This is a genomic window from Hyalangium ruber, assembly GCF_034259325.1.
In the GTDB taxonomy this organism is placed as follows: Bacteria; Myxococcota; Myxococcia; order Myxococcales; family Myxococcaceae; genus Hyalangium_A; species Hyalangium_A rubrum.
The window spans coordinates 1-57,671 of the sequence record NZ_JAXIVS010000008.1; the positions used below are offsets into that span (position 1 = coordinate 1).

At 67.2% G+C, this 57,671-nt stretch carries 42 protein-coding genes and 1 pseudogene (1 of these 43 running past the window's edge); 27 read left to right on the top strand and 16 right to left on the bottom strand.

The features are described from left to right. The 3 genes from SYV04_RS23105 to SYV04_RS43775 all read left to right on the top strand — a co-directional run. Positions 1-554 (top strand): IS66 family transposase (locus SYV04_RS23105; RefSeq protein WP_321548026.1); only part of this gene is annotated, 554 nt, incomplete at its 5' end. Positions 555-1,545: 991 nt separating this feature from the next. Next, positions 1,546-3,345: an amidohydrolase gene (locus SYV04_RS23110; RefSeq protein ID WP_321548027.1), complete on the top strand. Its 1,800-nt coding sequence runs from the start codon at positions 1,546-1,548 to the stop codon at positions 3,343-3,345. Positions 3,346-3,450: 105 nt separating this feature from the next. Continuing rightward, positions 3,451-3,621, top strand: a complete 171-nt coding sequence (locus tag SYV04_RS43775) for a GMC oxidoreductase (protein ID WP_422723967.1) — start codon at positions 3,451-3,453, stop codon at positions 3,619-3,621. 6 nt (positions 3,622-3,627) lie between these two features. Here SYV04_RS43775 and SYV04_RS23115 read toward each other — a convergent pair whose 3' ends face one another. Beyond that, positions 3,628-4,575: a LysR family transcriptional regulator gene (locus SYV04_RS23115; RefSeq protein WP_321548028.1), complete on the bottom strand. Its 948-nt coding sequence runs from the start codon at positions 4,573-4,575 to the stop codon at positions 3,628-3,630. Positions 4,576-4,790: 215 nt separating this feature from the next. On the opposite strand from SYV04_RS23115, the gene SYV04_RS23120 reads away from it, so the two are divergent. Then, positions 4,791-5,054 (top strand): hypothetical protein, encoded by a 264-nt coding sequence (locus tag SYV04_RS23120; RefSeq protein ID WP_321548029.1) that lies wholly within the window; start codon positions 4,791-4,793, stop codon positions 5,052-5,054. A 108-nt stretch (positions 5,055-5,162) separates the two neighbouring features. Here the strand turns inward: SYV04_RS23120 and SYV04_RS23125 are convergent, their stop codons facing one another. Together SYV04_RS23125 and SYV04_RS23130 are read right to left on the bottom strand one after the other, a co-directional pair. Continuing rightward, on the bottom strand, positions 5,163-5,585 hold the full coding sequence (locus SYV04_RS23125) for a hypothetical protein (protein ID WP_321548030.1): 423 nt from the start codon (positions 5,583-5,585) through the stop codon (positions 5,163-5,165). Between the two features lie 30 nt (positions 5,586-5,615). Then, the gene (locus SYV04_RS23130) at positions 5,616-6,428 is read right to left on the bottom strand and encodes an alpha/beta hydrolase (protein WP_321548031.1); all 813 of its coding nucleotides are present in this window, start codon (positions 6,426-6,428) and stop codon (positions 5,616-5,618) included. A 197-nt stretch (positions 6,429-6,625) separates the two neighbouring features. Between SYV04_RS23130 and SYV04_RS23135 the strand changes: the two genes are divergently transcribed. From SYV04_RS23135 to SYV04_RS23160, 6 genes are all read left to right on the top strand, one after another. Further along, positions 6,626-9,532: a carboxypeptidase regulatory-like domain-containing protein gene (locus tag SYV04_RS23135; protein ID WP_321548032.1), complete on the top strand. Its 2,907-nt coding sequence runs from the start codon at positions 6,626-6,628 to the stop codon at positions 9,530-9,532. Between the two features lie 140 nt (positions 9,533-9,672). Continuing rightward, on the top strand, positions 9,673-11,382 hold the full coding sequence (locus tag SYV04_RS23140; RefSeq protein ID WP_321548033.1) for a methyl-accepting chemotaxis protein: 1,710 nt from the start codon (positions 9,673-9,675) through the stop codon (positions 11,380-11,382). A 160-nt stretch (positions 11,383-11,542) separates the two neighbouring features. Then, the gene (locus SYV04_RS23145) at positions 11,543-13,936 is read left to right on the top strand and encodes a TonB-dependent receptor (RefSeq protein WP_321548034.1); all 2,394 of its coding nucleotides are present in this window, start codon (positions 11,543-11,545) and stop codon (positions 13,934-13,936) included. Between the two features lie 31 nt (positions 13,937-13,967). Continuing rightward, positions 13,968-15,212, top strand: a complete 1,245-nt coding sequence (locus SYV04_RS23150; RefSeq protein WP_321548035.1) for an MFS transporter — start codon at positions 13,968-13,970, stop codon at positions 15,210-15,212. Positions 15,213-15,413: 201 nt separating this feature from the next. Further along, a complete protein-coding gene (locus SYV04_RS23155) occupies positions 15,414-16,181 on the top strand; it encodes a zinc-dependent metalloprotease (protein ID WP_321548036.1) in 768 nt (255 codons plus the stop codon). A gap of 3 nt (positions 16,182-16,184) precedes the next feature. Next, positions 16,185-16,952: a trypsin-like serine peptidase gene (locus SYV04_RS23160; protein WP_321548037.1), complete on the top strand. Its 768-nt coding sequence runs from the start codon at positions 16,185-16,187 to the stop codon at positions 16,950-16,952. A 61-nt stretch (positions 16,953-17,013) separates the two neighbouring features. Here SYV04_RS23160 and SYV04_RS23165 read toward each other — a convergent pair whose 3' ends face one another. Together SYV04_RS23165 and SYV04_RS23170 are read right to left on the bottom strand one after the other, a co-directional pair. Continuing rightward, positions 17,014-17,865: a glutaredoxin domain-containing protein gene (locus SYV04_RS23165; RefSeq protein WP_321548038.1), complete on the bottom strand. Its 852-nt coding sequence runs from the start codon at positions 17,863-17,865 to the stop codon at positions 17,014-17,016. Between the two features lie 7 nt (positions 17,866-17,872). Continuing rightward, on the bottom strand, positions 17,873-18,838 hold the full coding sequence (locus tag SYV04_RS23170; protein ID WP_321548039.1) for an aldo/keto reductase: 966 nt from the start codon (positions 18,836-18,838) through the stop codon (positions 17,873-17,875). 179 nt (positions 18,839-19,017) lie between these two features. Here SYV04_RS23170 and SYV04_RS23175 point away from each other — a divergent pair, with 179 nt between their 5' ends. The 4 genes from SYV04_RS23175 (at position 19,018) to SYV04_RS23190 (ending at position 22,826) form a co-directional block, all read left to right on the top strand. Then, positions 19,018-19,842 (top strand): OmpA/MotB family protein, encoded by an 825-nt coding sequence (locus SYV04_RS23175; protein WP_321548040.1) that lies wholly within the window; start codon positions 19,018-19,020, stop codon positions 19,840-19,842. A 28-nt stretch (positions 19,843-19,870) separates the two neighbouring features. After that, positions 19,871-20,506, top strand: coding sequence for a hypothetical protein (locus tag SYV04_RS23180; protein ID WP_321548041.1), 636 nt, complete (start codon positions 19,871-19,873; stop codon positions 20,504-20,506). 192 nt (positions 20,507-20,698) lie between these two features. Continuing rightward, a complete protein-coding gene (locus tag SYV04_RS23185; RefSeq protein WP_321548042.1) occupies positions 20,699-21,727 on the top strand; it encodes a hypothetical protein in 1,029 nt (342 codons plus the stop codon). A gap of 55 nt (positions 21,728-21,782) precedes the next feature. Beyond that, positions 21,783-22,826 carry a trigger factor gene (locus tag SYV04_RS23190; RefSeq protein ID WP_321548043.1) on the top strand — a complete coding sequence of 348 codons (1,044 nt, stop codon included), beginning with the start codon at positions 21,783-21,785 and terminating at the stop codon, positions 22,824-22,826. Between the two features lie 76 nt (positions 22,827-22,902). Here the strand turns inward: SYV04_RS23190 and SYV04_RS23195 are convergent, their stop codons facing one another. Next, positions 22,903-25,164 (bottom strand): CHAT domain-containing protein, encoded by a 2,262-nt coding sequence (locus SYV04_RS23195; RefSeq protein ID WP_321548044.1) that lies wholly within the window; start codon positions 25,162-25,164, stop codon positions 22,903-22,905. 129 nt (positions 25,165-25,293) lie between these two features. Here SYV04_RS23195 and SYV04_RS23200 point away from each other — a divergent pair, with 129 nt between their 5' ends. The 4 genes and pseudogenes from SYV04_RS23200 to SYV04_RS23215 all read left to right on the top strand — a co-directional run bounded on the left by SYV04_RS23200 (position 25,294) and on the right by SYV04_RS23215 (position 33,751). Then, positions 25,294-26,367 (top strand): ComEC/Rec2 family competence protein, encoded by a 1,074-nt coding sequence (locus tag SYV04_RS23200; protein ID WP_321548045.1) that lies wholly within the window; start codon positions 25,294-25,296, stop codon positions 26,365-26,367. A gap of 50 nt (positions 26,368-26,417) precedes the next feature. Continuing rightward, a pseudogene (locus SYV04_RS43780) lies at positions 26,418-26,621 on the top strand (glutathione S-transferase N-terminal domain-containing protein); the annotation flags it as partial. Positions 26,622-27,383: 762 nt separating this feature from the next. Next, entirely contained in the window at positions 27,384-30,329 is a 2,946-nt protein-coding gene (locus SYV04_RS23210; RefSeq protein WP_321548047.1) for a right-handed parallel beta-helix repeat-containing protein, read from the top strand. A gap of 152 nt (positions 30,330-30,481) precedes the next feature. Continuing rightward, the gene (locus SYV04_RS23215; protein ID WP_321548048.1) at positions 30,482-33,751 is read left to right on the top strand and encodes a carbohydrate binding domain-containing protein; all 3,270 of its coding nucleotides are present in this window, start codon (positions 30,482-30,484) and stop codon (positions 33,749-33,751) included. 27 nt (positions 33,752-33,778) lie between these two features. On the opposite strand, the gene SYV04_RS23220 is transcribed toward SYV04_RS23215, so the two are convergent. The 3 genes from SYV04_RS23220 to SYV04_RS23230 all read right to left on the bottom strand — a co-directional run bounded on the left by SYV04_RS23220 (position 33,779) and on the right by SYV04_RS23230 (position 38,866). Further along, the gene (locus SYV04_RS23220) at positions 33,779-34,885 is read right to left on the bottom strand and encodes a DUF6081 family protein (RefSeq protein ID WP_321548049.1); all 1,107 of its coding nucleotides are present in this window, start codon (positions 34,883-34,885) and stop codon (positions 33,779-33,781) included. Positions 34,886-35,032: 147 nt separating this feature from the next. Then, positions 35,033-37,288, bottom strand: coding sequence for a di-heme oxidoreductase family protein (locus SYV04_RS23225; protein ID WP_321548050.1), 2,256 nt, complete (start codon positions 37,286-37,288; stop codon positions 35,033-35,035). 135 nt (positions 37,289-37,423) lie between these two features. Next, positions 37,424-38,866 carry a serine/threonine-protein kinase gene (locus SYV04_RS23230; protein ID WP_321548051.1) on the bottom strand — a complete coding sequence of 481 codons (1,443 nt, stop codon included), beginning with the start codon at positions 38,864-38,866 and terminating at the stop codon, positions 37,424-37,426. A 157-nt stretch (positions 38,867-39,023) separates the two neighbouring features. On the opposite strand from SYV04_RS23230, the gene SYV04_RS23235 reads away from it, so the two are divergent. Then, positions 39,024-39,518 carry a VOC family protein gene (locus tag SYV04_RS23235; RefSeq protein ID WP_321548052.1) on the top strand — a complete coding sequence of 165 codons (495 nt, stop codon included), beginning with the start codon at positions 39,024-39,026 and terminating at the stop codon, positions 39,516-39,518. A 12-nt stretch (positions 39,519-39,530) separates the two neighbouring features. Here the strand turns inward: SYV04_RS23235 and SYV04_RS23240 are convergent, their stop codons facing one another. From SYV04_RS23240 to SYV04_RS23250, 3 genes are all read right to left on the bottom strand, one after another. Beyond that, on the bottom strand, positions 39,531-39,956 hold the full coding sequence (locus SYV04_RS23240) for an acyl-CoA thioesterase (protein ID WP_321548053.1): 426 nt from the start codon (positions 39,954-39,956) through the stop codon (positions 39,531-39,533). 60 nt (positions 39,957-40,016) lie between these two features. Next, complete coding sequence (locus SYV04_RS23245; protein WP_321548054.1) at positions 40,017-40,736, bottom strand: hypothetical protein; 720 nt, start codon at positions 40,734-40,736, stop codon at positions 40,017-40,019. Between the two features lie 118 nt (positions 40,737-40,854). Beyond that, on the bottom strand, positions 40,855-41,661 hold the full coding sequence (locus tag SYV04_RS23250; protein WP_321548055.1) for a hypothetical protein: 807 nt from the start codon (positions 41,659-41,661) through the stop codon (positions 40,855-40,857). A gap of 379 nt (positions 41,662-42,040) precedes the next feature. On the opposite strand from SYV04_RS23250, the gene SYV04_RS23255 reads away from it, so the two are divergent. The 3 genes from SYV04_RS23255 (at position 42,041) to SYV04_RS23265 (ending at position 46,474) form a co-directional block, all read left to right on the top strand. After that, complete coding sequence (locus SYV04_RS23255; RefSeq protein ID WP_321548056.1) at positions 42,041-44,071, top strand: hypothetical protein; 2,031 nt, start codon at positions 42,041-42,043, stop codon at positions 44,069-44,071. Between the two features lie 149 nt (positions 44,072-44,220). Then, complete coding sequence (locus tag SYV04_RS23260) at positions 44,221-45,741, top strand: hypothetical protein (protein WP_321548057.1); 1,521 nt, start codon at positions 44,221-44,223, stop codon at positions 45,739-45,741. 34 nt (positions 45,742-45,775) lie between these two features. Beyond that, entirely contained in the window at positions 45,776-46,474 is a 699-nt protein-coding gene (locus tag SYV04_RS23265; protein WP_321548058.1) for an HAD family hydrolase, read from the top strand. Positions 46,475-46,478: 4 nt separating this feature from the next. Here SYV04_RS23265 and SYV04_RS23270 read toward each other — a convergent pair whose 3' ends face one another. Together SYV04_RS23270 and SYV04_RS23275 are read right to left on the bottom strand one after the other, a co-directional pair. Then, positions 46,479-47,333: a hypothetical protein gene (locus SYV04_RS23270; RefSeq protein ID WP_321548059.1), complete on the bottom strand. Its 855-nt coding sequence runs from the start codon at positions 47,331-47,333 to the stop codon at positions 46,479-46,481. Between the two features lie 117 nt (positions 47,334-47,450). Then, positions 47,451-50,630, bottom strand: coding sequence for a serine/threonine-protein kinase (locus tag SYV04_RS23275; RefSeq protein ID WP_321548060.1), 3,180 nt, complete (start codon positions 50,628-50,630; stop codon positions 47,451-47,453). Between the two features lie 190 nt (positions 50,631-50,820). Here SYV04_RS23275 and SYV04_RS23280 point away from each other — a divergent pair, with 190 nt between their 5' ends. Further along, positions 50,821-52,053, top strand: a complete 1,233-nt coding sequence (locus SYV04_RS23280) for an MFS transporter (protein WP_321548061.1) — start codon at positions 50,821-50,823, stop codon at positions 52,051-52,053. Positions 52,054-52,655: 602 nt separating this feature from the next. On the opposite strand, the gene SYV04_RS23285 is transcribed toward SYV04_RS23280, so the two are convergent. Beyond that, entirely contained in the window at positions 52,656-53,645 is a 990-nt protein-coding gene (locus tag SYV04_RS23285; protein WP_321548062.1) for a helix-turn-helix transcriptional regulator, read from the bottom strand. A 12-nt stretch (positions 53,646-53,657) separates the two neighbouring features. After that, on the bottom strand, positions 53,658-54,635 hold the full coding sequence (locus tag SYV04_RS23290) for a LysR family transcriptional regulator (protein ID WP_321548063.1): 978 nt from the start codon (positions 54,633-54,635) through the stop codon (positions 53,658-53,660). Positions 54,636-54,692: 57 nt separating this feature from the next. Here SYV04_RS23290 and SYV04_RS23295 point away from each other — a divergent pair, with 57 nt between their 5' ends. The 4 genes from SYV04_RS23295 to SYV04_RS23310 form a co-directional block, all read left to right on the top strand. After that, positions 54,693-55,640: an aldo/keto reductase gene (locus SYV04_RS23295; protein ID WP_321548064.1), complete on the top strand. Its 948-nt coding sequence runs from the start codon at positions 54,693-54,695 to the stop codon at positions 55,638-55,640. Positions 55,641-55,841: 201 nt separating this feature from the next. Next, complete coding sequence (locus SYV04_RS23300; RefSeq protein WP_321548065.1) at positions 55,842-56,708, top strand: TolB family protein; 867 nt, start codon at positions 55,842-55,844, stop codon at positions 56,706-56,708. Beyond that, a complete protein-coding gene (locus SYV04_RS23305; protein WP_321548066.1) occupies positions 56,708-57,355 on the top strand; it encodes a M23 family metallopeptidase in 648 nt (215 codons plus the stop codon). Before SYV04_RS23300 ends, SYV04_RS23305 begins: the two co-directional genes overlap by 1 nt. 36 nt (positions 57,356-57,391) lie before the next feature. Continuing rightward, positions 57,392-57,671, top strand: partial view of a cupin-like domain-containing protein gene (locus SYV04_RS23310; RefSeq protein WP_321548067.1) — the 5' end (the start) only. It continues 719 nt past the right edge of the window; 280 of the gene's 999 nt are visible here — the first part of the coding sequence; it begins with the start codon at positions 57,392-57,394; its stop codon lies beyond the right edge, outside the window.

Consider the following 57,671-nt stretch of genomic DNA (forward strand, 5'->3'; position numbering starts at 1 on the left):
AGGCCTGGAAAGCGGATACCCCGCAGACAATCCACCGCCTGCGCAACGCGCACCTGCGCCCGCACCTGGAGGCCTTCTTCCGCTGGGCAGAAGAGGAGTACTCCCAGGTGCGCGACGAACGGGGCCTCGTGCGCTCCGCTCTCGGCTACGCGGTGCGCCAGAAAGAAGCCCTGATGCGGGTGCTCGACGACGGCCGGCTCGTGCTCGACAACAACCGCTCGGAGCGCGCGCTGCGGACAATCGCCGTGGGCAGGAAGGCTTGGCTCTTCGTCGGCAGCGATGGCCACGCCCAGAGTGCCGGCAACATCCTCTCCCTCGTCGCCTCGGCGCGCCTGCACGGGCTCGACCCTGAAGCCTACTTGCGCGACCTGTTCCGCGTCCTCGCCCACTGGCCCAGGGAGCGCTACCTGGAACTGGCCCCCCGCTACTGGGCCAGCACCCGGGCTCGCCTCGACAGCCAGCAACTCGCTGCGGAGCTCGGTCCTCTCACTGTCCCGCCGCCCCTCTCCCCGACGCCGGAACAGGAAGCTGCGGCGAACGGCTCGTCCCGATAGCGCTGGCTGTGAGGGCCTCGCGTCCATCGCCCCACTCTGCGCGCCTCTCCTGGCTCATGCCAGACGGGGTTCGTGCAGCGGATACCCGGTGTGCGGAGCCCGCCAGCACAGCGGGCAGGCTTCACGCTTGCCCGTCCGGTACGGAGGCAGCGGAGCCAATAAACAGAGGGCGCACGCGGACGCGCCGCGCCGTCTGGAGCCTTTAGCAGCCCTGCTGGAAGTAGCGAGCGGCGCGCCCTGGTGTTGCTCCTGGCGTTTCCGCTGGCCTTCCTTGCTTTGCTGCCGGTGTTGTCGCCGGTGTTGCTGGCGTTCTTCCCGCCGCTGCTACCGGCCAACCAACGGCGCACGACTGCGCCGCACATGGAGGGTTGCCCCTCCTGGGAGTTTTTCCCACCCATCGCCCTAACCCGCCCTTCCAAACTCGCCTAACCAAACTGCCCCGGAACTTCCCAGAGCAGGAGTGACACAACGCAAAGGAAGGTGTCATCGTCAGATACGCCAGCACCCGGCGCCTGCCTCCACACCTGCCGCAGGCGAACACGTCCAGCGCGAAGCTCCTGCGCAGCAACCCGGCCCAAGTAAGCCGCGGCGTGCGCTCTTGGGTCGGCTCCTGCCTCGTCGCTGCTAAAGGCGGCTCACTTGCCTCTTCCGGCTTCGGCTCTGTCCCCGCTTGAGGGAGCTCTGCCCCCGCTTGAGGGAGCCGGCCATGTACCACGTCAAGACGATGATCGTGGACGGCGTCTGGACTTCGGTGGGGTTGACCAACTTCGACCCGCGCTCGCTGCGGCTGAACAGCTCTGAACCGAGGCAGACATTCAGGCGCGGTTCTCGGACCAGGGCAGTCCCCACGCGGCATGCCCGATAGGCATGCTAGTCCCTACGAACAAGTATTGTTCCGGGATTTTCTTCCGTACGAGACTCTCACCCAAGGCAGATCACTTGGCCCTCTGCTGGCCTCCCAATGCAACCCACTGCCGTGAAAAAGGACCCCATGTCTGCACTCCGACTCCTGGCTCTCTCGCACCTGTTGCTCGTCGGCCTCCATGCGCGTGGAGACGAGCTTCGTCCCGGGGCCGATCTGATCGTTTTCAACGCGAAGATCACCACTCAGCACCTAGCGCAGCCGACGGCTTCCGCGGTCGCGATCAAAAGAGGGCGGATCTACGCAGTGGGCGACGACGCCGAGATCCTCGCCCTCAAGAACAGCAAAACCAAACTGATCGATGCGGAGGGGCATCGCCTGATCCCGGGCATCAATGATGCCCACGTCCACGTGCTGAATGAGAACAACTACAACTACAACGTGAGGTGGGACGGGGTTCCCACCTTGAGCCGCGCCCTCGAGATGTTGAAGGAACAGGCCAAAAGAACGCCCAAGGGCCAATGGGTCAAGGTGATCGGGGGTTGGTCGCCGTATCAGTTCAAGGAGAACCGGTTCCCGACCTTGGAGGAGCTGAACGCCGCGGTACCTGACCGGCCGTACATCGTTCAATACGCCTACAACCAGGCGTTCTTGAACGAGTTGGCGATGAAGGAGATCGGCGTGGGAACCCCCAAGTTCCAGATGCCGCCCGGCACGGAATTCGAGAAAGACATGCAAGGCAAGTACACCGGCGTCGTGCGAGGGTTCACCTGGACCTTCGTGGCGCTCGAAGCGGTGGTCCCGTTGCCTTCCTTCGCGGAGAAGGTGAACTCGCTCGCCTACGCGATCAACGACTTGAACCGGTTCGGAGTGGTATCGGCGCTGGAGTCCGGCAGCATCATCCCCTACCCGGAAGGGCACAAGCCCATCGAAGCCCTGATCAGGGATCAGCGTTTGAACGTTCGTTTCCCTTTCATGGATCTCCAGCTCGTCGAGCCCGGCGCTTCGATGGTGGACGCCGAGATCGATGCCATCACCAAGAAGTCTCCGACCAGCCCCGGGGACAACACGCACCCGACCCTGGCGCATGGTCACGAATACCAAACCAACGGAGAAGTGCTGAACGCCCAACTCCACGACCATGAGAACTTCGACCGGCCGGCTGTGGTGATCGATCGGGAATTCATGCGAAAGACCGTCGAAGAGGACGTGGGCAAGCTGGTGAAGCGGCGAAGCCCGTTCCGGATGCATATCAGCTACGACGAGAACATCTCTCCATTCCTGGATGCTCTGGAAGCGCTGAACAAGAAAACGCCTTTCGACGGCCTGCGGTGGAGCATCGAGCACGCCGAAACGATCAGCCCGAAAAACATCGAAAGGATCAAGAAACTGGGCGGCGGAATCGCGCTGGACGACAAGATGGCGCTCCACGGAGACGGCTTCATCAAGACCCACGGCCGCGAGGTGGCCCTGCAGACGCCTCGCTTGCGTCAGCTCGTCGACAGCGGGATCCCGCTGGCCATGACCACCGACGGATTCAGGGCTTCTTCTTACAACCCGTGGGTGGCTATCCAGTGGATGGTCACCGGCAAGTCGGTGTCGGGCTCGGAGATCCTGGCCAAGGACAACCGCCTGAGCCGGGAAGAGGCGCTCAAACTCTATACTTTGGGTGCCGCGTGGTTCACCAAGACCGAGAACGAGAGCGGGAGGATCGCGCCGGGCAACCTAGCGGACTTCGCGCTGCTGAGCACCGACTACTTCTCGGTGCCGGAAGAGGAGATCCAGCATATCACTTCCGTGATGACCGTCGTGGACGGGAAGGTCGTGTTCGGTGCGGGCAAATACAGCAAACTCGCTCCGGAACTGCCGAAGATCATCCCGACGTGGTCCCCGATCAAGTACTTCGGCGGCTACTATGGCGCGAAATGACGAGCTGAAACCCATGGGCCAAAGCGTGAACAAAGCGCATGGAGCCGCCGGAGCGGACGTGATCATCGTGGGCGCTGGGTCGGCGGGGGCCGTCCTGGCCCGCCGATGGGCGCGGAGAGCGATCCGACCTCGGTCGTGGATCGATGGGGACAGGTTCGGGCCGTGGAAGGCCTACGGGTCATCGATTCGTCGATCATTCCGGCGATCCCGTCGGTTCCTACCAATCTGACCACGATCATGTTGGCCGAGAAGCTCGCCCATGAGCTGTTCCGATGAGAGGCGTCAGACGATGAGCAGACCCGCCGCCGGACGAAGCGACTTCAGCTTCACGGCGGCCAGGATGGCCAGGAAGTCGGTCCCTGCCGAGGACAGCTTGGCTTGATCGTAGATCACCACGACGGGCAGCCTGGGCGGGGCCGGCAGCACCGGACGGAAGTTGAGCCGGCTGCCCGCGAGCTTAGCCATCGTCTCGAAGCCGATCGCGACGCCTTTGCCGGACTCGACGGCCGCGAAGAGACTGGAGATCCCGTCGCACTCCATCACGATGTTCGGCTCCTCGGTGAACCCGGAGAGGATCTTCCGGATCGCCGAATGAGCCTCCGGGTGCTCGCTCTTCGTGAAGGTGATCAGCCCTTCCTTCGCGACTTCGGCCAACGGCACTTGCTTCAGCTTCGCGAAACGGTGCTCTTTGGGGAAAGCCACGGTGACGCCGTAGCTTCCGAGCTCTTTCATCGCCAGCCCCTCGAATGACTGGGGGGCGACGCCGATGGTGATTCCGAGATCCAGCTTCAGATCCCTCACGCCGCGGACGATCCCGTTGCTCGACAGGTCTTTTAGCTCGATCTGGATCGATGGATGCTGCTTGTGGAAAACCCGCATCGCTTGCTTCAGGAGTTCCACGGCCGGCGTGGCGGCGAATCCGATCCTCAGGATGGACCGATGCGAAGGCGATTTCCGTCGCACCTTCTCGACGGCGTCTTCGACCCGACGAAGGATGACCTTGCATTCGGCGAGAAACACCTTGCCCGCTTCCGTCAGAGCGATGGAATTGGGATATCGCTCGAGGAGCTCGACTCCGAGCTCCTCCTCCAAGTCGCGGATTTGCCGACTGAGCGCAGGTTGAGAAACATGAAGCAGTTGCGCCGCGCGGGTCACGCTGAGCTGCTCGGCAACCGCCGCGAAATACCTCACGTGTCTGAGTTCCATGATCGCAGCATAACCAAAAGGCATGCTAGCGGCACCTAAGGGGCAGTCCGCGCCCCAGCTCGCCTGCCTCCGCCAGCAGCGTGGCGAGGTTATCCCTCACCGCCTCATACAGGATCATCGAGGGAGAGCAGCTCACACTGCGTACGCAGTCGCTCACTGTCGATCCCAACGTTAGAAATCAGGGCTCGGGCTGCGACGCGCAGATAACCACGGAGGTAAGTTGGGAGAACAACACGCTCGTGATTCCGGCGACCGTGAGTAGCTCGGGCACCGTGGAACAGTTCGTCCGCGACAAAAAGAAGGGCACGACGGCGACGAAGCCCCTTAGCTCGTCTCAGGAGTCGTGCTCCGTCAGTCTCACGAAGGGCCGCTACTCGCTGACAGTCCGCGATGACGGGGTGGTCCTTCTCACGTCCTCGGCGGAGCCGGGTGTAGTGGAGCTGGAGCCGATAGACGACGTGGAGCCGAAGTTCTTCGAGCGCTTCAATGCCCTGGTGAAGTAAGGCGCGCAGCAGAGCGCGGGGTGTTGAGCCCCAAGCACCCTGTCAGCCCTTACGTCGGCAAGCTGCTGCTCGCTGTCCCCGTGCTGCACCCATCGCGAGCGGAGTGGGCTAGTTGTTGATGACTCGAAAGACTCTCCAAGGCGCTGCTGGAGAGTCCCTGCGGAGGAGCCAGCAATTCACACCGACCGTGCTCGGCTGGAGCGTATACGTACCGATGGTGTAGAAATGGAGGCCATCGGGCATCGGTAGGTACTCCCAGCCCTCGTACTGCATGACGAGCAGGTTCTTTTCTTTGCTGCTCGAGCCACGGTACGCGCCGACGATGCCATCGTAATAGGCTTGCCGCCCGTAGATGAGGCCAGTGCCTGACGTCGACTCGGGGGCGTTGGCGATGCCGACATCCTCGGTCGCCAGCTCCTTCATTGCTTCGAACTTCTCTGCTGCGTAAAGCTGGTTCCAGGTTCGAGCGAACTGCTTCACTTTCTCAATCTCGGACTTCACATCAAAAGTCACGGGCTTGCTTTCGGTCATGCCCGCCACGCTAGCTCACCCGCGGCCGACCTACGCGGGTTGAGGGGACACCTCTCCTGCAGGCGGTGACGAGGCGGCCTCGGGACGCTTGCCCGGCGTTCCGGTGAAGAGGAACTGCAGCGCGGCGGGCGCGCGCTTGCGCCAGTCGTGCTCACTGTGCGTTCCGTCCTGGTCCGCGATCCAGCAGAGCGAGGTGTCGTCCCAGCCGCGCTCGCGCAGGTGGTGGACCAGGCGCTCCGCGTCGGCGACGACCGAGCCCCCGTCCTCCTTGGCGCCCGCGTCGATGTAGATACGCGACGTCCAGGGCTTCGGCTGCGCGGCGACGTAGTCGAAGATCTTCCGCTCCGCGAACCAGAAGGACGGCGACATGCACAGCGCGGCGCCGAACAGGTCCGGATGGCGGAAGTGCGCGTAGAGCGCGGCGAGGCCGCCCATCGATGAGCCGCCCACGGCGGTGCCCGCCGGGTCCGTCCGCACCTTGAACTCCTGGGCGATTTGCGGAGCCAGCTCCGCCTTCACCCACGCGAGCAGGTCATCCGCCCGCCCCGCGCTGTCACCCGAGGTGAAGGGCGACAGCTCGTCGAGCCGCGAGGAGCCGCCGTGGTCGATCCCCACGATGACCGGCGCGGGCAGCCCCTGCTCCGCCAACTGCTTCACCGCGTGGTGGACGTACCACCCGCCCGAGAACGAGGGCGCGTCGTGAAAGATGTTCTGTCCGTCGAACATGAACAGCACCGGCGCGCCACCCGCCGCTTCGTTCGGCGCGTACACGCGCACGTGGCGTTCCTGCCCCAGGCCGGGCACCTGGAAAGGCCCCAACAGGTAGATGATGTGCTCTGCCATGAATGTGGGCATCCCCTCGTTGGGCCCAATTTTTGAAGCACTCCGCGTCATGGCAAGCCCCCTTCCACACGAATGGCGAAAATCTCGGTGGGGGAGCGGAGGCGGCTCGGGAGCGGGAGAAGGACTTACAGCGCTTCCAGAGGGTGTGCGATGAAGGGTCGTCCATATGACGCCACGTTCGGCCTGAGACCCCCGACATGCGCAAGTTCCTCATCGTGGCCGCAGTCCTCGGAGCCGTGGGGCTCGGCCTCTTCATGCTCTCGCGCTGGGGAGGCTCCCCCGAGGTGTCGAGCCCGGGGCAGCCCTCGGCGTCGCTGAAGCCAGCCGCCACGAAGCTGGGAGCCGAGAGTCCCGAGGACCTCGGCGCGCGAGGCACCGCGGACGCGGGCAGCACACCGACGCTGGCTCGTCTGCCCTCGGAGGGAGACGGACTGCTGGAGGTAGAGGTACTCGCGGGCGGGCGCCCCGTGCCGGGTGCCAGCGCGCGGCTGTACTGGCGCGGGGCGAGGGATCCGAACCTTGGCGAGGTGTCCTGGCGCCTGGCGAGCACGGGCACCACGGATGCCCAGGGGCGCGTCCGCCTCGCCTCGCGGCCCGGCCTCTACCTGGTGGCGGTGCGAGCACCGGGCTACGCGCCACTCAAGCGGGATGTGACGCGCCCCTCTGGCGAGGTACGCACCTTCCTGAGCCTCACGTTGGAGCAAGGCCAGTCCCTCACTGGCCACACAGTGGTGAAGGGCTCGCGGGAGCCGCTGCCCCTGGTGGAACTCGTCTTCACGGTACAAAGCCCCCAGCTGCCTCTCTGGCAGGATGCCGAGGCTCCCGCCGAAGAGCGGGCGTACGCCAGCAGTGATGCACGGGGCGCCTTCAGCGTGGAGGGCCTGGCCTCTGGCAGCTACCTGCTGGAGGCGCGCGCGCCCGGCCATGCGCGAGCGGTGATGCGCAATGTGCGGGTGCCCGCGGCGGGCCCGCTGACGGTGGCGCTGTCAGTCGCGGGAGTCATCGAGGGCTTCGTCGTGGACGCGCAGGGGCAGCCGGCCGCGGGCGCCGAGGTGCTGCTCGGCGGCTTCGTCCCCCAGACCGTCTCCACGGGCGAGGGGGGTGGCTTCTCCGTGGAGGTGGAGGCGGGCGACTACACCGTGTCCGCGCGGCGCGGCGAGGAGGCGGGCGCGCTGGACAGCCCCGTCCCCGTCAGCGCGGGTCAGACGGTGCGCGACGTGCGGGTGCGGCTCGGCCAGGGCGCGGGGGTGGAGGGGCGCGTGGTGGCCCACGCCACGGGGGCTCCCGTGGCAGAGGCCAAGGTGGACGTCAGCCCCTATGGCGCCAGCGGTGACTCCGGCCGCGCGGTGACGGACAGCCAGGGGCACTTCTCCGTGGGGGCCCTGGCGCCGGGCAGCTACGATGTGGTGGTGAATGCCCCGGGCTTCGCGCCCCTCACGCGGCGCGGGCTCACGGTGTCCGGGGGCGAGCGCTTCACCCTGGAACTCGCGCTCACGGCCACTGGCGCCGTGGAAGGCCAGGTGCGGACCGGGGCGGGCCAGCCCGTGGCTGGAGCCCTGGTCACCGCCGGAACCCGCTGGGGCGGGCCCCTCGTCGGCGAGCCGGCCGAGTCCCGCACCAACGCCGAGGGGCACTACCGCCTGGAGGGGCTCGGTGTCGGTCGCCTCTACCTCTCCGCCAGGTGGGAGGGCGCGACGGCTGGGGTGAGCCAGCCCGTGGAGGTGACGGAGGGCGGCACGCAGCGCCTGGACTTCACCCTGGAGGAGACGGGCACCGTGGAGGGCGTGGTGCGCGCCGCTCAGGGCGCCCTGCCTTCCTCGCCTTTGACGGTGATGGCCTTTCCCCAGGATGGCGATCGCAGCGGTCCGGCGGGCATTGGTCAGACGCAGGTGGAGGCCCGTGGCAACTTCACGATGAGTCTCCCACCGGGCACCTATGACTTGTACGTCTCAGAGGAGCGGCGAGGCCTGGGGCTCCGAAAGCCGAAGCAGGTGCGGGTGGAGGCGGGGAGGACCGTCCAGGCCGAACTGACCTGGCAGAGCGAGGCCCCTGGAACTGACGAGCTTCGGGGCATCGTCCTCGAGCCGAGCGGGGCACCTTCTCCGCTGGCCTTCGTCACCCTGTCCATCGAAGGCCAGCGCGGGGGCGTGGGCTCGCTGATCCCCACGGACGAGGAGGGGCGCTTCTCCATGCCCTTGCCTGCGGGGAGAGGAGGCACCGCCGCGCGCTCCATCACCTTGAGCGCACGCAATGGCGGGCGCATGGCGGAACTCCATGACGTGAAGCCCGAGGCGGGAGAGGTGGTGGTGCGGCTCCAGCCCGCGGCCTCGATCCAAGGCCGGGTGGTACGCGCGGGCCAGGGCCTTCCGGTGCGGGGCTTCACCGTCTCCTTCCAGCCGAGGAGCTGGGATCGCTTCCCGCTGGATGACCTGAGCTGGGAGTTCGCGGGTGATCGCTTCGAGCTCCGAGACGTGCCCGCCGAGCCGCTGGAGCTGGTCGTGCGCACGGCGGACGGCGCTCGGGGTGACGCCCAGGTGTTCCCGGATCCCGGCGCTTCGGTCACGGTGGAAGTCACGTTGGCGGCCACCGCGGGCGTGCGCGGCCGGGTGGTGGATGCGGCCACCCTGGAGCCCATCTCCGAGGCGTTCATCTTCCTGGAGGGAGAGCGCCCCATGAGCATGAATCAGGAGACGGCGAGCGATGGGCGCTTCAAGCTGGATGGGGTTGCGCCAGGCGAGCACACGCTGGTCGTCGTCGCGGGCAGGGAGCGGGAGCCGGTGCGGCGTCCCATCACGGTGGTGGAGGGCCAGGTCCACGACGTGGGAGACGTTGCCTTGAGCGTGCCCCGAGTTCCCTCTGGCACCATCGGTATCCGGGTGAGCCCCGAGGGCGCGCGGATCGTCATCAGCCAGGTGGTGCATGAGAGCCCCGCGGCCCGAGCGGGGCTCGAGGTGGGAGATGTCCTGCTGAGCGTGGACGGTACGCCCGTCACGGAGCTCATGGACGCCTTCCGGAGGCTGAAGGGGGCCCCCAGCTCGCCGGTGGTACTCACGGTGCGAAGAGAGGGCACGGAGCAGTCCTTCTCCGTCCTCCGTGCCCCCTGAAGCAGGCGGGAGCGGACAGCCGTCAGCTCGCTCGGCAGGTTGTTCCAGCATGTCGCAGGAGTGACGGGCTCCGGTATCCTTGACACGGGACGGGTGGCCCTCATCCTCGACGTGCCCTCGCTCCTCAAGAAGGCCCACCCATGACGTGGTTCCGAAACCTCTCGATTCTGACCAAGCTCTTCGGAGCGTTCGTCATTCTGCTGGCCCTCTCCACGGCGATCGGGATCTTCTCGCTCCGGCAACTGTCCTCGTTGCATGGCGCGACCCGGCGGCTCACCAATGACGAGCTGCCGGCGCTCGCCTCCGTCGCTTCGTTCCATAGCGGTTTCAGGAACTACCGGGTGGCGGAGATGGAGCACATCCTCGCCACGGACGCGGAGAAGATGTCGCGGATCGAGCGCCATATGGAACGCTTGCTGGCGGAGATGGTGAAGGCCGCCGAGAAGTACGAGATCCTCATCACGGAGCCAACGGAGCGCCGCCTCTTCGCCGAGCTAGGGGCGCTCTGGAACGAGTACTCCGCCGAGCATGACAAGGTGCTGGCGCTGTCTCGGAGGAACGAAGACGCGCAGGCAGAGGCGATCCTCACCGGCCGGTCCGCGCAGATCTTCGAGACCATGACCGCCAAGCAGGATGAGTTGATGGCGCTCCAGCTTCAGGGCAACCATGAGGCGACGGCCGCTGCGGAGCGTACTTACGAGGCGGCGCGAGGCTTGATCGTCACGCTGATCCTGGCGGGAGCCGTGCTGGGCCTCGCCCTGTGCCTGTCCATCGCCTGGAGCATCTCGCGCCCGCTCGCGGAGGCCGTGAGGGTGGCCGGCCGCATCGCCGAGGGAGACCTGACGGTGCGAATCGAGGCCACGGGGGACGATGAGCCGGGCCGGCTGCTGAAGGGCATGGGGGCCATGGCGCAGCGGCTGGCGCAGGTCATCGGGGAGGTGCGGGAGGGCGCGGCGGCGCTGGCCTCCGCGGCGGGGCAGGTCTCCTCCTCCTCGCAGACCCTGTCGCAGGGCACCTCGGAGCAGGCCAGCAGCGTGGAGGAGACGACGGCGAGCCTGGAGCAGATGAGCGCCACGATCGAGCAGAACAGCCAGCACAGCCGGCAGATGGAGCAAATGGCGCTCGAGGGCGCGCGGCAGACGAAGGAGAGCGGCGAGGCGGTGAAGGCGACGGTGGAGGCGATGAACACGATCGCGGAGAAGATCGGCATCATCGAGGAGATCGCCTACCAGACGAACCTGCTGGCGCTGAACGCGGCGATCGAGGCCGCGCGGGCGGGAGAGCACGGCCGGGGCTTCGCGGTGGTGGCGACGGAGGTGCGCAAGCTGGCGGAGCGCAGCCAGACGGCGGCCAAGGAGATCAGCGGCCTGGCGGGCACGAGCGTGAAGGTGGCCCAGCGCAGCGGCGAGCTGCTGGGGGAGCTGGTGCCGTCGATCCAGAAGACGACGCAGCTGGTGCAGGAGGTGGTGGCGGCCAGCGGGGAGCAGGCCGCGGGGGTAGGGCACATGAACCGGGCGATGGTGCATGTGGATCAGGTGACGCAGCGCAACGCCTCCGCGGCGGAGGAGCTGTCGGGGACGGCCGAGGAGCTGTCCGCGCAGGCAGAGACGCTGCAGCAGCTCGTGGCGTACTTCAAGGTGAGTGACAGAGAGGGCAGGAGGCCCTGGACCGAGCTAGCCCGGCAGAGCGTGAGGCGGCCGGGAGCGGGTGGGCAGGGCGGCCCTGGCGCTTGGAGCCTGCCTCCCCCCGCGCAGGGCTTGAAGGCCGCCAGTCAGGCAGAGACGTCCCAGGCGAGCGAGGCGGGCCAGCACCCGCTGTCCGCCGAGGATCGTGAGTTCAGGCGCTTCTAAGCGGTAGACGGTGGTTCAACGGTCACGGCCGTCGAGCGCGAGCAGCTCCGGCTGTGGAACCTATGGCGGCACATTGACTCACCGCGCAATGACAACCTGAGAAGTCGGCTGCTAGACAGCGCCGAAACCTGAATCAACTTTCAACTTCGGAGGGGTTGTCATGCGGGGCACGACGCGTTGGCTGCTGTGCGTCTCGTGGTGTCTGATGGCTGCGGTGGGGTGGGCGCAGGAGGGTGGGACGATTCGAGGGACGGTCTACGTCTCCGGCAACGAGCCCCTTCCCGAGGCGCAGGTCGGAGTGGTGGGCACGGAGCTGACGGCCACCACCAACGCCGAGGGGCAGTTCGAGCTGCGCAACGTGCCCCCCGCGCGGCACGAGCTGAAGGTCTCCTTCCCCGGCTACCAGGACCTCCTCCAGCCGGTGGACGTCGTCGCGGGCCAGGTCGCGTCGCTCGAGTTGGACCTGCGGCTCGACGAGCAGTTCGGCGAGGAGATCGTGGTGACCGGCTCGAAGTTCGGGGAGAAGCGGCTCGAGTCTCCCGTGACGGTCGAGTCGGTGCAGGCCAAGGCGATCCAGATGTCCGGAGGCACCTCGTACCTGACGGCCCTGTCGGCGGTGAAGGGCGTGGACTTCGCGGACACCGGCGTGAACGAGAAGCGCATCTCCACCCGTGGCTTCAACACCCAGTTCAACTCGCGGATGATCACCATGGTGGATGGCCGGCTGGCGCAGATGCCCGGCAACGGCCTGCCGCTGGGCTCGCAGATGCCCACCTCGAACCTGGATCTCAAGTCGGTGGAGGTCGTCGTCGGCCCGGCCTCGGCGCTCTATGGCGCCAACGCCCACGCGGGAGTGATCAACCTGATCACCAAGTCGCCCTGGGATGAGTCGGGTGCCACGGTGGCGCTGCGCGGCGGCACCCAGTCGCTGGTGGACGCGTCCGCGCGCGTGGCGGGCACCGTCTCCGAGGACTTTGGCTACAAGGTCACCGGCCAGTTCGTTCGCGGCGAGGACTTCGTGCCGGACCGGGAGCTGCGGACCCATTACTACGGGGGTGGCACGCAGCCGCTCGTCTTCGAGGCGGACATGCTCGAGGACTATGACGTGCGCTCGATCAAGGCGGAGGGCTTCGTCTACTACCGGCGCGGGGACTGGAACTTCAAGGGCGGCTACGGCTTCTCCTCGGCGGATGGCATGTCCCTGACCAACTCCGGGCGTAACCACCTGCGCGACTGGCAGGTGCATCAGCAGACGGTGTCCGCCAGCCACCCGAACTGGTTCGCCCAGGTGTCGCGCACCACGAGCAACGCGGGAGGTACCTACCAGCTGGACCGTCTGGCTGGCCTGGTGCAGGCGGGGGGCGGCGCTCCCAGCGAGCCTTCCGAGCTGGACGCGACGCGGGAGCAGATCAAGTTCATCGACGAGAGCCAGCTCATCGACTCGGAGCTCCAGCACCAGAACTCTATCGGAGGACTGAAGCTCATCACCGGCCTGCAGCTGCGCCTGTACATGCCCAGCTCCCGGGGCTCCTACCTGGCGGACACGGATGGCAAGAAGCTGAATGCCACCGAGTTCGGCGGCTACCTGCAGGGCGACTACTCACTGCTGCGGGACAAGCTCCGGCTGGTGGCGGCGGCGCGGCTCGACACCCACTCCAACTACTCGGCGCAGTTCAGCCCCAAGGCCGCGGTGGTCTACAGCCCGCAGCGGAACCACCACCTGCGGGCCGGCTACAACCGCGCGTTCAAGAGCCCGACCATCCTCGAGAACTACCTGCTCATCAACAACACCCTGCTCGGCAACCGCACGGGCTTCATCATCCGGGATGCGGAGGGCAACCTGGTCTCGGAGATTGATCCGCTGGTGCCCGAGAGCGTGGACTCGGTCGAGGTGGGCTACAAGGCCACGTTCGCCGAGAAGCTCCTGGTGGACGTGGTGGCCTACCACTCGTGGTACGAGAACTTCATCAGCGCGCTGACGCCTCGGGCCAACCCCGCGACGGGCACCTTTGCCTTCTATCCGGACGGCAGGCCCGTGGCGGAGGGGACTCCCGGGCAGGGGGCGCTCTCCACCTACGCCAACTTCGGCCGCTCGCGCGTGGCGGGCGCGGATCTCGGGCTCGACTACATGCTCACCCCGCAGATCAGCCTCAATGGCAGCATCTCGTACATCAAGCTGCTCAAGTTCCACAGCAACGACCCGAGCCAGCCCTCGCTGCTGCTGAACGTGCCCGACTTGAAGCTCAAGGCCTCCATCACGCTGCAGAACCTGCTGGTGAAGAACACGTTCCTGCGCGTCTTCGGCCGGTACCAGACGGCGTTCGAGTTCAGGTCGGGCCGGTGGAACAGCACCCTGTTCTACGCGGATGGCAAGGTGCCGGCGCGCTTCGTGGCGGACATTGGAGCGGGCTACAACTTCGACAATGGCCTGGCGCTGAGCGCCAACGTCTTCAATGTCTTCAATGACCGCGGCGTGGACGTGCTGGGCGCGCCTCCCGGCGGGGTCATGGCCTCCATGCAGCTTGCGTATAAGTACGACGGGCTCAACTACTAGCGCGAAGCGGTGTCCGGGATATAGGGCGGGGGTGACTTCCACCTCCGCCCCTGTTCCACCCATCAGCGCTCTTCGCCTTCCCGGCTACGTCGCATTCCTCGCGACGTTCATGCTGGCGATGATGGCCGACAACATCGAGCACGTCATCAGCTACTGGGTGGCGTTCCAGAAGTTCCACTCGCCGGCGCTGGGTGGCTTCGCGGTCGTCTCGCACTGGTTGCCCTTCCTGCTGCTCTCGGTGCCCGTCGGGGCGCTGAATGACCGCTTCGATTCACGGCGGCTCATTCAAATGGGGATGGTGCTCTTCATCCTCGCGTCGCTGGGCTGGGGCTACTTCTTCGTCACGGACTCGCTGAAGGTCTGGCATGCGATGGTGCTCCTCACGCTCCATGGGGGCGCGGGCGTGCTCTGGAACACCTCCAGCCAGATGCTGCTCTACGACATCGTCGGGCCCGCCTCGCTGGCCAGCGCCGTGCGGTTGAACGCGACGGCACGCTACCTCGGGGTGCTGGTGGGCCCTGGCGTCGGCAGCCTCATCATGCGCACGCTGGGGCCGACATACGGCATCTTCCTCAACGTCGTCTTCTATCTGCCCCTGGCCATCTGGCTCATCCGCGCGCCGTATGGCCGCCACTACCGCGGCGTCGAGGCGGGGCCCAAGCGTGCGGTGAGAGGCCTCGCCGACATCCTCCAGACGGTGCGAGACGTCCGTGGCCTTCCCATCGTGTCCGGCATGGTGCTGCTCGCGGGCGCCGCGTCGTTCTTCATCGGCAACAGCTACCACGCGCAAATGCCGGGCTTCGCCGATGACCTTGGGCATGGAGATCCGGGCGCGGCCTACACAGCCCTGCTCGGCGCCGATGCCGCTGGCGCGCTGCTCGCCGGCATTCTCCTCGAGACGCGTGGAAGCTGGCTTCGGATGACGCCCACGGCCGCGATGACGCTCGCGCTTCTGTGGGGGAGCGCGCTCTTCGCCTTCGCGACGGTACACGTCTACGCGGTGGCGATCGTGCTGCTCTTCGCCGCGGGGTTCTTCGAACTCTCGTTCAGCAGCATGGCGCAGGCCCTGGTGCAGATGAATGCCCCCGACGCGATCCGGGGCCGCGTGCTCGGGCTCTTCGCGATGGCGGCGCTGGGCCTTCGCGCTTTCAGCGGCATCGTGGTGGGCCTGCTGGGGAGCGTGGTGGGAACCCACGTCTCTCTGGGCATCGCTGCCGCGGGTTTCGTCGCAGTCATCGCGTTCCTCTTCTGGAGGACGAGGCCTGCGACGAGGTGACGAACCCTCGGGTGAGAGGTGGGCGGTCACTGTAGGGCATCGCCGGATATGTCGGGTCTCGCCGTTTAAGCTAAATTAGTGGGACTTTCTTAATTTATTGGAGTTCAAAGATAGAATGCTCTATGAGGTCTGGACTCTTTCCCGACGCGTCCGTGCTGGGCCCGTGGGAAGGACCGATTCAGAACCAGAGGGGAAACGGGCATGTTCAAGAAAGCGGCAGTTCTCGTGGCGAGCTGTGGGGCGTTGCTGTCCGGCTGCGGTACCGAACCGCAGACCGAGAACGAGGAGATCATCTCCAACCTGGTCGAGGCCGGCTTCCCGGCCAGCGACATCATGGTCTCCGAGGGCTCCGTGTACGTGGGGCGTGATGCTCACGTGACCCTCGATGCGTCCCGGGAGATGCTCCAGGCTGGCAGTGAGGGCCCGGAGCAGTACCGGACGACCAATCTCGTCGGCACCAGCGTGACGAAGATCTGCGTCGTTCCCACCACCCAGTTCAACAGCTACAGCCGGCTCAGCGCGGGGCTCGATCTGGCCATCGCCAACTACAACAGCCTGGGACTCCGCCTGACCTTCGCGCGTGGCTCGGGCTCCGGCTGCACCGCGACCATCAGCGCGAAGACCATGAGCGGCACCGGCGGCTCCGCAGGCTTCCCCACGGGTGGCAAGCCCTACGGAACCATCAATATCGGCACCGGGCTGCAGAGCTACAGCGAGGACGTGAACGAGCACGTCATTACCCACGAGCTGGGCCACGCGATCGGCTTCCGCCACACGGACTACTACAATCGGTCCATTAGCTGCGGCTCCGGCGGCGACGAGGGCGCCTCGAACGTGGGAGCCATCCACATCCCCGGGACGCCGACCACTGCCACGGTGGGCGGGTCGGTCATGAACTCCTGCTTCCGCTCGACCGAGTCCGGCGAGTGGACCAACTCTGACAAGACCGCGCTGAACGCCCTCTACTGAGCGATGGTGCGACAGCCCCCTGGTTCGTTCACCACTCCGTGGGGGCTGATCCTCGCGGGCACCGTTCTCCTGGGTGTTACTGCCTGTGGAGATGCGGTGCCCGCGGCTCCTCTGGTCTGCTCGGATCCGAAGCAGCCGGAGGTGCGCAGTCTGTGGCAGTGCGGCCCGAGCCTCGATTTCACCCCCATCAACCGCTACCAGGGCGAGTTCGCTGACGTCCAGGACAGGGAAGACGCGGTCGTCCTGGTCGAAGGACGCTGCACCGGGACGCTGATCGAAGCGAGCGCGGGACCGGTGGTGATAACGGCGGGGCACTGCGTTGGGCTCGGGGATCGGCTATTGCTGGTCTTCAACTTCGAGGACGAGCCCGACGGAGACCCGCTGATCACCGAGGGCACTGTCATCGAGCAAGCGCTTGAGCCCGACTATGCGCTCATCCAGCTCGACGTGCTTCCCGCGGTCACGCCGGCCTTGCTGACGACCCAGGTCAGCGAGCGGTTGGCGATCATCCAGCACCCCCGGGGCTACCCCAAGGTCATCGCCGAAGGCAGCTTCCTGGACTCATGTAATCAGCTTGTCTACTACACGGACCTGGACACCCTGGTAGGGAGCTCCGGCGCTGGCGTGCTCAACCGTCAAGGCCACCTGCTGGGCATCCACACCGACGGCGATTGCGATGAAAAAGGCGGCGGATCCAACCGAGGCTGGACCGCGGAAGTGATCGTCGAAGCGTCCCCATACCTGCAGAGCGTCGACATCGCCGACCGCTGACGTGGCCATTGCATCCTTCCTCCGGGCTCGCAGTGATGGAGCCTTCGGCGGCGCTGGGCGCTCAGAGCAGCTGCTCGAGCTGCTTCTCATCGAAGCCGAGGACGAGCGTGCCCTTCACGTCGATGACCGGCACGCCGCGAGGGGACTTCTTGGCCGCCGCGGCCTTGTTGGCGAGTTCGGCTGCGGCATCCGGATCCTTCTCGACGTCCCTCTCCACGAAGGCCACACCGCGTGCCTTCAGCCAGGCCTTGGCTCGCTTGCAGTACCCGCACCACGCCGTGGTGTAGATCACCACGCCCTCGGATCTGGCCTCAGCCCGAGAGCCGGTTCGGCGCGAGGGGTTCTTCGTCGCCTCCTCCTGCGCCCGCGCGAGCTGCTTCTCGAGGTCCTTCAGCGTCGATAGGCCCGTTGCTTTCTCCTGGTGCTCCTTCCTGGCGCGTTTGCGCAGCTCCAGGGCCTTCGCGCTCTTGGCGGCGGGCCCTTTCACTGCTTCGAGATGGGAGAGGGCGACGTCCCACTCCGCGGCCTCGACCGCGAGCTCGGCCCGGAAGAGGTGGCCGGCGTCGCTGCGCGGGGCTGACTCCAGCCACCGGTCGGCGTACTTCTCTGCGTCTTCGAACTGCTCGAGGGCGCGGCTCGCACGCGCGGCGGTCTCGAGCACCCCTGCGTGCGCCTTGCCGTACTTCTCCGCCATGCGCGCAAGCTGGAGCGCCATGACGGCATCCTTCTTCGTCAGCGCCTTCCTGGCTGCGTCCGCCAGCACGTCTGCCGCCGCCGGGTGCTCTGCCTCTGGAAGTTGCTGGCCCTCGAGCGCGAAGTAGACGTCATCGATGCGGCCCGCCTTCAAGTGGGACTTCGCTTCATCGAGGGGCGGCGAGGCCGCGAAGACCATGGCGATCAAGAGCGCGTGCATGTCGGCATCAGCGGACCTGCCTCGACAGCTCGTCGATGCGGCGCAGCTCGTCCTGCGAGAGGGTGAAGCCCATGGCGCCGACGTTCTCCTCGGCATGGCGCCGCTTGGTGGCGCCGGGGATGGCGACCACGGTGTCCCCATGGAAGTGGATCAGCCAGTTGAGGGCCACCTGCGAGGCGGTAGCGCCGTGGGCCGTGGCAATTTTTCGCAGCTCGTCCACGAGCGGGCGGGTGCGCGCGAGCCCGCGGGGGCGGAAGCTCGGCAGGAACTTGCGAGGGCCCGGGCTCTTGCGGATGAGCTTCGGATCGTCGTGGAACTTGCCCGAGAGCAGACCCTGCGCCAGCGGCGAGTACGCGATGATCGTGATGCCCAGCTCCTTGGCGGCATCGAGCACGCCGTTGGACTCGATTCTGCGGTCCAGCAGGCTGTAGGGCATCTGGTTGGAGACGAGCGGAATGCCCCGGCGAGCCAGCGCCGCGTGGAACGCGCGCATTCGCTTCGCGGAGAAGTTGCTCACGCCCACCGTGCGGATCTTCTTCGCCTCGACCAGATCCGCCATGGCGTTGGCCTGGGCCTCGACCGTGGCGATCGCGAAGGGCTGATGGACCTGATGCAGATCGATGCCATAGGGGCTCAGGTACGCGATGCGTTCATCGATCGTCTCGGTGATGCTCAACGAGCCGCGCATCAGCGGCAGCCACTTCGTGGCGACGATGACCTCTCCCGGCTTCTTGCCCAGGTGCTCGAGCGCGGACGCGAGCGCCTGCTCCGAGCGGCCATGGCCGTAGGCCTCGGCGGTGTCGAACCAGTTGATGCCGCCGCGCAGGGACGCATCGACGATCTCCCGGACCGTCTCGGGGGGCAGGGCCTCCCAGAAGCCACCCACCAGGCCAAAGCCCTCGGAGAACTGCCAGCAGCCAAGGCCAATCGAGGAGATCTGGATATCCGACCGCCCGAGTCTTCGAAGTTCCACGCTGTACGCCTCCTGCGAACAGCATGCTCCGGACCCACGTGGGCTTGCAGGAATTTTCGTCACACAACGAGGCTGAAGGACTGTGATCCTGTTGCGCCATTCCGTCCATAGGACGCACTCCGGGCCGTTTTCGCGCACATGGCGTTTCTGCCAAGAGTCGGGCCCCTTGGGAGGAATGCATGAAGCGGACGATCGTGTCGTTGGTGGCGGTGGGACTCTTCGCGGGGTGTGGCGTGCCGAAGGCGCAGCTCGACGCCAAGGCCGTGGAGGCGGAGAACTACCGTCGGCAGTACGGAGATGAGGCCGATAAGGCGAAGGCGCTCGAGGAGAAGGTGGCGCAGCTCTCGGCGGACCTGGAGACCGCGCAGAAGGAGCGCACGAAGTCGGATGAGGCGGCTGCCGCCAGCGAGGCCCGTGCCCAGGAGCTCAAGAAGAGGGTAGGGGAGCTGTCGGCGCTCAACGAGTCGCTCGCCCAGAGCAAGGACAAGCTGGAGAAGGCGCGCGCGGAGCTGGAGAAGAAGTCCGAGGAGTACCAGTCGCTCGCGAGCAGCCTCAAGGATGAGATCAAGGCAGGGAAGATCGAGCTGTCCGAGCTGAAGGGCCGGATGGTGGTGCAGATGAAGGACAAGATCCTGTTCTCGTCCGGCAGCGTGAAGATCAACCCGGAGGGGCAGGCGGCGCTGGCGAAGGTGGCCGAGGCGCTCAAGGGCGCGGCGGGCAAGCACATCCGCGTGGAGGGCCACACGGACGACGTGCCGACGGACCCGAAGGGCTCCTTCCCGAGCAACTGGGAGCTGTCCACCACGCGCGCGATCGAGGTGGTGAAGCTGCTCAAGGAGAAGGGCGTGCCGGCGGAGCGACTCTCCGCCGCGGGCTATGGCGAGTACCACCCCATCGCCTCCAACCGGACGCCGCAGGGCAAGAGCCAGAACCGCCGCATCGAGATCGTCCTCGCGCCCGAAGACCAGGCGCCGGGAACGAAGACGAATTCGGCGAGTCGCTAGACCCGAGCCCCCACAGGAGGAGGAATCCATGAACGTTCGACTTGCCTGCACCGCCACGTTCGCGGCGGTGTTCGTGTCTGGTTGTGCCGCCCGGAGCCTGCAGCTCCCGGCCCTGGAGATGCGCTTCTACGAGACGCCTGCCCAGAGCGCGCCCAAGGAGCGGTTCCGCGAGGACGTCATCCTGAACGCGACGGTGATCGGGGATGCGGGCCTGCGCTACATGAAGCCCACCGAGCTGCTGAAGGCGGCGGAGACGGGCTCGAACCGGGGCGATCCGCAGAAGCTGATGCGGGCCGCGCGCACGCTGGTGCCTGGGGATGGCGTGGTACTGCTCGGCACGGTTCGCAGCACCTCCTCTGGAGGAGGCAGCGCGAACCTGGCCATCTACTCGCTGGCGCTGGCGTGCGAGAGGACGGACCTGGACCAGTCGGGAGACCTGCGTGGCTGCAAGGGCTACGTGCTGCGCGCGACTCGCACGTGGCCCGCGGAGGTGTATGCGCTCCCGGAGGCCACGGTGTCCCTCATCTCCGAGGGAGGCACGGCACATGGGCGCCTCCGCGCCAAGAGTGAACCGGGCGCGTTCAAGGCCGAGCTGGAGGGAGAGTTCGCCGCGAGCATCGTCGAGCTGGGCGCGGGGGCGCTTGCCTCGGACTCGGCGAAGTAAGGCGGCGCTCCGCGGGACCTGATTGGCTGGTGCTCGAAAATTACCGTGCGGGTTTCCAGGCCTCTCAGAGCCTGGAAATTCGCCGATTAATTCCCAGGAAACTTCTGCTTCTCAGCGTTCGATAACACGAACGATGTAGGCATCCTGGCCCCATCAGCCTTCACTGCCCCCCGTTCCCTACCGGAGACGCACATGGCCCCGATCAACAACTACCTGCGCCGCAACCCCCTCGCCCGGTACGCCCCCCTCCTCCAGAAGGGTGTCACGGACGCCGTCAACCGGGCCAAGGACAAGGTCGCCCAGGATCCGGCGGGTCAGGCCAAGAAGGTCGTCGACACCTTCACGAGCGTTCGGGACGGCATCCAGGGAGCCCGGGACCAGCGCCAGGCCGTGCGAGACAACGGCTTCAAGGACACCTTCAAGAAGAACTGGTCCAACGCGGCCAACCCCCAGATCAACTTCGACAAGGCCACCGCCCTCAAGCAGGGGATGAAGGGCCTGGGCCTGGTGGACAACCTCCGCAATCTGCCCGGCCAGGTGAACACGGCCATCCAGGACGCGCGCCAGGGCTTCCGCAGCGGCGCCACCCAGCAGGAGCGTGACAAGGCCATCGGCTCGGTCGCCACGGCCAGCAAGACGACGCTGGGCACCCTCAAGACGGGGATCGAGCTGGGCCGTGACGCGAGCAAGGTGGTGGGCACCTACCGCGCTGCCTCCAAGGCCTTCTCGGAAGTTGCGCCGGATGCGACCCGGGGTGCCCGGTTCGCCGCCGCCTCCACCGCCACCAAGGAAGTGCTTGGCGGCGCGGAGAAGACGAAGGACGTCGCCAACGCCGCGCGCGCCGCCGTGTCGGAGCTGGCGGGGGGGACCCGTGCCGGCGTTCCGGACGTGATGGGCGGTGGGACCGTCAAGGCCGCCAACCGGGCGCTGACCCAGGCCGCGGGTGAAGCCGCGGGTGCCGCCGTCGCCAAGAACGTGGGCAAGACGGCCGCCAAGGCCGCGGGCCGGTTCGTCCCGGGCCTCAACGTCGCCATGGCCGCGGCGGACGCGGCGACGGCCTACTCCACCGTGCGTGATCCGAACGCCAGCGCGACCAAGAAGGTGACGAGCGTCGTCACGGCGCTGGGCTCCGCGGCGGCCGCCACCAACATCCCGGTGGTCAGCCAGGTGGGTGCGGCGGTCTCCGCCGTCTCCGGCCTCGTCGGCGGTCTGTTCGGGTAGTTACGCAACGTGCGCGGAGTGGTGGGACAGTTGTCCCTCCGCTCCCGAGTCCACCATGGGCTACAGCCCCAACCCGCTCGCCGCGCAGCGCTTTGCCCGCGTGGACACCACGGCCGTGCAGCTCCCCGAGGCCACGCTTGCCTCGGACGAGCCCATTCGCGTCACGGTTCCCGCCCCACCTTCTCTCACCGAGGAGGAGCTCGTCCGCCGCTTCAACCAGCTGGCACGTGAGCACGCGCAGGTGCGTGAGCGCGAGCCGGGGGAAGCGGTGGAGCAGGGAGATGATGTCCAGCTGGACATCATTGGCTACGCCAACGACAAGCTCATTCCCTTCAGCATCCGCACCGGGCTGTGGATGGAGCTGGCGCCCGACGACGCGCTGCCTGGCTTCGCGGAGCTCCTCGCGGGCTCGGCGGTGGGCGACTGCGTGGGCATCACGCTCGTGCTGCCCGACACCTACCCGGTCGAGTCCCTGCGAGGGGTGACCGCACGGTTCATGGTCGATCTGCTGGCCGCGCGGGAGGTGCTACCGCCCGAGCCCGACTCCGTGGGGTTCCTGCGCCAGCTCGGCCGGGGGAACTCGCTTTCGGAGGTGATGAACGCCCTGGGCCAGGAGTTGCTCCAGGAGCGGACCGATGCGCAGTGGCTGGAGGCGCAGAACCGGGTGTTGGACGTACTGGCTTCCCGTCTGCGGGTGACGCTGCCCAAGGCCCTCATCGACGAGGAGATTCGTCGCCGCTGGGTGATGGCCGAAGGGCAGACGGTGCAGGAGAAGAACTTCTCTCCGGCCGAGGAGCAGGAGGCGCTCGAGGCGTGGAAGACGGACCCGGCCACGCGAGCGGAGGTGGAGCGGCGGCTGCGCATCTCCCTGGCGCTCAAGGCCGTGGCCCAGCGTGACGAGCTGAGGCTGGAGCCTGGCGAGGTGTTCGGTTTCCTCGAGAAGTACCTGGACGCCTACGGGCTTCAGGCCTCGGAAGTATGGGAGGCGCTCGTCAATCCCGAGACAGCCGCTCCCCTGCAAAACCTCGCCTGGCATCTGCACGCCGTCGAGCACGTGATGAAGCAGGCGGAGATCCACTTCGAGGGCGGCGAGGCCTGAAGCGGCTCTTGTCCTCCCAAGGCCCGGCCCCTGCCTGGTACGGCACGGCCCGCTGGCTCGAGTGACCTCCGAAGAGTCACCTCAAAGTGGATGCACTTGGCCAGCCCCGGATCCAGTACTTCTCGACGCCGGAGTCTTCCATGTGTCGGGACAGCGTCTTGCTGATCTCGATCATGTCAGCGGTTCCCCACTGCCACAGCTCGTAGCGACGCAGCTGTCGATGCAGGCTGTACGCATCGAAGGCGTAGTGGCTGGGGCTGAGTCGGAGGAGTTCGAGCATCTCCTGAACGTACTGAAGGGCCTGTTGCTCGCACGTGTCGCGCTCCTCCCAGGCGGCGGCCAGGATCATCAGCTCGACCATGCTGGACAGCGCCCAGAAGCGATGCTGGAGCTCCACCGCCTTCAAGGCGTCGCGAGTCATGACGGCCGCGGCGGTCCATCGGTCCTGGAAGTCCTGCGCCTCCCACGCTCGGGGATTCAACGCCAGGGTGACGGCCAGGTATTGGACCAGGGCCCAAGAGTCCCGCGCTCCTCCTTGCTGGTAGCAGGAGTGGTAGTACTGCTGGGCCTCCTCCAGGTAATAGCGCCGTTCCTTCTTCAGCTGCTCCGGGCGAAGGTCCTCTTCGGGCTTCACGGGCTCCGCCTCGGTGCGCGCCGGCCCACGTCCCGCTCGGGCTGTACGCGCCCTCCGGGACGCGGGCGAGGTGTTTCGGGCTTCTTCCAACGAGGCGAGCAACAGCCCGATGACCCCCGCCACCTGCTTGCTGGCGCTCGCCAGGACTCCGAGTGCCGAGACCTGCTCCAGGCCTTTGCCTCCCGTAGGGGCCGCGTCCTTCAGCCACTGCATGGCGGTGATCAGATCCTGACGGAACTCGGGGAGTCTGATCCGAGAGGCTTCCAAGCCCTCCTGTTTTTGCCAGGTCTGCTCCAGGAAGTTGTCGATCCGGGACATGACCGCGCCCAGCAGGTCCCGGGCCCGCTTGAAGCCGACCCGCTTCAGCTGGAGGTCGAGATCGACGGGAAGCGCAGCGTACACCACCAGCGAGGCCCAGTCGTGAGTGGAGTCTGGCAGCAAGGCCCGAAGCTTCTTGCGCAGCAGGATGATGGCGTCCCGAGGGTCCGTGCCGCGAAGGAGCTGGGTGTAGATCTCCTCCGCCATGATCACCGAACCCTTGAAGGACAAGGGGAACTGCGAGCCGATGACCAGCGGGATGCCATGCTCATGCAGTTCGTGCGCAACGCTGGCGCCCGGAGCGAGCACTCCCCCCTGATTGGCACTGTCGCAGCTTGCGATCGTCAGGACGACGGGCTTGGACCGCGAGTGCTTCTCATACTGCGCGTTGAGGGGAATCAGCGCCGCCGCGAGCCGCTCGCCGGGGACGACGTCGATCTTGTTCGGGTTCTCGGAGTCATGGAAGGCGAGCCCGTACTTGGGCGTCTCTCCGATGGCACCTTCCACCGCGAAGCCATGCACCAGCAGATGCACATGGGTGTAGGGGATGGAGCCTTCCCGGCAGGCCTCCGCGATGGCCTGCTGGATGGAGGCCACGCTCGCCTCCGGGAGGAGGGTGACGTAGCGGCGGAACTCCTTGTCGAACTCCTCGTCCCCCGGACGATTCACCATGTACGGCTGCAGCGCCTGTTGAATGGCCTGCTTGTGCTCGCGGAGCGGCACGGCCGCCATCGGTGGCGGGGCCGCGGAGATGACCAGGATGCGCACCTGTTCCGGCCAATCGAAGGTGGTCGCCGCAACCCGGCGGGCCTCGCGGGTGATGCAGACGGGACTCACCGTCTGGAGGCTCATGAACTGCCCATGTCCCTGGAGCCCCGTGTAGGCCTTGGCCAGCTCGAAGGGGAGCATCGCCAGCTCGGACGCGGACAGGACGATGCGCAGGTGAATCTTCCGCTTTCCCTCTTCTGGATCGGAAGTGGACAGCTCCGCGGTGAGGGAGTGGATGGACTCCAGCAGGCGGGTGACTTCCTCGGAGGCTTCCCGCAGCGCCACCGAGGCCATGGTCGGCCCCATCTCGTAGCGAAGTTGCTGGATGCGCAGCAGGAGGTCCAAGTGCTCGACCCCGACGCGGACGGTCTCCGCGTCATGGTTGCCGCACAGCGCCAGATAGGGGGTCAGCGGGGAGAGCAGGTGGTTGTGGGCCGGGCCGTGTCGAAGCAGCTCCAGCTTCACGGTGCGGATGGCGCGGGGAAGCTCGGTCGCCGTCGCGGGAGGCAGATCCCGGAGCTCGCCGTCGGAGCGGAGGGAAGTCTCTTTGGCCTTGGGCTCGGACGCACCGCGAGTCGCCGAGGCTTCGCCGTTGCGCTGGGTCTTGGGTGGCTCCATATCCCTCCCCTGGAGCGGCTCAGTCTTGGCCAGGGAGTCTGACGGCGCAAGAACTGGGACGGCTCCTCCTGGCCCTGTCGTCAGTCGGGAACGTGCTCCCTCCAGGATTGCCACATAAGCTCCGGCGGCATGTTCGCGATCGAGATGCTGCCGGCGGATCACGGCGATTGCCTCGTCATCAGCTACGGCAACGAGAGGCGGCCGAATCGCATCCTCATCGATGCGGGAACGCCCTCCACGTTCAAGCGGCTCCAGCAGTACATCGAGAAGCTTCCCGCCCGGCAGCGGAGCTTCGAGCTGCTCATCGTTACGCACATCGACAGCGACCACATCGGCGGGGTGCTCCCGCTGCTCCGTGCGAACCTCGGCCTCACCTTCGGAGACATCTGGTTCAACGCCTGGCACCACCTGACGCCCCCGGTGAGGAGGTTCCTGGGGCCACAACAGGGCGATCTGCTGGGGAATCTTCTCAGCCAGCGCCCGGATCTTCCTTGGAACAAGGCCTTCGGTGGAGACACCGTGGTCATCCCGGACACGGGTGCCCTGCCGAGCGTCGAGCTGGCGGGAGGCATGACGCTCACCTTGCTCTCTCCCCGTTGGAAGGAGCTCGAGAACCTGGAGAAGTCCTGGACGGATCAGGCCTTTCGCGCGGGGCGGATCCCCGGGGAACTCCCCATGCTGGCGGCCAGCGCTCCAGGGGCGATGGAGCTGCTGGGCGGTTCCTCTCGCATTGAGCAGCTCGCGGCGGCGCGGTTCTTCCCGGACGCGGCGGTCGCCAATGGGAGCAGCATCGCGGTGCTGGCGGAGTATGAGGGGAAGCGGGCCCTGCTGACCGGAGATGCCTTCGCCCCCGTGCTCACGGAGTCCATCCAACGACTCCCTGGTTTCGAGAAGCGCCTCACGGTGAATGCCGTCAAGCTCCCGCACCATGGCAGCGAGTCGAACGTGAGCCGGGAACTGCTCCATGTCCTCAAGAGCAACCGGTACCTCGTCTCCACCAATGGGAAGATCTTCAAGCACCCCGACGAAGTCGCCATCGCCCGTGTCCTCGAGGAGGGTGGGGGAAGTGCCAGGATCTTCTTCAACTACAAGAGCCTGACGACACTCCCCTGGAAGACGAAGCGGATTGCCAAACGCTCAGCCAGAGGCTCCCCTTTCATCTACCCAGAGCGGGACGAAGAGGGGATTCTCGTGCGGCTCTGATGTCCGCGATGCATTGCCTCGGGTAGCTTCCCGATTCGGAGGAACAAAGGATGCCCACCGCGCTCGAAGAGTCCGCCAAACTCGTCATCATCGGTCGGTCGAGTTCACACTTCACGCGCATCACGCGGATCTTCGCCGCGGAGCTGCGCGTCGACTACACCCTGCAGGTGGTGCGCGATCTCATGTCCTCCAATGCAGGGGACTACGGCGGCAACCCCGCGCTCAGAATACCGGTTCTGCAGACGCCTCAAGGAGTCTGGTTCGGTGCGCTCAATGTCTGTCGCGAGCTCTGGCGGCGGTCGAGTCGCAGGCCCCGTGTGGTATGGCCGGAGGAGTTCGACAAACCGGTGCTGGCCAATGCTCAGGAACTCATTCTCCAGGCCATGGCGACGGAAGTGGCGCTGATCATGGCGAAGGCGGCGGATGCCAGCGACAGCAACGTTCACAACGCCAAGATGCGAACGGGACTGGCCAACATGATGTCGTGGCTGGAGGAGAACGTGAGCGCCGCGCTCGCCGCACTCCCGCCGGATCGGGACCTGAGCTTTCTGGAGGTCACGCTCTTCTGCCTCGTGAAGCACTTGGAGTTTCGGAACGTGTTGCCGACGGACGGCTACGCGGAGCTGAACAAGTTCTGTCAGCAGTTCGCAACGCGGGCTTCCGTCAGTGAGACCCCGTTTCGCTTCGACACGTGAGAAGAGGCGAGCCTCGCGCCTGAAGTAGCGCGAAAGGTTACGACTGGCGGGCCGCTGTGGCAGTTCATGTTACCCGGAGGGCCGCGAGCGCTCCTGCGCTCCGTGGAGCACAGGGGGTGGGGCGTTGGCCCGTTCTGTGCTCTTGGGAGCCTTGATCTGCTGAGAAAGGCTCATGGCGTGAACACGAAGTTGCTTGCGTTGGTCCTCTTTGTTGCTGGGTGGGTTTTCCCCACGGCTGCCCTGGCCACCGATGTGATGGGGCCCCTTGCTGCCAATACGACGTGGACGGCCGCGGGCAATCCCTGGGTGTTGACTGGCGACGTGACAGTCCCGCAGGGCATCACGTTGACGATCGATCCGGGCGTACGGATCAAATTCGCGGAGACGGATGGCCTGAGCTCGGGTTATGACTTGACCAAGGTCGAGCTCATCGTTCAGGGCACCCTGAATGTCCAAGGCACCAGCGCCTCCCCCGTGACGATGAACGCCTACCGGGCTTACGGCATCTTCGTCCAGGGCACAGCCACCCTCAACTACGCCCACCTCATCGACGGCGCCGAGTGTCTGGGCGTCTTTGGCGGCACCGCCACTGTCACTCACAGCACCTTCGAAAGCTGCGCCGTGGCCCTCTACACCTACGAGGGGATGACCCACATGAGCTACAGCCTGGTGATCGAGAATGGCGTCAGCCCCAGTTCAAAATACGCCCTCATGATCGCAGGGTCCGCGGACATCATCCACAACACCATCACGGGCAATACCTACGGCGGCATCTGGGTCTTCAACTTCACCGGCACCGCCAACATCTACGACAACATCATCACCTCCAACGATCAGTACGGCATCCACTTCGTCTCCGTCACCAACCCCACGCGGTCCGTTCACCACAACGACGTCTGGAACCACGCGACCAACTACACCCGGGTCGCTGCTGGCACCGGCAGCATCTCCGCCAACCCCCGCTTCGTCAGCGACACCAGCTTCGTGCTCCAGACCGCGTCGCCGTGTCGGAACGCCGCGTCCGACGGAACGGATATGGGCGCGTTCCCCAGCATTCCTCCGCCTGCCGCGTCCATCGTCGTGACGCCCTCGTCCCACACCATGGCAGTGCAGGGCACGAAGCAGTTCAGCGCTACGGCGTACGACGCCTCCGGCAACCCGCTCCCGAACGCCGTCATCACCTGGGCCGCGTCCGCAGCCGCGGGCTCGGTTAGCTCGAGCGGCCTGTTCACCGCGGGCTGCACGCCTGGGACGTACACGGCCGCGGTGACCGCGACGGTGGAAGGTCACTCGGCCATCGCGAATGTGACGCTCCAGCCTGGAGCCGCCGCGACGATCAGTCTCTCACCCTCGACCGCTACCGTGCCCATCCATGGCATTCAGACGTTCACGGCGACCGTCAAGGATGCCTGTGGCAACGCCCTGCCTGCGGAGCAGGTGAGCTGGGGCGTGACCGGCGGCGGTACCATCAGCTCCAGCGGAGTGTTCACCGCGGGCACCACCCCGGGCACCTTCACCAACGCTGTCACCGCTCAGAGCGGCTCCTTGAGCGCGAGCGCCACCGTGACTGTCACGCCCGGCGCTCTGGCCAGCCTCGAGGTGGCGCCGGCAACGGCCACCCTGTCCATCAACGGCACCCAGCAGTTCACGGCGACGGGCAAGGACTCGGCCGGCAACACCGTGCCCGCGTCCATCACCTGGAGCGTCGTCAACGGCGGTGGCTCCATCAACCCCTCCGGCCTGTTCACCGCAGGCACGGTGGCTGGAACCTTCGCCCAGACGGTCAAGGCCACCAGCGGCACGCTGTCCGCGACGGCGAGCGTCACGGTGAACCCAGGGCCGATCCAGAGCGTGGCGGTGGCGCCTGCGTCCGTGACACTGCCGGCGCGTGGCGCACGGCAGTTCACCGCTACAGCTACCGATGCCTGGGGTAACACCGTCTCTGGCACACCGGCGTGGACGGTCCAGCCGGCCGCGGTGGGCACCATCGATGCGACGGGCTCGTTCACCGCCGGTGGCACCGCCGGCTCCTACCCGGCCGCAGTGACCGCGACGCTCGGCGGAGTGAGCGGCTCGGCCAGCGTGACGATCTCCGCGAGCTCGCTGGCGAGGATTGTGGTCTCTCCCTCCGCTGTCACGCTGGAGCCTCTCGCCGTGCGTCAGTTCACCGCTCAGGGCCAGGACGCGGATGGCAACGTCGTGTCCATCACGCCCGCCTGGTCAGTGGTGAGTGGGGCCGGCAGCATCACTCAGGACGGCCTCTTCACCGCCACCCAGGCCCCTGGCTCCTACCTGAACAGCGTGGTCGCCACGGCCAACGGAGTGACCGGCACCTCCTCCATCACCGTGACTGCCGGTGGCATCCAGCGCGTGGCGCTCTCCCCGCAGAACCCGACTGTCGCCGTGAATGGAACCATCGCGTTCAGCGCGAAGGCCTTCGACGCGTTCGACAACGAGCTGCCCCAGCTCACCGCCACCTGGGAGGTCGTCAACGGTGGCGGCACCCTCGATGCCTCGGGCGTCTTCACCGCCGGAGCCACGAGCGGAGCCTTCGCGAACACCGTCAAAGTCACCCTGGGCGGCCTGAGCGCCACCACTTCCGTGACCGTCTCGACCGACGTCGACGGTGATGGCCTTTCCGACGCGTGGGAGCTCGCCCACGGGCTCGATCCGAGCCAGCCGGGTGATGCTTCGCTCGACCCGGACGGCGACACGCTTTCCAACCTGTCTGAGTTCCAAGCGGGGACGAACCCCCAAGACGCGGACACGGATGATGACGGCGCACTCGATGGCAAAGAGCAGCGCCCCTCCGAGGACACGGACGGCGACGGCCTGCCGAACGCACGGGACCCGGACAGCGACAATGATGCCCTGTTCGACGGGATGGAGATGGCGGTCGCCTCGCCCCACGCGAACACCGACACGTCCAAGGGCCGGTTCATCGCCGACACGAACCCGGCGACCAGCACGGCTCCGCTCATCGCGGACACGGATGGCGATGGACGCAAGGACGGCGAGGAGGACGCAAATCACAACGGCAAGGTCGACTCGGGTGAGACGGACCCGAACCACCCCGACACGTTCTGCAGCGCGACTCCGGAATGCGGCAGCGGCCAGGTGTGCGAGGCCGGAGTGTGTGTGGACGACACCTCCGCTCCGGAAGAAGGCGGAGGAGGTTGCGGCTGCAACGGTTCGGGTGCCGGAGCCTCGGTGTTTGGCCTGTTGCTGCTGTCGATTCTCGGGCGCGTGGGTGCCCGGCGACGGTGAGGCCGCCATGGCCACGGCGGAGGGCACACCGGGGCAGACCCAGGCACACGCGGCCCTCTGCGCCTACAGCTCCCGCCAGCTGCTATTGCTTTGCCTGAGTCGGTCGCGTGGGACTATTCACGCGCACCATGAGAAACATTGTTGCTCTTGGAGTGAAGTCCTCCCTGCGGCAGGCCAGCCTGGCGCTGGTCTTGGCGCTGGGGCTGTTTCCGCGAACCGGGCTTCGGGCGCAGACGTGGAACGCCGCGGATGTGCTCGGGCCGGACGGCATCATCTACCCCGATTGGTCCTTCGCCGGTGTACCCGGTGGCATTCCGACCGGCGGGGCCGACTGCGGGTCGGTCACCCTGCAGGGCGCCGTGGCGAACGACAACCTGGATGACTCGGCGGCGCTGGAGGCCGCGGCCACCGCGTGCGGACAGGCGGGAGGCGGCGTCATCAGCATTCCCGCCGGTAGCTTCCACCTGGACCGGCCGATCTTCATCAAGCACTCCGGCGTGGTGCTGCGCGGCGCGGGCCGGGACACCACGAAGCTCATCTTCCGCTTCGCCGCGCCGTCCCAGGATGTCGCCTTCTTCTTCCCGTCGGGCGTCAGCAACAACACGCTCGCCAAGAACAACTGGCTCGAGGTCCACGCCGATCCCACGGATCTCCAGCGCCTCAGCATCAAGTACAACGGCCAGGTCGTGTCCGAGCGCCTGCGCTCCACCGGCCACTGGGGCGCGAGCTTCTCCCTGCGGGTCACCGGGAGCACTCTGGCGGGCAAGTCCGGCTATGGCAGCGCCAAGTCCTTCGTAGCAGAGGCGGAGTACCCCAACGGTCTGATCCGAACCGAGACGGTCTCGCTCACGCTGAACAACGCCCAGGATGCCAACGCCATCCCGAACACGGGCTACCTGGGCGCCATCAACTTCAATGGCACGGGCCGCATGGGCAACACGTTCCTGCTCGCTCAGGACGGCCTGCGAGGTCAGACGTCGCTGACGCTGAGCTCCGGCCACACCGTCGTCGCGGGCGACTTCCTGGAGATCTTCGCGGAGGCCACCGCGCGTTGGAATGACGAGGTCGACAACGCCTGCACGACCAGCACCAACTTTCGCCGCTACCAGGTGAAGGCGGTGGCGGTCAGCGGCAACGTCGTCACCCTCAATCAGCCCCTGCGCATCGACTTCCCGACCATCGATGGCAGCTACGTGCAGAAGTTCACGCCGATGACCGGCAACGGCGTGGAGAGCCTCACCCTGGAGCAGACGCAGAACATCTGGACCAACGGCATCATCTTCAACTGGGCCTGGGGCAGCTGGGCTCGGAACGTGCGGGTCAACAAGGCGGGCCGGTTCCCGCTCTACTTCAACGCCAGCAAGTTCTGCGAGATCCGCGACAGCATCATCGATGATGCCTGGTTCAAGGGTGATGGCGGCACGGCGTACGTCGGCTTCGAGTACGCCTATGACTGCCTGATGGACGGGGTGACCACCTACGAGATGCGCCATGGGCCGCTCGTCCAGTGGTCGGCGGCGGGCAACGTGGTGCGGCGCAGCAAGTTCGTGAACAGCGACATCCAGTGGCATGCGGGCTGGACGAACGAGAACCTCTTCGAGCAGGTCACCGTGGAGTCCAACCGTGGCACCGGCGCCTACGGCTACGGAATGTGGGCCTCTCCGCCCGAGGACACCGCGCACGGCCCGAACGGCCCGCGCAACGTCGTCTACAACAGCGACGTGACGTCACCGAAGCTCGGTGCCTGGCTGGGCGGCATGAACCGGGGCTGGATCTTCGCCTACAACCGCATCCAGAGCGACTCCGGCGAGGGCCTCTTCGCCAAGGACAGCAGCAGCGACCACACCATCACCGGCAACGTCTTCTCCTTGAGATCGGCCGGCTCTGGCATCCGCCTGGAGACCAACGACTGCACGGGCGTGAAGCTCACGAGCAACGACTTCTACGGCGTGCAGAGCCCCACGGCCATCTCGACCGGAGCGGGCACGCCCGCCGTGGCGCAGAACAACACCACCGTCGATGTGCTCTCGCCGTCCCTCTTCACCAACCCGGGCTTCGAGAGCGGCTGGACGGGGTGGACGCAGGACGCGTCGGACGGCGGGATGAGCCAGCTGTCCGCCTCCGCCGCATACCAGGGCTCCCAGGGCCTGCGGGTGACGGATGCGAGCTCTACGTTGGGCTCCTCCGTCCACTCGGCCGCCTTCGCCGTCCAACCCAACAAGACCTACGGTGTTCGGTACTGGCAGCGCATCGTCAGTGGCAGCAACGGGGGCATGGGGCTCTACATCCAGTTCTTCTCCAGCAGCGGCTCGCAGCTCCAGAGCCGCGCCATTGGCCTGGTGTCTGGGAGCAACTGGCAGCGTGTCCTCGTCCGGGAGACGGCTCCTCCGGGCGCCGCCACGGCCCAGATCTGGCTGCACTCCTACAGCAACGGCATCGTCACCGCGGACTTCGACCAGTTCGAGTTCGGTGAGCTCGCCCCCGAGCTGGGCAATGGCGGGTTCGAGAGCAGCCTGACCTCCTGGGACACGAGCGGCGACAACGGCATGAGCCAGGCCTCCACGTCGGCGAAGTACAGCGGCACCTACGGCCTGCGGGTGACCGACAGCAGCGCCACCCTTGGCTCCTCGCTGCGCTCCGCGCGCCTGACCGCCCAGGCAGGGTGGACCTACCAGGTGCGCTTCTGGGCCCGGCAGCTTTCGGGGACCGGCGTCGCGATCCACCTCCGGTTCCTCGACAGCGCCCAGCAGGAGCTCAGCCAGAGCCTCAAGTCGCTGCCCGCGCAGGCCGAGTGGCGCGAGTACACGGTCCGGGCGGACGCCCCCGCGAACACCGCCTCGGTGGAGGTGTGGATCCGCTCGGGAGACACCTCCCAGGTGACGGCCGACTTCGATGATCTGCTCTTCTCCGAGAGCCCGCCTCGCCCAACTCCCGCTGTCGCCTCCATCTTCGAGTGGCAGCGCAACCCGGTCTTCCCCCTGCCCAACCCGGGCTTCGAGTCCGGCCTCGCGGGATGGGACATGACCAGTGACAACGGGATGAGCCTGGCCACGTCCACCGCGGCGCGCTCGGGTGGCCAGGGCCTTCGCGTGACGGATGCCAGCACCTCGGTTGGCTCCTCGGCCTACAGCCCGTCGTACTTCGTTCAGCCGGGCAGGAGCTACCGGCTCCTGTTCTGGAGCCGCGTCGTATCGGGCAACAGCGGCATGGGGGTCTACATCAAGTTCCATGACGCGAACGGGGCGGAGATCACCTCCGCCACCGTCAACCGCACCGTGCCCAACAGCGCGACCAGCTGGACCCAGCTCCAGGTCAACGGCGTGGCACCCGCCAACGCCGTGACCGCTCGGATCTGGCTCCACAGCTACGGAGCTTCGGTCGTCACCGTCGATCTCGACGACCTGGAGTTCATCCGGCTGTAGCCACGCCGGCGAACGTCTCCAGGAGGCTCAGTAGGGCTGGAGCTCGCAGCGCTGCCGCGGGTACTGGGGGTCATAGGGGCAGGGATCGACCCACGTCGAGTAGCGCGTGACGTAGTAGGGCCCGATGGTGAACGCCGCGCCCTGCCCGAAGAGCCGCGAGCTGTGCTGGCTGGTCTCGTCCGCGAACGAGAGCGCGGACGAAGTCCCCACCGGAGGCAGGAAGTAGAACCCAGGGGTGCTGGACAGCCGTACCAGTCCAGCACCCCAGTTCATGGAGCCATCCAGCAGCGAGAACATGCCCATGCCGCAGTTGAGCTGGCGCATGACCACCGCCTGCTCCGTGCCCCCATGGTCGATGACCATCCACTGGCGGTCGATGCGATAGCCGGGCTGGGTGACGGTGAAGACGACCACGCCATCGAGGATCCACGTCACCGTGCGCGCCATGCGATCATAGGAGATCGTCATCTGGTGGGTCTGGCTCGGCGTCCGCGCCTTCACCGGGATGGCGTAGGTGAAGGCCGCGTAGTGGTTGGTCGCGGTGCGTCCGAAGGGCAGGCGCTCGTAGATGACGTAGACGCGCTGGTTGGTGAGCATGAAGTCGAAGACCATGTTGCTCTCGAAGTCGACGGTGTTCATCGCGACTCCGGCCAGGCGCAGGTCATCCTGGGCGTTGCTCACCAGCCCTCCGAAGGGGTGGTACTCGGTGCCGAACGTCTGAGCGCTCAGGGAGGTGCTGCACTCGAGCGCCTCCCGGAAGCCCACGTTGAAGCCCGGGAAACCCCAGGAAGACGTCGTGTTCATGTAGGCCAACCACTTGACGTGGTCGATCCCGCCCGGCAGCCCGCTGGACGCCTCGGGGGCCACGCTGAGGGTGTAGGCCGGCTTGCCGGTGCTGGGGTTGGTGCCCGGGGCGCGGACATACATCCCGCCCGCATAGGGAGTCGTCAGTCCGTTGTTGCCCGTGAACCCGCCCGCCTTGAAGTAGGTCCACTTCGCGCCGGCTGTATCCACCGAGAAGCCGTTGGCGAAGTTGTCCCACACCACCGACATCTCGTCCGCGGGCGCCGCGCTGGGGACCAGCGCGCTCAGCAACACCGCTCCGAGCACCCACTGCCTGAGCTTCATCGTCATGGAGTCCCTCCCGTTTAATTCTGCTTTTATTGGAAAAGCAGAATTTCATGGTAACGCACCAGGAGTGCGCGGGAGAAGACTCGGCGTGGCCGAATGTCCGCGGCGGGCTCGAAACCTGGGGTGAGCCCGCCGCGAGGTGTGCCTTCGTTAGAGGGACTGCAGGAACCGGATGAGCGCGGCCCTGTCGGCGGCGGACAGGTTGGCGAAGGCGTTCTTGGACGCGTTCGCCTCGCCGCCGTGCCAGAGGATGGCCTCCGTCAGGTTCCGGGCCCGGCCGTCATGCAGGTAGGCCTCGCCGCCGCTGACGCCGGCCGTCAGGCCAATGCCCCACAGCGGCGGGGTGCGCCACTCCGAGCCCGAGGCCGTGCCCTCGGCCAGGTTGTCGGCGAGGTTCGGGCCCATGTCATGCAGCAGCAGGTCCGTGTAGGGGTGGATCGTCTGGCCGCGCAGCTCCGCGTTGGGGTGGTAGGGGCTCGTGGTCAGGGTCTGCCTGTGGCAGCTGGCGCAGCCCGCATTCTGGAAGAGCGTCTCTCCCCGGAGCGCCTGGGTGTTGGTCAGGTCACGGCGCGCAGGGACGCCCAGCAGGGCGATGTAGCGGGTGATCTTGTCGAGGTCCGCATCGCTCAGCTCCGTGCTGGTCCCCGAGCAGCCCTGCTGCGAGGAGCCGCAGTCCAAGGACCGGAAGACGGAGGAGGTGACGCCCAGGTCGCCGTTGAAGGCCTCGGCGATCTGGTGCCGCAGGCGCGCCGAGCCCGCCTTCCACCCGAAGCGGCCCATGCGCGTCTGGCCCGTCTGCGGATCCGTCACGGTCCGCATGCGCCCGGAGATGCCGTCCCCGTTGCTGTCATTGGGGTCCGCCAGGGCGGAGATGCTGCTCTCGGGCACCGCCTCCAGCAGGCCCATGCCGACGAGCTGGGGCGTGATGCGCGCCGAGTGGGCGGCGGGGATGACGTTCAGGAAGGAGTAGACCGGCTTGCGCAGCTGGTAGGTGGTGCCGTCGCCGAACTGCCCGTTGGTCGTGGTCCACGAGCCAATGCGGACATCCGCCTCGGGGGTGCCGCTGGTGCTGCGAGGCTGCAGCTTGGAGCCCAGCTGGGGATCCGGGTTGCCGTTGGCCTGGCCCACGCGGACCACGAAGTTGCCCAGGGTGGTGTTGGTGGTGGTGGGCGGCAGACCGCGCCCGTTGTTCACGTGGCACGCGACGCAGGAGCGGCTGATGTAATTGGTGCCCAGCTTGTTCACATGCTCGTTGAACACGGGGTTACCCGGCTCGGAGTGGCTGCCATTGCCGAAGTCGGTGTGGTGGATGCGGCGCCCCTCGACGAAGGGCTGCGTGTTCACCGGCGCCAGGTTCAGCGCCATCTGCATGAAGCGCTCGGGGGGCTCGTTCGAGTACGGCGCGTTCAGCGTGGTCCGGCCACCGCTCCAGCCCGCCTCGGGCATCGGGAAGGAGTCCAGCGTCGCGCCCACGCCCTCGAACGGCACGATGCCGCCACTGCCGACGATGTAGAGCCAGGCACCCGAGTAGTAGTTGAAGCGGCCCTCCACCGGCTGCTTCAGGAAGACGCCGATCTCGATCTCCATGCGATCGCCGATCCGGATCGCCCGGCCTTCCTTGGCGTTGTAGTTGACGCTGGCGGTGTAGAGGTAGTCATTGACCTTGGTGAAGGTCCCGTTGTGGAAGTACTCCGCCACCGTGTTGAGGCCCCGGAAGAACGCCCGGAAGTTCGTTCCGTCATGCGGGTAGGTGGTGTGCATGTTGACGGTGATCTGGCTGCCGCCCTTGGCCACCTCGTCGATGATGTCGACGTAGAAGGTGCGGTTGGTGAAGTACAGCGGCAGGAAGTGGTCATACGCCTGGAACTGGGACTCGCGAGCATGGCGGTCGCGCACGCGCTCACCCACGTGCGTAATCACCGCCTGGGCCGTGTTCTCGACCAGCGCGGGCTCCAGCGCCGTCGAGCTGTTGAACAGCGGCACCACGGGGCCACCAGCGCCAGCATCGGGCGTCCCCGCGTCCGGAGTGCCAGAGTCGGGAGTGCCAGAGTCCGGAGTGCCCGCGTCAGGCGGCGCGGTGCTGCCATGGGTATAGCGGGCCATGGGAGTGTCGTAAGCGCAGTTACACGCCACATCCCAGTAGGTGAAGTTGTAATCAATGACATCGCCCGCGACGAGGCTGCTCACCGTGTATTGGTTCCGGCCGTTGGTGACCGTCATCCTGACGTTGAGCTGGCCCCCGTTGTTGAGGCGGTAGTGGATGTCCGCCCAGGACGTGGTGTTGATGAAGACGATGGCGGAGCTACCCGAGCCCTGTGCGCCGTAGGCAGGGGCGGCAAAGCCATCCACTGCCCACAAGGTAGACACCAGCGTGGCAACGACGATTGCGGTTGATCGGGACGACATGGCGGCGCAATGCCCCTTTCTCTCCAAGGCTTCGGTGGACGCTTTGACTCCAGCGAAACCAGCTTAAGCTGTGAAAACGTATTCACGGAAGGTGAAAGGGGCGATTGTCTGAAATCGGACGCTTTCCGGCGGGATTCAGGGGTCGTCGGAGGTGGGTTGACGCGCTGAGTCGAAGACGGGGTAGTAGCACCCGCCCGCCCACTCGTAGCCCTCGTCACCGCAGGGCGGCTTGACCCGGGCGAGCTCGATCCAGCATCCGCCGTTGACCGGCACTTGTGCCTGGCGAGGGCACTGGCCGTCTCCATTGGGTCTGAGCTGTCCAGGGAAGGGGCGGCGAGGCATGTCGAGCCAGAGGCCGGCTCTGGATTGGGGCTGGGAGGCGCTCGCGATGGGCGCGGCGATCACGATGTCCGCGAGCCCCACGGTGCCGCCATCCCAGGACACTCCGGCGTCCGGCGTCTCCTCTGCCGCCTGAGCCACGGGTGGCGGGGCTTCCGCAGGCCATTGGGAAGCGGGCTCCTGGGAAGCCAACGCCCAGGTGAGCAGCACTCCCGCGCTGGCCGCCGCGAGCCAGGTGGAGCGCCGCTCCCATGCCCGGGCCCACCGTGAGCGAGGCCCTGGCTTCGAGGTGCGCTCCGTGGGCGCCATGCAGGGCCGGGGGAGGAGAGGCAGGTCCGCTTCGGGGCCCGCGTGCCGCGCTGCCTCCTCCAGCGCCTGGGCCAGTTTGGCTGCGCTTTCACGGGCCCCGGGCTCCTCCGAGAGCATGCGCAGGATGATGGCGCCCAGGGGCTCGCTCACGGTCACCAGCTCTCCCGGAGGCAGCAGGGCAGGAGGTGGCGGGCAGCGGGGATACTCCTCGCGCTGGGGTGCCGTTCCGGCCGGGGGATAGATGCCGGTCACCATCCGGTACGCCATCACGCCCAGTGCGTACACGTCATCCGCGGGCGGGTACTCGTAGTGGGCGTCCAGGTCGCGCTGGAAGCGCCACTGGAAGCGCAGCGCCTGGGGACTGCGGTAGTGCGGCGTCCCCGGAGGAATCGGCGTGTCCGTGAGCGGGCGAGCGCCGACGTAGCTGCCCACGCCAAAGTCCGTGAGGAAGGCCTGGCCCTTGCGCCCCACCAGCACGTTGTCTCCTTTAACGTCCCGATGCACACCCTGGAGCGCATGCGTGGCTTCCAGGGCGCGGGCCACCTGGGCCAGCAGCCGCATCGCCTGACGGGAGGTGGGCCGCTGCTGCTCGGCCCACTCGTACAGCGTCACGCCCTCCACCCACTGCATGACGAGGAAGGGGAAGGGCGGCCCTTCCGGAGGCTGCCACCAGCCGCTGTCCACCAGGGCCGGCACGCTGGGATGGCGCATGCGCGCGAGCAATTCCGCCTCGCGCGCGAAGCGCGGGTCTCGCGGGTACAAGGCGAGCTTGAGGGCCACGGGCTCGCCGGGCTCGGGGCCGATCGGAACCGCCCGGTAGACCACCCCATACGTGCCTCGGCCGCGCCGCGCCACCACGCGCCACTTGCCCACGATCGTGCCCGCGGGCAGCGATGCGGGCCCCGCCCCCAAAGACTGTCTGAATTCCATGTGGAGCCTCTCGGTGGAGGACGACGGCCTCCACGCGCGAGCACCCTACTCGATCAGTAGGGTGACTGCAGCCCGTTGCCATGGGTAGGCGTTCGCGCCTCACACAGGCCTGCTCCGGTGCTTGCGTGCATAGAGGCTGTCTGCCAGGGTCCCTCCCATGCAGACGACTCGACCCTTTCGGATCCTGGGCATCCAGCAGATCGCTCTCGGCGGGCTCGACAAAGGCGCGCTGCGCCGGCTCTGGGTGGACCTGCTGGGGCTCCACCCCCATGGCAACTACCGCAGCGAGCGCGAGAACGTAGACGAGGACATCGTCGTGGCCGGCGCGGGCCCCTTCAAGGTGGAGGTGGACCTGATGCAGCCCATCAACGCCGAGGGCAAGCCGCGCGTACACGATCCCGCGCTCAACCACTTCGGCCTGTGGGTGGATGACCTGCGCGCCGCGGTGACGTGGCTGGAGGGGCAGGGCGTGCGCTTCGCCCCCGGAGGCATCCGCAAGGGCGCGGCAGGCTTCGATGTGACCTTCATCCACCCCAAGGGCAACGAGCAGTTCCCCCTGAGCGGTGAGGGGGTGCTGATCGAGCTGGTCCAGGCCCCCGCCGAGGTCATCTCGGCGTTCGATCGCTTCGCCTTCGCCACGGGCGGGTACTGAGCGCGCGGACGCTCAGGGCGTACACTTCTCGTCGATCGGCTCGATCGCGAAGCGCTCCATCACCTCCGGAGGGATGCGCACGGGCCGGCCGTTGGTCGTGGAGATATAGGCCCACTGCGTCTGGGCCTGGACCAACAGTTGCCCGTCGCTTGCCCGCCGGATGAAGGTCCTCCGGGTGGCGGTGACCGGGCTGACCGCGACGACGCGGGTCTCCACCTCCAACTCGTCGCCGGCGAGCGCCGGGCGCAGGTAGTCCACCTCGTGGCGGCGCACGACGAAGAGGGCTCCTCGCTGCCGGTACTCCTCCAGGCCCAGCCCCACCGAGGCGGAGTGCGCCACGGCCACCTCCTGGATCCACCGGACGTAGACCACGTTGTTCACGTGCTGGAGCTCATCGAGGTCCTGCGGCGCGACCTGGATTCGGATGGAGAAGGGCATGGGGAGCCTCGGCGGAGGCGGAGGTCATATCAGGTGGGCATTACCGGGCGAGACTCGGAGCTACTCCGTGGGCGACTGCCACCCCGAGTCGAGCAGCAGGGCGGAGGAGACCATCACGGTGAGTACACGCACCTCGGGGGTGAGGTCCGGCGCGAGCCAGACGCGGCCCTCGTTGAGGGTCTCCACCGCGGCGACGAGCCGCTCGCCCTGCCGCAGGTGGAAGCCGGCGAAGGCCAAGGAGGCGCCTCCCTCCAGGCGCGTGCTGGACTCGATCTCCAGGGCCACCTCTCCGAGCCGTGCGCGGCCCGTCACCCGCCCGTGGGGATTCGAGAGGTCGCGCCCGGGCTCATGATCGAGCCGGAACTGCCCGGCGGGGAACTCCGGGCCGTCCGCGGCGATGACGCAGTTCACCCGCCGAGGCTGCACGTCCGCCTCCAGGCCCCCCGCCTCGATCCGCTCCCGCGTCACCTGGCACTCCACCGCGCGCGTCTTCTCGCCTTCGGGGGTGCTGCGGAAGCGGTAGGGGGTGGACTCCGCCCGCAGGTTCACACCGCTCACCTTCACGCCGGGCGCGGACGTCCATCCTTGCTGGAAGTCCGTCACCTGGTGCGGGCCGAAGCGCAGCGAGCCGCCGCCGGTCAGCCCCATGTGGCGCTCCACGGGCAGGGCCGGGGCCTGTCCTTTCAGCTCCGACGGCACCGCCATGCGGGCCGCCGTGCAGCCTCCCGAGGCCATGGCCACCACCAGCAGCGCTCCCCAAACCATCCCGTGCGTCGTCATCGTGCTCTCCCAGAAGCAGGTCTGTTCTCTGGACTCCCCAGGGCCCGAAAAATGGGAACCCCGAGTTGCACGCGGCTAAATTTTCACCTTTTCCCGAGGCGAATCGGGCACTTGAGGATCACGTCGGGGAGAGCAGCCCTTGCTCCACCGCGCGCCACAGGATTTCGGCGAGCACGTCCAGCCCCCCCGCGGTCTCCACGCTCGTCTGCGAGGGCCTGCTCGTCCGAACCTCGCCGCCGATGAACATCGGCAGGGGACGGCGGCCCAGGCGGATCAGGCGCTCGTCATGGAAGGCGCCCGGGGTCTTCTCCTTGAGCAGCCGCGCCAGCACGGCGATGTTGGCGGTGCGCGTCGGCTGCATCGCCGCCCCGAGGCAGGAGTAGTCGATCCCCTGCTCACGCAGGGAGATGCGCTGCCCCCCTCGGCCGTAGACGAGGATGACCTGCTCGACCTGCTCCTGATGCGAGCGCACGGTCTTCTCGACCGTCTGGGACGTCTTGAGGCCCTGGGTGGCGATGGCGGTGGCCAGGGAGAACTTCTTCGACTCCTGGACGGAGCTCATCTCGGTGCGCACCGCGCTCACGCCGCGCAGAATGGCGACCACCTCTCCCCAGGGCAGCTCGACTGGCGCCCCGGAGCGAGGCTGGAAGGTCGCCCCCGTGGGTCCGAGCGCGACCGTGCGAGCCACGGTGCGCTCCGAGTCGGAAGGCACCGCCGCGTCCACCGAGAGCACGGCCATGCCCGCTCCGCGCAGCTTGGACACGAGCGCGTCCGCCGGCGCTGGCGCCAGCAGCGCGAGGACCGTGGGGGGCTCTGGCGCCAGGCGCATGCGCGCTTCGGCGAGGGTGAGGCCCAGGGCGTTGCCCAGGCTGCTGGCCGCCTCCTCGGGCTTCGCGGGCGCACGCACCATGGCAACGAGCTTCATGGATCCACCGTACTTCACCTGCTTCGAGGGGGCACTTCGCGTGCGACAAGCAGGGCAACCCCTGGCGGCCATGCCTGCTTGCTCGCTTCCAACAGCCAGGGAGTGTCGCGCCCACGACACCCCAGGGGGCTGGAAGGAATTCGGCTCGGTGGGTTCGTCCATTTCGCGCCCGGGATTCATTCCCCTTTTGCAGGCATCACAGGGGGACGCCATGGGCGGGACAGGGAAAGGCCTTCGGAAGGCCGGGGGGATGGAAGTGGGGACGGGAGTGGTGGAGGGAGGGCGGGATGGAAGCCGCCCATGGCGCGGGGGATGGGGGAGGGCGTGGGTCTGCGTGCTCCTGGTGCTCGCTGCATGCGGGAGTCCGCAGGAGGAGGTGGTGGAGCCCGGCTCCGACACCCCACCCGCGGAAACCGAGGACACCTCGCCTCCTCCGCGTTCGGAGACGTGTACGCCGGTGAGCTGCGAGGACCGGGGCGCCAACTGCGGCACCCTCCCGGACGGTTGCGGTGGAACCTTGAACTGCGGCGGCTGCGCGGACGGCCAGAGCTGCGGGCTCCACCAGCCGAATGTGTGCGGCACGCAGGCCTGCGCTCCCCGCACCTGCCAGGAGGCGGGCGCCTTTTGCGGCGCGATCGAGGACGGCTGCGGCGGCACGATCCAGTGCGGCACCTGCGGCGCGGGAATGACGTGTGGTGGCGGGGGGAAGGACCACCAGTGTGGAACCCCGAACTACGGCACGGACACCGCCTGCTCGAGCGATGGCGTGTGCTTCTTGAATCCCCTGCCGGTGTCCCATGACTTCAAGGACGTCTGGGGCCGCTCGGTCGATGACTTCTGGGGAGTGGGCAACGCGGGCTACATCATCCATGGTGGGAAGAGCGGGCTGACCGTGCTGCCGAGCAAGGCGGAGCTGTCCGGCATCTGGGGCAGCGCGGGCGAGGACGTCTGGGCGGTGGGCTCGGAGATCCTGCACTTCGATGGGCGGCGCTGGAACACCGCCGCACGCCCCGAGCGCTTCCTGCTCGACGTCCATGGCACGGGCGCCGGCAACGTCTGGACCGTGGGAGAAGGGGGCCTCGCCTACGCGTGGAACGGTGCCCGCTGGGAGCGCCAGAACACCGGGACCTCCGCGGACCTCTATGGCGTGTGGACCCACGGCGACGAGGTGTGGGCCGTGGGCACGGGGGCCACCATCCGCGTGCGTGATGCGAAGGGCTGGCGAGGGCTCGATGCCCCCGCGCGGGATGTCACCTTCACCGCCGTTTGGGGCACCGGGCCTCGGGACGTGTGGGTGACCGGAGACAGGAGCGGCACCGTGCTGTTCCACTGGGACGGCCAGGCCTGGTCGTCGGTGCAGCTGGCCTTCTCTGCGCTCTACGGCATCTCGGGGAAGTCCTCCGGAAACGTCCTCGTCGTCGGCGAGGAGGGCGCCGCGCAGTACAACGGCGGAAGGTGGACCACCACCCTCGGGGGAACACCGACCCGCCTTCTGGGCGCGTGGCATATGGCGGATGGGGTGGTGGTGGTGGGAGCGGGCGGGCGCGTGCATCGCTTTCGCGATGGCAGCTCTGGGGTCTCCCTCGATCAGGGTGCCCGCGCGGACTTCGTCTCGCTGTCGGCGACGGAGGACGGCCGGTGGTGGTTCGCCGATGGGAGCGGTGTCCGCACGGGCCTGCCCCCTTCGGAGTTCGCGACGCAGGGGCCCGGCAACGCGCTCACGCTGCATGTGCCGGGGCGCCTGTGGGCGGCGGGGAACTTCGGTCGGGTGAACCTCCACTCCTGGAGTGCCACCATCAACGGAACGAACCACTTCTACATGCCCCAGAGCTTCAACTTCCACGGTGTGTACCCCATCCTCGACATGCTGGCATGGGTGGTGGGGACCGACACGGCGACGGGGGAGGGCGTGCTCATCCAGCTCGACGGCCACACCTCGTGGACCCGCTACCCGCTCACCGCGCCGGGAGCGCTCAACGCCATCCACGGGGCGACGAACGACGACGTGTGGGCCGTGGGGGAGTCCGTCATCCTGCACTGGGACGGGACCGCCTGGACGGAGACGCGTGGCCCCTGGCTGCCTGCCTTCCGTGCCGTCCATGCCGTGGGCCGCGATCTCGCCTGGGCGCTGAGCCCCCACAGCCTCTGGCGCTGGGACGGCATGCAGTGGGCGCCCATCACGCTGCCCACGGGCCTGGAGACGCTCGAACTGCGCGCGCTCTTCGCCGACTCCCGCGACACGCTGTACGTCGCTGGCGATGGTGGCCTGCTGCTCCGCTATGACGTGGCGCGTAACGCCTGGCGCCGCATCGACACGGGCACGCGCAAGAGCCTGCGAGCGCTCTCAGGTGGGCCCCGGACGCTCATCGTCGCCGGCGAGGACGGCACGGTGCTCAGGCTCTACCGCTGAGGCGCGGAGAGGCGAGTGCGGAAGCCGCAGCGTTCACTGCGGCTTCCGCACTCCTTTTCGCACGTCCCGCGCGCGGCTCGCTCGGACGCCTGTCTGGCCCGTGCCTTGCTGAAGCCCCCGGAAGACCCCCGAGCTTCTGGAGGCACACCATGAAGGTCCCGAGCGAGAAGAGCCGTGCGTGTCTGTTGGGAGCAATCCTGCTGACGCTGTCGAGTGGGTGTGACCCCACGGGCGCGGAGGCGGAGCCCACCCAGCCCACCGTGGATCCGATAGAGGAAGCCACGGACAGGCCCAACCCCGAGCGTCGAGGCATCGGCGCCATGCCCATGCCTCCGCCCCCGAACCCTTCGCAGCAGGCCCTCGCGGTGGACCCACGGCGCTCCCTGGTGGTGACGGATCAGGCCATCCTCGCCAGGTTCACGTTCCAGGGGGTGATGAACCAGCTCGTCGCCACCAGCGGGACGCCGACGACGGCGCTGGATCTCTTCCACCAGTGGTGGGACACGGCGCGGCCGGGGCCCGGGCTGGGCCTGGGGCCCAACTGCAACAGCCCGGGGATCGCCAACATGAATGGCTTCCCGTACGCCTGCCCGCGCGCCGAGGGCAACCAGGCCACGGTGGACCCCTTCATCAACCCCACCACCAGCCCGAACGCCTACCTGCCCATCGGCTTGTTCAACCGCTTCGATCTGGCCTCCACCAGCGGCGCGGACTGCGGCGAGTACCGTGTCGTCTTCGCCAAGCGCTCGGGCCTCGCCAACCCGCAGGATCGCAACCTCATCATCTTCGAGGCGGCACTGCCCAACCCTACGCCGTCGCTGGGCCTGGAGGGCTGCCGGCCGGTGGTCAACTTCTGGAGCGGCCTCAGCGCGGATCCGGATGTGAACTCGCGCGGCGCCAAGCTGCGGGACTTCTATTTCCAGGGCCTGCCGGGCTTCATGCCCGTGCTCCACATCGACAACCTGGGCAACCGGGCCAGCAACACCGGCCAGGTCCGCACCAACCAGTTCATGCAGGCCAACTGGATGCTGCGCGAGTTCAAGATCCGGCGGGACTGCAGCGCGGGCCCGTGTGTCGTGCGGTTCCTCCCCGTGACGGTGAAGACCAACCCGGGAGGCACGCTCTTCAACCCCGGCTCGGGACACGCGCTGGCCGCGAACTTCCAGAACACCGTCTTCCCCGCGCAGGTGTCGAGCCTGGCCATCAATGACATCAACCGTTTCACGCTGTCCGTCCCCGACTCCTTCAACAGCGGCCAGAGCGACTCGCAGGGCCCGATGGAGAACCACTACGTGAACCAGCTCGGCGCGGGGCCCAGCTCCTTCCGGACGAACATCCAGACCGAGCTGACGACACTCTCCAGCACGCTCACGCCGGAGAACGTGGTGGCGCGGTCGATGGCGCTCTCGTGCGCGGGCTGCCACCAGCTCAGCAACGGAGCCAACCTGGGTGGCGGCATCACCTGGCCGCTCTCCCTGCGCTTCGTCCACATCTCCGAGCAGACCGACCCGGGGCCGGACGGTCCGCGCCACCGCATCTCCCCGGCGCTCAACACCGTGTTCATCCCGCACCGCAAGGCCGTGCTCGAGACGTTCCTCAACGCCTCGTGCGGAGATGCCGTGTGCGACGCCTGGGAGACCGCGAGCGTCTGCGGCGCGGACTGCCCGTAGCGCGCCGGCTTCTCAGCGCGTACCTTGCGCGCCCATGTCCTCCCTCACCGCCATTGGTTTCGACGCCGACGACACGCTCTGGCAGAACGAGCAGTTCTACAGGATGACCGAGGCGCGCTTCGCATCCCTTCTGGCCGAGCATGCGGAGGCCAGCCACCTCTCGGCCAGGTTGTTGGAGGCCGAGAAGCGGAACCTTCAGCACTACGGGTTCGGCATCAAGGGCTTCACGCTCTCCATGATCGAGACCGCCATCGAGGTGACCGAGGGCCGGGTCCCCGCCTCCGTCATCCGGCAGATCCTCGAGGCGGGCCGTGAGATGCTCAGCCATCCGGTCGAGACGCTGCCCCATGTCCGGGAGACGCTCGAACGCGTGGCGGGTACCTACCGGATCATCCTGATCACCAAGGGAGATCTCTTCGATCAGGAGCGCAAGCTCGCCCAGTCCGGGCTCGGTGAGCTGTTCGATGCGGTCGAGATCGTCAGTGACAAGACCACGTCCACCTACGAACGCATCTTCACCCGCCACGGCGATGGGCCAGCCCGGAGCATGATGGTCGGCAACTCCCTCAAATCCGACGTCGTGCCGGCGATCAAGGCGGGAAGCTGGGGTGTCTACATTCCACAGCCCCAGCCGTGGGCGCTCGAGCACAGCGAGGCCCCCGTGGGGGAGCCTCGCTTCAAGCAACTGGTCCACCTGGGCGAGCTCATCGAGCTGCTCGAGCAGATCGACTGAGGGCTCAGCCACAGGTCTCGGTTTCCAGCCGCACCCGTACCGTCTGGGTCCACCAGGGGGAGAGCAGGCCTGGCTTGCACTGCCAGTAGGGACCATTCTGCACGCACGACAAGGCGCACGGTCCGAGCGGCATCAGGCCGCAGAGCAGCGAGTCGTCGCAGATGCGCTCTCCGAGCAGGGGTAGCCCCAGCAGGCCACACGACTGGGGCAGCAGGCTCTCCCAGCAGACGTACACATTGAAGGCGGGCAAAATCCCCAGCAGCGGGACATCGGACGAGAACAGGTCGCCAAAGACGGTCGACTCCGCGATGGGGTACTGCGGAGTAAAGGTGGAGCTCTGGGCGATTGCCGAGTGGGGACCTTCGAGGAGGATGGGGACGGACGTGCCGGAGTAGTTCAGCCGCTGGACCATGCAGGCCGTCACGTACCGGCGTCCGTCGACGTTCAGGGCAGCCTCCCGCCACGAGGGGGCAAGCCCCCACCAGCCCGTGTAGAGCTCGCCCGTCACGGGATCGCTCACGGATTGATCGGTGGTGAGGGCGCACTCGACGGCGGAGCGAAGAACCTCCCGGCAGTCCTGGGAGATCTGGCTGAGAGGAAAGCTCGAGAGGAATCCGTTTCCTTGATCGAGCGCTGCGGCTCCCAGGGTCCTGAGGGCTTGTTGGGAGCCATGGGCCCAGAAGCAGGAGGGACGCGTGCCATTGGCGCCGTTGGGTGGGGGGCGCTCCTCATCGAGCAGCGGCTGCTCGCGGACATCGAGGGGACTGCCCTGCTCGAAGTCCTCCTCCACGGGGCCGCACGCCGAGAGGGAAGCCACGAGGGAAGCAAGGAGGAGGAAGCGTACGCGCCAGGTCACCATGGGAACCCCTGAACTCTGGATTCAACGTGGGTGCGAGAGAACGACCTCGCATCAACATTCTCACGGTGTTCTGGAAAGTTTGGTTTTACCCTGAGGTCTAGGAGGAGTGGAGACCAACTAACGAACCAGCGCATCGAGCTCTTGCATGACGCTCGCGGTCTCCCGGGTCAGGCGTGGGTGTTGTTGGAGCGCTGTCTGGAAGGCTTTCCTGGCGCGTAGCCCATCGTTGGTACGTGCCTGATGCTCGCGGTCCGTGCGCGCCCGCGCGAGGTAGAGCCGCCCCTGAGCGAGCAGGGCCTCCAGGTTGCGAGGGTTCTTGGAGAGCGCCTCGTCCACCTGGGTGAGGCCGGCGCGAATGTCCTCCGCGGTGTCACGGCCTCGCTGCGCGAGCCACGCCGCGCGCTCGGCATGGAGCTCGGCGGTCAGTTGATGGGGCTCGGAATCATTGCTCGGACGGGAGAGCAGGGGACGCAAGTACCCAAAGGCCGTCTCGAAGCGCTCTTCTCGGAGATCCTTGCGCCGCGTGTCCGCGCGAATGGCCGTGAGCTCGATCTTCGCCAGGAGCAGGGACAGGGACGGACTCATCCGAGTGCTCAGCGCGGCCAGCTTCCGTGCCGCGGTCCGTGCCTTCTCCAGGGGGGATGCCGGGTCCAGCCCCTCGCGCCGAGCGTGCTCGGCTTCGAGCAGGTGGCACCGGACCCACTCCTTGAGCAACCAGGAGTTGTTCGGGGCCACACCCTCGGCCGCGCGGATCGCCTCGACCGCTGCCGCGAGCGATGGGCGCGGATCCCTCCCGTGGGCGAACTCGCGCAATCCTCGGAGCCGCTGCTCGCGCGCCTTCCAGAAGACGACGAGCCAGGGGCTGGAGTTCGTCTGCTCGAACTGGGACACCGCCTGGGACAAGGCCTGGAGCGCCTCGTGCGCATCCTGTCCCTGAGCCAGCTGGGACTCGAGCCGCACCGCCAACGCCTCCAGCCGGCGGCCCGCGGAGAGCGAGAACCTGGGGTCCAGCGCCATGGCGCGTTCGTACTGCCGGATCGCGTTCTCCAACAATGGCGCGGCCTCCCGTCCACCCGCCAGTTCCCGCTTGGCCTCCTCGAGGTACACGTCCCCCAGCTCGTTCACCGCCCAGGTGAAGCCCGGATCCAACGCGAGGACCCGCTGGTACCCTGCGATGGCCGTCTGCATGGACGCATCCCGGCCAAGGTCGTGCAGGAGCCTCGCGCGCAGGTAGAGGGCCTGGGCCACCGCGTAGTGGGCCATGACGTCTCGGGGACGTGCCCGTACACCCTGCTCGGCGGCCGCGAGCGCCTCCTCCACGGCGGGGATCGTGCCCTCCGACACGTTGTTTCCCAGGACATGGACGCTCGCGAGGAGCACGAGCGCGCGCTGGACCAGGGCCCTGCCGTCCGTCGAAGTCGAGAGCACCGCGCGATCGCACGCTGCCCGGGCGGCCTCGAATGGGGGGCCAGTCGGCAAGCCCTGCGCCGAGGCTGCCCATCCCAGCTTCTCCCAGAGCTCGCACTCGGCCCGGTGTACGTCCGGATCGCTGCTGCCCATCTCCGCCGCCACGCGGTAGGCCTCGGCCGCGCGCTCGAAGTAGCCCCTCATCTTTCCGTAGTCGAACGCCGCGTCATGCCTGTACTTGCTGCCCTCCGCGTACAGCGCGTCCCCTTCGAGCTTCTTCGGCTCGTACATCCACGGCGCCTTGGCGAACGCGGCCTTCGCCTTGAGGATGGCCTCCTCGTTCTTTCCTTCGTAGAGCGCGATCAGCCCCTCCGCGTACTCGGGCACCTCGAGCCTCAGCCCCACGGCGGCGCGCAGGTGCAGGAGTGCCGGCTCGCGGATCTCCTTGTCGAGCTGCGCGATTCGCCTCTGGCGCTCCTCTTCGGGGGTGATGCGCCGAGTGTCCTCCAGGGCTCGCCGGAAGAGCTCTCCCAAGGCCCGCCCCAGCGCATAGTCGAGATCCGGTGGCGAGTACCCCGCGGCGAGTGCCCGTTCCAGGTGCTCGCGGGCCTGCTCGGGGTCTCCCAGCGCGAGCTGTCCCAGCCCGAGCGCATAGTGGCCTGGGCCCGCTCCGGCTTCGCCCGCCGCCGTCATCCGCTGCTGGATCTCCCCGAGCCTGACGCGCACCACGTCCCGCTCCCGTTCCACGTCGTGGAGGGGCAGCCCGTACGCCGTGCGCAGGAACAGCTCCGCCTCCTTCACGCTCTCGCCCAGCTCCCGGGCCAGCCGCGCCTGCTCCGCCGCGTGGCGCTGAGCCCCCACCCAGACGCTCCCCAGGCCGAGCGCTCCCAGCACCAGGGTCGCCACGAATGCCGTGAGCAGCTTGTGCTTGCGTGCCTTCTTCCAGAGGACATACCCCCAGGAGGCCCGCTTCGCTTGAATGGGCTCGCCGTCCAGGACGCGCTGCAGCTCCTCCGCGAGCGCCCGCGCCGAGTCGTAACGGCGCGCCCGGTCGCGCTCCAGGCACTTCATCACGACCGTCTCGAGATCCTGGGGGACCTCCGGCTTCACCTCTCGGAGCGGCGGTGGGTCTTCGAGCATCATCATCAAGAGCAGCTTCCAGGGCTGCTCCGAGACGAAAGGCGGCCGCCCGGCGATGACGTCGTACAGCGTGGCCCCCAGCGAATACACGTCGGAGCGGCGGTCCAGCTCATGCACATCCCCGTTGGCCTGCTCGGGGGACATGTACGCGGGCGTACCGAGGACTTCCCCCGTCTGGGTCTGCCCAGGGTCCTCGACCTGGCGTGCCAGCCCGAAGTCCACGACGTACGGCTTCCACGTCCCGTCCTCGCGCCGCTCGACGAGGATGTTCCCGGGCTTGAGGTCCCGGTGGATCATCCCCAGCCGGTGCGCCTCGTGGACGGCGGCGGCGACCTCCTGGAGCAGCTTCACCTGCTGCTCGAGCGTCAGCTGGCCGCTCATACGGGACAGCGGCTCGCCATCGATGAACTGCATGACGATGTACGGCTCGCCGTCGGCCTGCCCGGCCTCGTACACCCGGCACACGTGCTCGTGTTGGATACGCGCCTGCGCACGAGCCTCCGCGATGAACCGTTGCGAGAGGGAGGGCGCGTCGCTCTTCAGAAGCTTCAGCGCGATGGTGCGCCCGAGACGCGGATCCACCGCCCGATAGACGGTCCCCATGGCGCCTTCGCCGGCGACCTGGATGTCCTCGTACCGCTGGACCAGGGAGGGAGGGATTCTCCTGCGCGAAGGAGATGACGGCTCGGAGGTTCTACCCTGAAGAGTCAAGGCAACCGAGTGACTGCCTTGGCTGTCCTCCGTTGGCATGGGAGACCTCGACGCCCCTCACATGCCGACATGATGGCATATTCATGGGATCCTGGAACCTGCCCTCAGGTCAGAGTCTCCAGCGCGTCCTCGATGGCCACGAGCCCGACGGAAGGCGTGTTTCTCAATGGTTGGGAGCGTGGCAGTGATTGCTTCTCCTGCCCTACGGAAAGTGCTGAGGTGCCGCGCGATGACTTCTTCGACCGATCGCCGTCGCCCAGCCCTGCTCGTGCTAGCGTATCTCGCCTTCGTCAGCCTCGGGTTGCCCGACAGCATTCTGGGTGTTGCCTGGCCGTCGCTGCGTGAATCGTTCGCGCTTCCTCAGGCCTTGCTGGGCGCACCGCTGGCATCGGCTGCCACCACCTATTTTCTCTCTGGCCTGTTGGCGGGCCGGCTCATGCGGGCGATGGGGGTCGGAGGGCTCCTGGCGGGGAGCACCTTGCTCGTCACCCTCGGCGTCTCCGGCTATGCCTCGGCGCCGATCTTCATCGTCTTCCTGATCGCCGCGTGCATCGTGGGCTTCGGGTCGGGAGCGATCGACTCGGGGCTCAACTCGTACGCCGCTCACCACTTCGGGGCGCGCCACATGACCTGGCTGCATGCCGCGTACAGCGCGGGCGCGGCGCTGGGGCCCGTGATCATGACGGCGATGCTCGCGCGCGGAGCGGGGTGGCGGGCGGGCTACACCGTCATCGGTGTGGCGCTGGGGCTGCTGGCGGTTGCCTTTGTCGTGACCCGCCGACAGTGGAGCAATGGGCAGACGAGCGCTCCAGTGGCCGACTCACACGGGGCCGCCAGTGTGGAGCCTGCCCAGGAGGCTCCGAGCGCGAGCAGCGGATGGTCGGTGCTGCGCAGCTCCCGGGTGTGGCTGCAGATCGTCCTCTTCTTCGTGTACACGGGAGTCGAGGTCACGGCGGGCCAGTGGAGCTACACGGTCCTCGTCGAGGCGCGTGGCGTGGACCCCACCACGGCCGGAGCGTGGGTCAGCTTCTACTGGGCCAGTCTTCTGGCCGGACGCGTCGTGCTTGGCTTCATCGTCGAGCGGGTGGGCACCGTCCGGCTGCTCAGGTTCGGCACGGTGGTGGCGGTCATGGGCGCCCTCCTCTTCGCCGCGCCGGGGCTCCCGGTCTGGGTGGGCGCAATCGGGTTGGGGGTGCTGGGCTTCGCGCTCGCTCCCATCTTCCCAGGCCTCATGGCCGAGACGCCGCGTCGGGTGGGCGCGACAGCGGCTCCTCACGCCGTGGGTTTCCAGGTAAGCGCCGGAACCGCGGGCGTCGCGGTCGTCCCAAGCGTCGCCGGCCTCCTGGGCGAGAAGCTTGGCCTGGTGGCCATCGCGCCATGGATTGCCGTTTGCGCGGTTCTTCTGCTTTTGCTCCATGAGGGGCTCATCGCCAAGGCCGATCGCGGCCCGCCTACAGAATGAGCCCAATTTTTCAAAGCAAGTATTATCAGCTCATGAATGGCCAATAAGGTTGTCTATTATTTCTCCCGAAGATTAGACTTATTTCGTCTCATCGACGGGAGGCCTCATCATGAGCAGTGTTCTCGCGACGCGGCAGTCGACTCTCACCCGCTGGACGCTTGTAAGTCTTGCACTCATTGTCAGTGCTTGTGGCCAGACAGACGACTCACAAGGGCTTTCCCAGAGCAAGGCAAGGCTGGATGACCCTTGCACCGTGACAGAGACTAGCCCGAATCCCACGTTGAGCCTGCCAGATCCGGCTTCCATACAAATCCAGTGCGGTGACGCGTGGGTCCCTCCTGTCGTCACGGCTGTCGATGGATGCGGTCAACCGCTCCCGGTGCATCAATACAACACCGGAGATGATGATGGTGACGGGGTGCCTGGCATCAGTGATCTCGACGACTTTGGCCCGGGCCCCGATACCTCTACGCCGGGGCTCTATTACGTGCAGTACCTCGCGTGGGACAACAATTACAATATCGCGAGTTCCATTGTGTCGGTGACAGTGTTGCCCCCCTGTCCCTGAGACGTGCCGGGGCTTTGGCTCCGAACCCTCTCCCTCAGCGCGAATCCGTGACCTGAGCCGACGCTTCCGTGCGTTGCGCGGCCCGGGCGAAACGCTCGGCCAGGCGGCGAAGGTGGTCCACGAGCTCCTTCGGCTCGTGGACCTCGAAGTCGAACCCCATGAATCCGAGGTGGAACGCGAGCGCTTCGAGCGTCTCGCCACCGGTGTGGACCATGCAGCGGTCCTGATCCAACGCTTCGATACGTCCCGCGACTCCAGACAGTTGCGCCGAGACAACCTGCGCGGAGGCATACACCGTCGCTCGCGCGCGGAAGCGATAGGCGTCCGTCGAGACGGACTGAGACACATATGCAGCCACGTCTTCGGAGGGCAGAGGGCGTGGCTTGAAGCGGCGCCCGGTGCTCGGCTTGGCGCCGATGCGATCGACGCGGAATGTCCGCCATGCCTCGCGTTCGAGATCATACGCCAGCAGGTACCACCGGGAGCGGGTATGTACGAGCCGGTAGGGCTCGACGAGCCGCTCGCTCGCGGAGCCCTCGCGGCTGCTGTACTCGAAGCGCAGGAGCTCGGAGTCCCGGCACGCGTTCGCCATCACCGCCAGCAGCTCCGCGTCGAAGGAGGGACCGGCGTCACCCAGTCGTACGCTCACGGCATTCAGCGCGCTCACCCGGCGCCGGAGCCGCTTCGGGAGCACCTGCTCCAGCTTTCCGAGCGCGCGAACCGAGGCCTCCTCCAGCCCTTTGATCGGTCCGGTCGCGGCGACCCGCAGCCCCACCGCGACGGCGACCGCCTCCTCGTCCTCGAGCGGAAGCGGGGGCAGCTCCTTGCCGGCGCCCAGCTGGTACCCGCCGCCGATGCCCGCGGCCGCATGCACCGGGTACCCGAGGCTCCGCAGCCTGTCCACGTCGCGGCGGACGCTGCGCTCGGTGACTCCGAGCTCGCGCGCCAGCTCTCCACCCGCCCAGAAGCGCCGGGATTGCAGCAGCGCCAGCAACTTCAACAGGCGCGCGGAGGTCTGGACCACGTGCGGCTCCTCTCACTGCGGGCGGGTTTTGTCCGCACCCCTTCCTAACCGTTTCTCTTCACTCGGGCGAGTCCCCGAGACGGGCATCTCCTCCACGATGCGAGCGATGCGCGAGCGCAGGAAGCGGCAGGCCTCGTCGTCGTCGACGGCCGCGGGCCAGAGAAGCTCCATGGGGGCGCCGCCGAGCTCGAAGGGGAGGGGAGCGGTGCGCAGGTGCGGACGGACAGCGAGGATCTGCTGTGCGACGAGCAGGGGGACGGTCGCCAGGAGCGCGGAGCCATCGATGATCGCGCCGAGGTTGGCGAAGCTCGACACGGAGCAGCGGACGCGACGCGACTTCTGAAGGGCGTCCTCGACGACGCCGCGGAGATCGCCGTTGTACGAGACGATGACGTGCTCGTGGGCGAAGTAGTCGGACTCGCGGATGGTTCGCTTGAGGCGAGCGTGTCGCGGGTCGAAGAGGCAGACGAAGCCGCCCCAGTAGAGCGTCTGGCGGTGGATGCTGGCGGGGAGCTCGTCGGCGACGGTGATCGCGGCGTCGATGGACGCGGAGGCGAGCACGGCGGCGACGTTTCGGAACTGAACCGGCAGGGAGATGACGCGCATGCGGGGGGCTTCCCGCTCGAGCACGCGCAGCAGCGGCGGCAGGAGCCAGACCTCGGTGGCGTCGGAGAGCCCGAGGCGGAGCGTGCGGTCGCTGGTGCGAGGATCGAAGCTGGGCGGCGCGAGGGCCGCGTCGACGAGGGACTGCAGGTGCGGGTGGATGCTCGCCAGCAGGCGCTCGCCGCGGGCGGTCAACACGAGCCCCCGGCCCTGGCGGACGAAGAGGGGCGCGCCGACGGCGGTGGTGAGTCGGCGCAGTGCCGCGCTCACGGCGGGCTGGGTGAGGTAGAGGCGCGACGCCGCCTGGGTGACGCTGCGGTTCTCGGCGACGACAGCGAACACCCGGAGCAGGTTGAGGTCGAGGGTGCGTCCATAAATGTCAGGCATGAATAGAATCCATCCTATTCACTGGTTTGATGCGATGCACGCTCGTACTTTGCAGCCATGACAAGAACACTTGCGCTGGGCTGCATGGGCATGTCGGGCATGTACGGAGATTCCGACGAGAACGAGAGCATCGCGACGATTCACGCCGCGCTGGATCGAGGCATCACGCTCCTCGACACGGGTGACTTCTATGGGCAGGGGCACAACGAGCTGCTGATTGGCCGCGCGCTGCGCGACCGTCGCGGCAAGGCGCAGCTGTCGGTGAAGTTCGGCGCGCAGCGGGCCCCGGGTGGCGCGTTCATCGGCGTCGACGCGCGCCCCGCCTCCGTGAAGAACTTCCTCGCCTACAGCCTGACGCGGCTCGGAGTGGATTACGTGGACATCTACCGCCCCGCGCGACTGGACCCCACGGTGCCCATCGAGGACACGATTGGCGCGATCGCCGAGCTGGTGAAGGCGGGCTACGTGCGCAAGATCGGGCTGTCGGAGGTGGGGCCGGAGACGATCCGCCGGGCGAACGCGGTGCATCCGATCGTCGATCTGCAGATCGAGTACTCGCTTATCAGCCGTGGCCCGGAGGAGAAGATCTTCCCGGTTCTCGAGGAGCTCGGCATCGGGGTCACCGCGTATGGGGTGCTGTCGCGCGGGTTGCTCACGGGCGCGAAGCCGACGGCTCCCAATGACTTCCGCGCGCACCTGCCGCGCTTCACCGGCGAGAACCGCGAGCGCAACCAGCAGCTCATCGATGTGCTCCAGCGGCTCGCCGCCGATAAGGGCGTGCGTCCCGCTCAGCTCGCGATCGCCTGGGTGCTCGCGAAGGGCGAGCGCATCATCCCCGTGATTGGCGCTCGCAAGCGCAGCCAGCTCGAGGAGTCGCTCGGCGCGCTCGCGATCCAGCTGTCACCCGAGGAGGTCGCGCGGATCGAACAGGCGCTGCCGGCGTCGCAGGTAGCGGGCACGCGCTACCAGGCGCAGCAGATGGCGCACCTCGACAGCGAGCACTAGGCGGCGAGAAACATTTTGGCGATGGGGCCAGGCTCTCAAAAAGCTACGGCCCCAGTCGCCCGGGGCCTTGAACCCGATTAGCTGGGATATTTAAAAATAATCGACCAGTATGTTTTGGAGGTAAAAACATTTTTATCGGATTCTAAGAAATCGGGTAATCCGTCACCTGGAGCATCGTTTTCCCCTTTCCCCTGGTGACAGATGAAGAAGCGAGTCCTGTCCATCGCGGTGTTGACGCTGGTAGCCACCAGCGCCACGGCCGCGGACCGTATGCACCCCGCGGACCTGCGCCGTATCCAGAAGGCGCGCGAGCGCCTTGTCCCCGCCGTCGAGAAGGAGTTCGGGCCCAAGGCCAAGTTCACCCATCTGTTCGGTCAGGGCCGCGGCATGCTGGCGGGCGTCATCGCTGAAATCCCGGCGGAGCCCCTGGCGACCGATGACCTGCCGCTGCTGGCCATCGTCCAGTACGACGAGACGACCGGCGCGGTGCGCGTGGTGGATCGTCAGTTCAAGTACCGCGAGGCGCGCTCGGTGGGGCCGAGCGTGGCGCTGCTGGATGGCGAGGGCACGCTGCGCCTTCGCGAGTCCAACGGCCGCGAGCGGGTGCTGGCCCGGGGCGTAGGGGGCGATCTCTTCCCGACCGCGAAGGGTGACGCCGTGCTGGCCACGATGCAGGCCACCGGCAATCAGGCCCATGAGACGTCCGTGGCCATCATCGACATGAAGGGCAACGTGAAGGTGCTGGCGGATGGGCCCGGAGTGGACGCGACGCCCACGATCTCGCCGGATGGCAAGACGGTGGTCTACGTGTCGGGCCGCACCTCCGTGGCTTCGTTCTACGTCACGACGGTGGAGGGTGAAGAGCCCAAGCAGATCACGAATGTCGGGCTGGAGAACTGGATGCTGTTCGAAGGTGTTCCGGCGAGCTTCGTCCCCCCGCCCGTCTCCAGTCACCACATGGAGTGGGTGAGCGAGGACGTGCTTCGCTACAACGCCGGCGGCGGCGAGTTCTGGAAGATCAACGTGCGGACGGGCCAGGCGGCTCCGGATCTCGGAGGTGGGCTGTGATGAACACGGTGAAGAAGCTCGCATTCACGCTGGCCTTCGCGCTGCTGGTCCTGCCGACGGTCGCCTCGGCGCAGACGTACTTCCGCTTTCCCATCTCGATGCTGGCGGACCAGTGTGGCAACGGTGGCTGCACGGTGAGCGCGTACAAGGACTACGGTGGTAGGGATTACGCGTGTGGCGGCGTGCGCTACAGCGGCCACACGGGCACGGACTACGCCTTGGTCGGCGGGTTCGGAAAGATGGACTACGGCGTATGGGTCATGAACGCCGCCCGGGGCTACATCGAGGCCTCGGTGGATGGGTACTACGACCGATGCAACTACTGGGACCAGAACAATCCCTACGCCGCCTGCGGCCTCTACACGGCCAACTACATCATCATGCGGCACCCGGATAACACCCAGACCAAGTACTGGCACCTGAAGAAGTACACGCAGCAGTTCGCTCGGGGCACCTCGCTCAGCTGCGCGTACTGGATTGCGCAGGTGGGTTCGTCCGGAGCCTCCACCGGCCCGCACCTGCACTTCGAGTACTGGGTTCCGGGCTACGGCACGGATGACCCGTACGGGGGCTCTTGCGGAACTCCCTTCACGCGGTGGACCTCACAGGGGGCGTACCGGGGCCTGCCCGGAATCGCCTGTCAGTAGCAGCGTCCAACCACGGCTTGAGGTAGCGTGGCACGAATGGATTCGCAGCCCCTCGCGGCGGAGCAGCAGGCCTGGTTGGCTGAAAACCTCACGCGAGGGGTTCCCCCGGCGCTCCTGACGGAGCGCCTGGTTCGGGAGGGCGTGGAGTCCGAGACGGCGCGGGCCGCGGTGGAAGCGGCCCGTCGTCACCCGGCGGTGGTGGCGGCGACGCGCGTTACCCAGCGGCAGGGTGAACTTCGGGCGCTGTTCGAGACGTATTCCGTGCTGCACCGTCAGTCCGGGTGGCACCAGCGCCTGGAGCGCCGGGCGGACCTCT

What these genes read in the sequence shown, in the direction of transcription:
- SYV04_RS23300 (WP_321548065.1), top strand. Translation starts at nt 55,842, where the DNA reads ATGAAGAAGCGAGTCCTGTCCATCGCGGTGTTGACGCTGGTAGCCACC.
- SYV04_RS23240 (WP_321548053.1), bottom strand. Translation starts at nt 39,956, where the DNA reads ATGCCCTTCTCCATCCGAATCCAGGTCGCGCCGCAGGACCTCGATGAG.
- SYV04_RS23125 (WP_321548030.1), bottom strand. Translation starts at nt 5,585, where the DNA reads ATGACCGAAAGCAAGCCCGTGACTTTTGATGTGAAGTCCGAGATTGAG.
- SYV04_RS23230 (WP_321548051.1), bottom strand. Translation starts at nt 38,866, where the DNA reads ATGGAATTCAGACAGTCTTTGGGGGCGGGGCCCGCATCGCTGCCCGCG.
- SYV04_RS23260 (WP_321548057.1), top strand. Translation starts at nt 44,221, where the DNA reads ATGAAGGTCCCGAGCGAGAAGAGCCGTGCGTGTCTGTTGGGAGCAATC.
- SYV04_RS23280 (WP_321548061.1), top strand. Translation starts at nt 50,821, where the DNA reads ATGACTTCTTCGACCGATCGCCGTCGCCCAGCCCTGCTCGTGCTAGCG.
- SYV04_RS23235 (WP_321548052.1), top strand. Translation starts at nt 39,024, where the DNA reads ATGCAGACGACTCGACCCTTTCGGATCCTGGGCATCCAGCAGATCGCT.
- SYV04_RS23195 (WP_321548044.1), bottom strand. Translation starts at nt 25,164, where the DNA reads ATGGAGCCACCCAAGACCCAGCGCAACGGCGAAGCCTCGGCGACTCGC.
- SYV04_RS23175 (WP_321548040.1), top strand. Translation starts at nt 19,018, where the DNA reads ATGAAGCGGACGATCGTGTCGTTGGTGGCGGTGGGACTCTTCGCGGGG.
- SYV04_RS23250 (WP_321548055.1), bottom strand. Translation starts at nt 41,661, where the DNA reads ATGAAGCTCGTTGCCATGGTGCGTGCGCCCGCGAAGCCCGAGGAGGCG.
- SYV04_RS23290 (WP_321548063.1), bottom strand. Translation starts at nt 54,635, where the DNA reads ATGCCTGACATTTATGGACGCACCCTCGACCTCAACCTGCTCCGGGTG.
- SYV04_RS23140 (WP_321548033.1), top strand. Translation starts at nt 9,673, where the DNA reads ATGACGTGGTTCCGAAACCTCTCGATTCTGACCAAGCTCTTCGGAGCG.
- SYV04_RS43775 (WP_422723967.1), top strand. Translation starts at nt 3,451, where the DNA reads ATGGGCGCGGAGAGCGATCCGACCTCGGTCGTGGATCGATGGGGACAG.
- SYV04_RS23145 (WP_321548034.1), top strand. Translation starts at nt 11,543, where the DNA reads ATGCGGGGCACGACGCGTTGGCTGCTGTGCGTCTCGTGGTGTCTGATG.
- SYV04_RS23190 (WP_321548043.1), top strand. Translation starts at nt 21,783, where the DNA reads ATGGGCTACAGCCCCAACCCGCTCGCCGCGCAGCGCTTTGCCCGCGTG.
- SYV04_RS23115 (WP_321548028.1), bottom strand. Translation starts at nt 4,575, where the DNA reads ATGCCTTTTGGTTATGCTGCGATCATGGAACTCAGACACGTGAGGTAT.
- SYV04_RS23225 (WP_321548050.1), bottom strand. Translation starts at nt 37,288, where the DNA reads ATGTCGTCCCGATCAACCGCAATCGTCGTTGCCACGCTGGTGTCTACC.
- SYV04_RS23245 (WP_321548054.1), bottom strand. Translation starts at nt 40,736, where the DNA reads ATGACGACGCACGGGATGGTTTGGGGAGCGCTGCTGGTGGTGGCCATG.
- SYV04_RS23155 (WP_321548036.1), top strand. Translation starts at nt 15,414, where the DNA reads ATGTTCAAGAAAGCGGCAGTTCTCGTGGCGAGCTGTGGGGCGTTGCTG.
- SYV04_RS23265 (WP_321548058.1), top strand. Translation starts at nt 45,776, where the DNA reads ATGTCCTCCCTCACCGCCATTGGTTTCGACGCCGACGACACGCTCTGG.
- SYV04_RS23135 (WP_321548032.1), top strand. Translation starts at nt 6,626, where the DNA reads ATGCGCAAGTTCCTCATCGTGGCCGCAGTCCTCGGAGCCGTGGGGCTC.
- SYV04_RS23305 (WP_321548066.1), top strand. Translation starts at nt 56,708, where the DNA reads ATGAACACGGTGAAGAAGCTCGCATTCACGCTGGCCTTCGCGCTGCTG.
- SYV04_RS23185 (WP_321548042.1), top strand. Translation starts at nt 20,699, where the DNA reads ATGGCCCCGATCAACAACTACCTGCGCCGCAACCCCCTCGCCCGGTAC.
- SYV04_RS23180 (WP_321548041.1), top strand. Translation starts at nt 19,871, where the DNA reads ATGAACGTTCGACTTGCCTGCACCGCCACGTTCGCGGCGGTGTTCGTG.
- SYV04_RS23200 (WP_321548045.1), top strand. Translation starts at nt 25,294, where the DNA reads ATGTTCGCGATCGAGATGCTGCCGGCGGATCACGGCGATTGCCTCGTC.
- SYV04_RS23130 (WP_321548031.1), bottom strand. Translation starts at nt 6,428, where the DNA reads ATGGCAGAGCACATCATCTACCTGTTGGGGCCTTTCCAGGTGCCCGGC.
- SYV04_RS23110 (WP_321548027.1), top strand. Translation starts at nt 1,546, where the DNA reads ATGTCTGCACTCCGACTCCTGGCTCTCTCGCACCTGTTGCTCGTCGGC.
- SYV04_RS23295 (WP_321548064.1), top strand. Translation starts at nt 54,693, where the DNA reads ATGACAAGAACACTTGCGCTGGGCTGCATGGGCATGTCGGGCATGTAC.
- SYV04_RS23275 (WP_321548060.1), bottom strand. Translation starts at nt 50,630, where the DNA reads ATGCCAACGGAGGACAGCCAAGGCAGTCACTCGGTTGCCTTGACTCTT.
- SYV04_RS23160 (WP_321548037.1), top strand. Translation starts at nt 16,185, where the DNA reads ATGGTGCGACAGCCCCCTGGTTCGTTCACCACTCCGTGGGGGCTGATC.
- SYV04_RS23270 (WP_321548059.1), bottom strand. Translation starts at nt 47,333, where the DNA reads ATGGTGACCTGGCGCGTACGCTTCCTCCTCCTTGCTTCCCTCGTGGCT.
- SYV04_RS23220 (WP_321548049.1), bottom strand. Translation starts at nt 34,885, where the DNA reads ATGACGATGAAGCTCAGGCAGTGGGTGCTCGGAGCGGTGTTGCTGAGC.
- SYV04_RS23165 (WP_321548038.1), bottom strand. Translation starts at nt 17,865, where the DNA reads ATGCACGCGCTCTTGATCGCCATGGTCTTCGCGGCCTCGCCGCCCCTC.